The sequence below is a fragment of the Curtobacterium sp. MCLR17_040 genome (assembly GCF_003234735.1).
GTDB lineage: Bacteria > Actinomycetota > Actinomycetes > Actinomycetales > Microbacteriaceae > Curtobacterium > Curtobacterium flaccumfaciens.
On sequence record NZ_QKTE01000008.1, the window covers coordinates 112,499 to 162,204 of the forward strand.

A 49,706-nucleotide genomic window follows, 5' to 3' on the forward strand; every position below is an offset into this window, starting at 1 on the left:
GGCGATGAGGTTCGACACCGCGACCTGCAGGAGCCCGCGGTCGCCCATCACCCGCAGCTTCGACTTCTTGGCACGGATGATCTCGATCGAGCGGGCGCGGGCGACGACCTCGTTCGCGTCGATCGCGGCCTGCACGATCTTGTCGATGCCGGTCTCCTCGCTGTTCTCGAGCGCGTCGACCGACTGCAGCCGGGACAGCTCGATGATGTCCTTCGTCAGCGCTCCGAGCCGCTCGGACTCGGTGATGAGCTGCGCGGCGAACTTCTTCACGTGCACGGGGTCGTCGGCGGCGAGGACGAGGGTCTCGGACAGCAGGCCGATGGCGCCGATCGGCGTCTTCAGCTCGTGCGAGATGTTGGCGACGAAGTCGCGGCGGACCTCGTCGATGCGCCGGCTCTCGGTCAGGTCGTCCGCCGTGAGCAGGACGTACCGGTTGCCGAGCTGGGCGGCACGGAAGCTGAGGTAGCCGATGAGCTCCCCGTGGCGACCACGCGGCAGTTCGAGGTCCTCCGACCCCATCTCCCCGCTCTTGCGCACCCGGTCGATGAGCTCGAGCAGTTCGTGGTGCACCAGGCGCCGGCGCACGACGAGCCCCGCCGTGAGGGCCTGGGGGGATGCCGCGACGACGGTGTTCGACGGGTCGATGACGACCGCCGGGTTGTGCATCGTCGCGATGACCGCTGCGACGCCGTCCGGCAGGGTCCGCTCCGCCACGTCGGCAGCACGTGCCGTCCGCTCGGCGGTGATGATCAGCACCACGACGCCCGCGCCGAAGACCCCGCCGAGGAGCATCGACAGTGGCACGAGCCACGCGTTGTCCATGCCGCCAGTGTAGGGATGGTCATGCGGGGTTCCGGTACCGTTCACCGTCTGCGGAAGGCCAGAACGCGAAGCGTTCAGCCCCGCGTCACCGTTCGTTCACCTGGGCTGACGACACTCGTCCGGTACGCAGAGAGAGGTACTCCCCCATGCGCGAAGTCTTCCAGCAGGAACTCCAGGACGTCCAGGAGCGACTGACCGAGATCGCCGGGCTCGTCGAGTCCGCCATCACCCGAGCCACGCAGGCCTTCAGCGACTCCGACGTCGCCCTCGCCGAAGAGGTGATCGCCGACGACGAGAAGATCGACCTCGCCGCGAACAGCCTCGACGAGATCGCGATCGACATCCTCGCCCGCCAGGCACCGGTCGCCCGCGACCTGCGCGTCGTCGTCACGGCCCTGCGCGTCAGCTCCTCGCTCGAGCGCATGGGCGACATGGCCGAGCACATCGCGCAGCTCGCCCGCCAGCGCTTCCCCGAGAAGGTCGTGCCGAAGGGCCTGCGCAGCACGTTCAAGGAGATGGGCCGGCACGACGTCGCGATGGCGCAGAAGCTCACGCGGCTGCTCGCCACCGAGGACATCGCGCTGTCGGCCGAGATCCGCGACGAGGACGACGCCGTCGACGAGCTGCACGCCAGCGTCTTCGACTTTGTGCTCGGCGAGGCCTGGAAGGGCGGTCCGATCGACACCGTCGACGCCACCCTGGCCTCCCGCTACCACGAGCGCTTCGCCGACCACGCGGTCTCGATCGCCAAGAAGGTCGAGTACCTGGCGACCGGCGACTGGACCGGCGCGTCCACCTCGACCGCGGCGGTCTGACCCGACCCGATCGGTCTGACCCGGCCCGATCGGTCTGCGAGGATCGTGGCATGGCCCAGGTCGCGATCATCGTCAACGGCATGCCCGGTTCCGGCAAGAGCAGCATCGGTACGGCACTCGCCGAGGTGCTCGGCTGCCCGTTCCTGTCGAAGGACCGCATCAAGGAGCCCCTCGCCGACGTCGTCGGTCCGATGATCGCCTCGCGGCCGCTCGGCGGCATCGCGATGGACACGATGTGGTCCATGGCGCGGGCCGTCGAGAACGGGGTCGTCCTCGACGCCGTCTGGCTGCCGTCCCGTGACCGCGACCTCCTGGAGGCCGGACTCGCGTCCGCCGGGTCGCCTCGCGCCGTCGAGGTGTGGTGCGACACGGACCGCGCCACCGCCGAGCAGCGGCTGCGCGACCGGTACGAACCGGGCACCGTGCCGGTGCGGCACGAGGTGCACGGGGACCTGGCCGACGTGCTGGCCTTCTGGGACGAGCATGGCGACGACGCCCGGCCCGTCGGTCTTCCCGGCGTGCCGGTGATCCGGGTCGACACGACGAAGCCCTACGACGTCGGGGCGCTGGTGCAGGAGATTGCATCGCACTTCGTCTGACCAGCCACGGCTCGTCGGGCCGACCGTGCTGTCGAAGCGACAGGTCGTCGACGGGGCGATCCGTTCCTCCTGGCAGAGCGACAGGAGTCGGCGGAACGTTCGCGACCCACTGTCGCTCTCGCGAAGCCCCACACGCGTGAACGCCCCGCCCGGATGCCGGACGGGGCGTTCGTGCGTGGGTGCTACTTCTTGGCGCCCTGGGCGGCCACGGCGGCGGCGCCGGCTGCGGCGGCCTCGGGGTCCAGGTAGTACGCGGGCTTCGTCGGCGTGAAGTCGTCGTCGAGCTCGTACACCAGCGGGATGCCCGTCGGGATGTTCAGTCCGGCGATGTCGTCGTCGGAGATGCCGTCGAGGTGCTTCACGAGCGCACGCAGCGAGTTGCCGTGGGCCGTCACCAGCACGGTCTTGCCGGCGGCGAGGTCCTTCGTGATGTCGGACTCCCAGTACGGCAGCAGGCGGTCGATCACGAGCTTGAGCGACTCGGTGCGGGGCAGCTGGTCGCCGAGCTCGGCGTAGCGGCGGTCGCCGAACTGCGACCACTCGGCGTCGTCGGCGATGGGGGGCGGCGGGACGTCGAACGAGCGGCGCCACTCCATGAACTGCTGCTCGCCGTACTCGGCGAGGGTCTGGGCCTTGTCCTTGCCCTGCAGGTCGCCGTAGTGGCGCTCGTTGAGGCGCCAGTCGCGCTTCACCGGCAGCCAGGCCAGGTCGGCCTGCAGCAGCGCGATGTCGGCCGTCTGGATCGCACGGGTCAGGAGCGAGGTGTACAGGACGTCGGGGACGATGCCGGACTCGGCGATGAGGTCGCCGGCGCGCTTCGCCTCCTTCTCGCCCAGCTCGCTGAGCCGGACGTCGACCCAACCGGTGAACAGGTTCTTCTGGTTCCAGTCACTGTTGCCGTGACGGAGCAGGACGAGCGTGGAGGTCATGCCTCCGAGTCTACCGAGCGGTACCGGCCCCGTACCCTTGACGCATGCCCATCGGGAACGTGACGCGCGGGACGACCGGGTACAACCGGCTCCGCCGCGTCGACCGGTGGATCGCGACCCTGCCGGTGCTGCGCCGGACGGACGACCCGCTCGTCGCCGACGTCGGCTACGGGGCATCGCCGACCACCACCCTCGAGCTGCGCGACCGGCTGGCCGCCGTCCGACCGGACGTCGAGGTGACCGGCATCGAGATCGAGCCCTCGCGGGTCGCGCTCGCGAACGCAGGCACCCGCGACGGCGTGACGTTCCGCCTGGGGGGCTTCGAGACGCCGACGCCCGGGCAGCGCCGGCCCGCCGTCATCCGGGCGTTCAACGTGCTGCGGCAGTACGACGAGTCCGCGGTGGTCGGGTCGTGGCGGATCATGCAGGACCGGCTGCAGCCCGGCGGCGCGCTCGTCGAGGGGACCTGCAACGAGGTCGGCCGGGTCGCATCGTGGGTGACACTCGACGACGTCGCACCGCAGACCTTCACGGTGTCGCTCCGGCTCGCCGGGCTCGACGTGCCCTCGATCGTCGCCGAGCGGCTGCCGAAGGCCCTGATCCACCGCAACGTGCCCGGCGAACGGGTGCACGCGTTCCTGCGCGATCTCGACCTGTCGTGGGCGGTCGCTGCACCGCTCGGCACGTACGGGCCCCGGCAGCGGTGGATCGCCACGGTGCGCGGGATGCGTGACCGCGGCTGGCCGGTGCTGCACGGGGTGACGCGCTGGCGGCTCGGTGAGCTCAGCGTCCCGTGGGCGGCCGTCGAGCCCGCCTGACGCTGCGACGCAAGACACCGGTGTTCGCGCCCCGAACACCCGCAAACCGCGGTGCGACCGGCGAACACCGGTGTTTTGCGACCGCCAACGGGGAGCTAGGAGCGCTTGACGGCTCCGAGGCGGGGCAGGCGCGGGACGTTCGCCGTCGCACCGGCCTCGGGCGGGACGATGGTCTCCTGTGCCGCAGTCACCACGACGTCGTCGGCCTCGAGCCGCAGGGTCGCGGTGGGGTCGAGGGAACGCTTCACCACGGCGAGCCCGATCGGACCGAGCTCGTGGTGGATCGCCGAGGCCGAGAGCCGACCGACCTGCTTGTCGTCGAGCAGCACCGGGGTTCCGGGCACCGGCAGCACGCCATCGGACCCGTCGAGGTGCAGCAGCACGGCCCGTCGCGGCGGGTGCCCGAGGTTGTGGACCTTGGCGACGGTCTCCTGCCCGCGGTAGCAGCCCTTCGACAGGTGCACGGCGGAACGCAGCCAGTCGAGCTCGTGCGGGATCGTCCGCTCGTCCACGTCGGACAGGGTCGGGCGCCACGCGGCGATCCGCAGCGCCTCGTACGCGAGCAACCCCGCGACGGGCACGTCCGACGCCGCGATCGCGGCCGCGGTGCCGGGGGTGACCACGGCGATGCGGAGGGTCCAGTCGGAGCCGGGGTGGGCCTCCTGGTCGGCGTAGCCCCATCCGCCCGGCGTGACGGCGCCCCACGGGTCGACCCACTCGGCGACGGGCGGTTCCGGCAACTCGACGGACGCGAACGGGGCGTCCGCCCCGAACCAGCCGAGGGTGACGAAGTCGGCGGAGCGGTCAGCGACCTCGACCCGGAGCATGAAGCGCATCGAGTCGAGCCACCCGGCGAGCGGCGCAGCGTCAGCGCGCTCGGTGAGCAGCCAGACCGTCGCACCGTCGTCGACGACGCGAGCCGCGTGCTCAACGCGTCCGGCCTGGTCGAGCACGAGCGTCTCGGTGCTGACGCCGGTCGGCAACCCGGTGAGCTGCTGCGAGGTGATCGAGTTGAGCCACGACAACCGGTCCGGTCCGGAGACGGTGACGGCACCGAGTCCGAGCTCGACGACGGCACGCCCCCGGGTCAGCAGGCGCTGCTCCCCGATCGGGTTGCCGAAGTGCGCGGCGACGGAGTCGGCCGCGACGAAGCCGTCCCGCGCGGCGAACACCGACATCAGTCGACCTTCGCGAGCTGCCCCGAGGCGTGCGAGGTGAGTTCGCGACCGAGCGCGGCGATGTCCCACGCCCAGAAGAGCTTGCCCTCGACCAGCCCGTACAGGCGGGTCGCGGCGGAGTAGTCCTTCGCGTTCGGCGAGCGCAGCACGGCGTCGGTCGACAGGTCGATCCGGCCCTTCAGCACCCGGCCGACGTAGAGCTCGTTGACGCCCGTCGGGTGGATGATCGCGGCCTCGACGTCGAAGCCGTCCGTGGTGTTGCGGAGTGCCTCGACGCTCTCGACCGTGCTGAAGGGCGTGGGCCCGTCGCCCAGGAGCATCGCGGGGCCGCGGTCGCCCGGCTCGGTCGGACGGTCGATCCGCCAGTAGCCCATCTCGGCGGCGAGCGGGGTGTGGTCGTCGTCGAGCAGCCACGTGGTCGACGAGTAGTTGAGGTACGGCAGGCCGTCGTGGCTGAAGCTGACGCGCTGGCCGAACTCGTAGTTCCGGACCTCGTCGTCGTCACCGACCGGGTACTCGACCACACCGGTGCCTTCCCACACGCCGACCAGCCACGACAGCGGGACCAGTTCGGGGGCGAGGCCCTCGGGCAGCTCGATCAACGCTGGCCCTTGAACAGCTTCACGACGACGACCACCGAGATGAACGCGATCGCGAGCGACGCCAGGCCGAGGAGGCCGACGTAGAAGAGCTCGAGCGCAAGCAGCGAATCCATGCTCGGAGTCTACGCGGCTCGGCTCAACGCGCCAGGAGCACCACCGCGGTGACGAGGACCACGACGAACGCCCCGGACGACGCGATGCTGATCCGTTCGACCAGACCGTCCTTCGTGGCGGTGATGAGCTGCAGCACGAAGCTGACCATCACGCAGGCGACGAAGACGAGCAGCAGCCAGGCGAAGGCGTCGCGCTCGGCCACGGTCAGCACGAGCACGGCCCCGACGACCGCCAGCACCCAGACCGGCAGGACGGACGTCAGCCGCAGGCGACGCTGGTCGGTGGGGTGCACGGGCTCGGTCACGCGCTCCATCATGTCAGGGACGTGCGGTGCGGTGGTCGCGCCGTGCGGTGCGGGACGACGCGCAATCCGTCCGGCCGGATGAGTCCTTCCCGAGCATCACTAGGATGTCTCCACGACGTCATCCACCTCCGGAGGTCCTGTGGCACAGCTCCTGGTACTCACCTCGACCGCGCCCGGAGACGTCCTGCCGAGCCTGGGCCTCCTGAGCCACCGGATCCGCCACGTGCCGGCCGAGGCCGCACAGCTGGTCAACGCCCCGCAGAGCGACCTGATGTTCGTGGACGCCCGCACCGACCTGGTCAGCGCGAAGGCCCTGTGCAAGATCCTCGCCTCGTCGGGGTCGACCACACCGATCGTGCTCGTCGTCACCGAGGGCGGGCTGACCGCTGTCAACAGCGACTGGAACGTCGACGACGTCGTGCTCGAGAGCGCGGGCCCGGCCGAGATCGACGCCCGCATCCGACTGTCTGCCGGTCGTGCGGCGAAGGGCCAGACGAGCTCGAAGATCCAGGCGTCCGGTGTCGTCATCGACGAGGCCAGCTACTCCGCCAAGGTGCGCGGCCGGCCGCTCGACCTGACGTTCAAGGAGTTCGAGCTCCTGCGCTTCTTCGCCACCCACCCGTCACGCGTCTTCACCCGCGAGCAGCTGCTCAGCGAGGTCTGGGGGTACGACTACTTCGGTGGCACCCGCACGGTCGACGTGCACGTCCGACGACTGCGCGCCAAGCTCGGCGACCTCGAGTCGCTCATCGGCACCGTCCGCAACGTCGGGTACCGCTTCAACGTCTACGACGACGAGGCCGAGCGCCTGATGGGGCAGTAGTGCTGCCCGACCTCGACAGCTTCGTCGCCCCCGGCGAGGCTCCCCCGTTCTCCGACCAGACCCTGGTGGACGTCCGAGCCGGGCGCGCGACCGTCCTGACCGTCGACCACGGGGTCGCCGTGGTCCGTGACGGCGAGCTGGAACTCGTCGTCGCCCAGGAGGCCCGTGGCCAGGGCATCGGCACGGCCCTGGTGACGCAGGCACTCGCGCTGGGCGGCGGGACCGCTCCGCGGCTCGCGTGGGCGCACGGGGACCACCCGGCAGCGCGAGCGCTGGCCGACCGGTTCGGCTGGCGCGCGATCCGCACGCTGCTGCAGCTCCGAGCGCCCGTCGCCGACTCCGATGTGGACGTCGCCGCCGACGCTGATGCCGACGTGGCGCTGCCCGACGGCTACTCGCTGTCGGCGTTCCGCCCCGGCACCGACGACGAGACCGACTGGCTCACGCTGAACGCCGCCGCCTTCGCCCACCACCCCGAGCAGGGGCGGATGACGCTCGACGACCTGCACGCCCGCGAGGCCGACGACTGGTTCTCCGGCGAGGACCTGCTGCTGCTCCGCGACGCCTCCGGGCAGCTCGCCGGCTCGTGCTGGCTCAAGGTCGAGGACGGCATCGGCGAGTTCTACGCCGTCGCCGTGCGGCCCGACCTGCAGGGGCAGCGACTCGGCGGTGTGCTCATGCGTGCGGGCACCGCTCGGCTGCGCGGCCGCGGCCTGACCGCCGCCGCACTGTACGTCGAGGGGGACAACGAGCCGGCGCTGGCGCTGTACCGGCGCTCGGGGTTCACCCAGCACGCGATCGACGTGCAGTACGCGGCGCCGGAGCAAATCTCAGGTCACTGATACGCTGCGCCCATGATCCAGGGGGACCAGGGCGGATCGCCCATCGAACGACGACGTCCGCACGCACGGTCGGGGGCACGCCGGTGAACTTCAACCCGTCGCCGGTGTTCCTCGCGATGGCCGCGATGGTCGCCATCCCCGCCGTCGTCACCGCACTCGTCCGCCAGAGCGACCGGAAGCGCCCCCCGTCGGCGGTCGTCGGGGACGAGGCGTACGGCGTGCTCTTCACCGTCCGCGCTCGCCGGTGGAACTACCTGCTGCTCCGGATCATCGGGATCGTCTTCATCGTGGTCGGCGGGTTCTTCCTGCTGGCCGCACTCGCCCTGCTCGACGACCCCGAGGCGATCGGGATGCTCCTCGGCGGTCTCGGCATCGGGCTGTTCGGGCTGCTGTTCGTCTACCTGGGCGTCGGGCAGAAGCGGCGCCGGGTCGAGGCGTACGACTCGCAGCTGGTCGTCACGCCGATGTTCCGTGCCGCCCGGACCGTCGACCCCGCTGCCATCAAGCACATCCGGCCCACGACGAACCGCTTCGGCGGCCTGGACGTCAAGGTGCACGGCCAGCGCGGGGTGATCAGTGTCCTGTCCATCGATGCCGCCTACCCCGAGTTCTGCGCGTGGCTCGAGCAGCGGGCGCCGGCGCAGTGGGGCGCGTTCGTGCAGGTCTTCGCGCGCTGAGCGCAGCACCTCGGTCCGTCGCGGCCGTTCCTGCACAACCGAACGGTTCACCGCCGGTTTCCACAGCGTCCACCGAGGCCCCTCCGGTGGCAGGGGCCGGGTGGCAGGATGTGGGGATGGACACCGAACCGCAGCTCGACGGCGAATCCGTCGCACCCGACCTCGACGACTTCGACGAGGTCGTCGAGATCGAGCACGAGTCGCTGCCGACGGACCGCTACTTCGACCGCGAGCTCAGCTGGCTCCGGTTCAACCAGCGCGTGCTCGAGCTGGGTGAAGACCGCACGCAGCCCCTGCTCGAGCGGGCGAACTTCCTGGCGATCTTCGCGTCCAACCTCGACGAGTTCTTCATGGTCCGCGTCGCCGGCCTGAAGCGCCGCATCGACACCGGCATCGCCGTCCCGACCAACGTCGGCCGTGCTCCCAGCGACGTCCTGCGGGACATCGCGAAGAAGGCCCACGAGCTGCAGGACCGGCACGCCCAGGCCTTCATCGGGTCGCTCAAGCCCGACCTCGACGCCGCGGGCATCCACATCGAGCACTGGTCCGACCTCGACGAGGCCGACCGGCAGCGGATGCGGGAGTACTTCAACGAGCAGATCTTCCCGGTGCTCATGCCCCTGGCCGTCGACCCGGCGCACCCGTTCCCCTACATCTCCGGGCTCTCGCTCAACCTGGCGGTGCGGGTCCGCAACCCGAAGTCGCAGCGCCAGGAGTTCGCGCGCCTCAAGGTGCCGCAGAACTTCTCGCGCTTCATCAAGCTCCCCGACGACAACTCCGGCCGGATGCGCTTCATCCCGCTCGAAGACCTCATCGCGAACCACCTCGACGACCTGTTCCCGGGGATGGAGGTCCTCGAGCACCACGTGTTCCGGGTCACTCGCAACGAGGACGTCGAGATCGAGGAGGACGAGGCCGAGAACCTCATCCAGGCCCTCGAGCGCGAGCTCCTGCGCCGCCGGTTCGGTCCGCCGATCCGCCTCGAGATCACCGAGGACATGGACCCGGTGACCCTCGACCTGCTCGTGCGTGAGCTCGACATCACCGAGGAAGAGGTCTTCCGGCTGCCGTCGCCGCTCGACCTCGGCGGACTGTTCGAGATCTCCAAGATCAACCGTCCGGACCTGCACTACCCGAAGCACGTGCCGACCACCCCGGTGCAGTTCCAGCCGGGTGAACCGAACACGAAGCCCGACCTGTTCCGCGCGATCAAGGCGAACGACGTCCTGGTCCACCACCCCTACGAGTCCTTCGCCACGAGCGTGCAGGCGTTCCTCGAGCAGGCTGCGGCCGACCCGAACGTGCTGGCGATCAAGCAGACCCTGTACCGCACCTCCGGCGACAGCCCCATCGTCGAAGCGCTCATCGACGCAGCGGCCGCCGGCAAGCAGGTCCTCGCCCTGGTCGAGATCAAGGCCCGCTTCGACGAGCAGAACAACATCACCTGGGCCCGGAAGCTCGAGAAGGCCGGCGTGCACGTCGTCTACGGCCTGGTCGGGCTGAAGACGCACTCGAAGCTGGTGCTCGTCATCCGGCAAGAGGGCGGGACACTCAAGCACTACAGCCACATCGGCACGGGCAACTACAACCCGAAGACCTCGCGCATCTACGAGGACATGGGGCTCTTCACCTCGGACGACACGGTGGGCAAGGACCTCACCCGCCTGTTCAACGAGCTGTCCGGCTACGCCATCGAGAAGAAGTTCAAGCGCCTGCTCGTGGCACCGCTGCACCTGCGGAAGGGCCTGCTCAAGCGCATCCAGACCGAGGCCGCCAACGCCCGTGCCGGCAAGCCCTCGGGCATCCGGATCAAGGTCAACTCGATGGTCGACGAGCAGATCATCGACGCGCTGTACCTGGCGAGCCAGGCCGGGGTGCCGATCGACGTGTGGGTGCGCGGCATCTGCTCGCTCAAGCCGGGCATGGAAGGTGTCAGCGACACCATCCGCGTGCGGAGCATCGTCGGGCGCTACCTCGAGCACTCCCGTGCGTTCGCGTTCCACAACGACGGCGACCCCGCGGTGTTCATCGGCAGCGCCGACATGATGCACCGCAACCTCGACCGACGCGTCGAGGCGCTCGTGCGGCTGGTCGCCCCGGACCACATCAACGAGGTCCAGGAGATGTTCGACCTGGCGATGGCCGACACCGCCAGCTCGTGGCACCTGGAGTCCGACGGCGAGTGGACACGGCACTCCACGGACGATGCGGGCCGTCCGCTCGAGGACGTGCAGAATGTGACCATGCGGAAGATCTCGGCCCGGAAGCGCTCGACTCGGTGAGCGGCGGTCCCTCGGGCCCCGTCGTCGCTGCGGGTGCGGTCGTCTGGCGCGAACAGGACGGCACACCCCTCGTGCTGCTCATCCACCGCGACCACCACAAGGACGTCTCCCTGCCCAAGGGCAAGGTGGACCCGGGCGAGGCCGTCCCGACGACCGCCGTGCGCGAGATCGACGAGGAGACCGGGTACCGCGTCCACCTCGGCGCACCGCTCGGCACCGCCGAGTACGTGCTGCCGAACGGCCGCGACAAGGTCGTGCACTACTGGGCGGCCCGGGTCTCGGCCAAGGAGTACGCCCGCGCCGGGGCATTCGAGCCGAACCACGAGGTCGCGGCGCTCGAGTGGGTCACCATCGACGACGCCCGCAACCGCCTGACGTACGAGCGGGACGTCGCGATCCTCGACCGGTTCGCCGAACGCGCCGCCGCCGGACAGCACCGCACGTTCGCCCTGATCACCCTGCGCCACGCGAAGACGGTGCCCGGCTCGGACTGGGACGGCCCCGACGCCACCCGTCCACTGCTGCCCGTCGGCCGTTCACAGGCCAAGGCAGCCGCCGCACCGGTCGCGGCGTTCGGCCCGAAGAAGATCGTGAGCAGCACGGCGGCGCGGTGCCTCGCGACCGTCGAACCGCTGTCCGCCGCGACGAAGCTCGGGGTCTCGAGCACCGCAGACATCAGCCAGGACGCCCACGACCGCGGCGCCGCCGACGTCAAGGGCGTCGTCCGGCGTCGGCTCGACAAGGGCAAGACCGCCGTGTTGTGCTCGCACGGCCCGGTGCTGCCCGACATCATCGCCCGGATCGCCACCGCGACCGCCGACGACTCCGGCCGCTTCGACCTGCGCCGCGCCGCGATGCTGTCCGTCGGGGACTTCTCCGTCATGCACATCGCCGGGGACACCCTCGTCGCGGTCGAGACGCACCGCAACACGATCCCGGCGTAGCCGGCCACACGACGGGGCCGCGCCGCGCCCGGGAACGCGATCCGGGCCTCCCGACCGCTCGTCCGCGATCATGCGTGCGCATCTTCCGAACGAGCGCACAGTGCCCCCGATCCTGCTCCCTGCGCGGGAGCGGCGCACGCCGCCCCGACGTGGACAACCCCTCGTTCACCTCCCGTTCACCAGCGGGGGTGATTGCGGTCACCTCGCGTCCCTACAGTCGCTCCCGGGTCGGCACCGGCCCAGGGACCGCAGTGGTCCCACTGCATTCCATTCCCGAAGGGACCCCTGTGAACATCAAGCGAATCGGTTCGATCGCAGCAATCGCGATCGCCGGCGCAGTCGTGCTCTCCTCGTGCGCGGCAAACGAGGACGCGGGCAGCACCGAGTCCTCCTCCACCAGCGGCAGCGACTACTCGAAGCTCTCCGGCACCCTGACCGGCTCCGGCTCGTCGGCACAGCAGACCGCGCAGGCCACCTGGGCCGCCGGTTTCCAGAACGAGGCCTCGGGCGTCACCGTGAACTACACCCCGGACGGCTCGGGCGCCGGCCGCGAGAACTTCATGTCGGGTGCCGCGGACTTCGCCGGCTCGGACGCCGCGCTGAAGGACGAGGAGCTCTCGGGCAAGTTCGAGTCCTGCAAGGCGGACACCAAGGGCATCGACATCCCCGTCTACATCTCCCCGATCGCCATCGCGTACAAGGTCGACGGCGTCAGCGACCTGACCCTCGACGCGAAGACCATCGCGGGCATCTTCTCGGGCAAGATCACCAAGTGGGACGACTCCGAGATCGCCGACCTGAACAAGGACGCGAAGCTGCCGGACGCCGACATCACGGTCGTCCACCGCTCCGACGACTCGGGCACCACGCAGAACTTCTCGGAGTACGTCTCCGCGAACGCCTCGGACGTCTGGACCGAAGAGCCCAGCCAGACCTTCCCGTACTCGGTCGGTGACAGCGCGAAGGGCACCTCCGGTGTCGCCTCCGCGATGGGCAACGCCACCAACGCCATCACCTACATCGACGACTCCGGTGCCGGCGACCTCGACCGCGCGAAGCTGATGGTCGGCGACAAGGCGACCGAGATCTCGGCCGACGGTGCCGCGCAGGTCGTCGCCGACTCGAAGATCGCGACCGGCCGTGAGGACAACGACCTCGCGATCGACATCGACCGCAAGGACACCGCTGACGGCGCCTGGCCGCTGGTCCTCGTCTCCTACGCCATCGCGTGCCAGGAGTACAAGGACGCCGACAAGGCCGAGCTCGTGAAGGGCTACCTCGACTACGTCGTCTCGAGCGCCGCTCAGGACGCCGCTGCCAAGGAGGCCAAGTCGGCCGCCCTCTCCTCCGACCTCGCGTCGAAGGCCAAGGACGCGGTCGCTTCCATCAAGTAAGGCCCCTTGAGCGCCCGGACGCCGGTCCCACCCACACGACCGGCGTCCGGGCACTCAGCCGTCCAGGACACCACCCGGACGCGCACCACCACCCCAGAACCCGTCGCCTCCCCCGGCGTTCCTCCGACAGGAGTACCCCATGACGACCGCACCGGCCCAGCCAGGGGCCACCGTCACCCCGACCAAGCCGAAGCCCGTCGTCCGTGTCGGCGACCGCGTCTTCTCCGCCGCCTCGGTCATCGCCGGCGGCCTCATCCTCTTCGTGCTCGTGCTCGTCGCAGCGTTCCTCGTCTGGCAGAGCATCCCGGCCTTCTCCGCCAAGGTCGGCGAGCTGCCGGGCAAGGCCACGAACTTCTGGGACTTCGTCGGCCCCCTGGTCTTCGGCACCGTCTGGTCCGCGCTCATCGCGCTCGTGATCGCCGTGCCGCTGTCCCTCGGGATCGCCCTCTTCATCTCGCACTTCGCGCCGCGTCGACTCGCGCCGGTCCTCGGCTACGTCATCGACCTGCTGGCCGCGGTGCCGTCGGTCGTCTACGGCCTCTGGGGCATCGCCGTGCTGGCGCCCCTGGTGAAGCCGTTCTACGTGTTCCTGAACGAGTACATCGGCTGGTTCCCGCTGTTCTCCGGCCAGGTGTCCGGCACCGGTCGCACGATCCTGACCGCGTCGATCGTCCTCGCCGTCATGGCGATCCCGATCATGACCGCGGTCATGCGTGAGATCTTCCTGCAGGCCCCGACCCTCAACGAGGAAGCGGCCCTGGCCCTCGGCGCGACCCGCTGGGAGATGATCCGCCTGTCGGTCCTGCCGTTCGCGAAGTCCGGCATCGTCTCCGCGATCATGCTCGGCCTCGGTCGTGCACTCGGCGAGACGATGGCGATCGCGCTGGTGCTGTCGGTCTCGACGAACGTCACGTTCCAGATGCTGACGTCGCAGAACCCCTCGACGATCGCCGCGAACATCGCCCTGCAGTTCGCCGAGGCATCCGGCACGGCCCTGAACGCCCTCATCGCGTCGGGTCTGATCCTCTTCGTCATCACCCTGGTCATCAACATGCTCGCGCGGTACATCGTCCGCAGCCGAGTCAGCTGAGAGGTCGCACCCGATGTCCCTCGCGCTCCGTCAGACCGGCACCGCCGGCAACGTCTACGCCAACGGCAAGCTGCACGCCTCCGTCCCGTGGCTGCTCCTCGTCGGCAGCTGGGTCGCCCTCGTCCTGGTCTTCGCCCTGCTCAACGCGGGTGGCGCCGTCAAGGACTTCAACGTCGTCGCCGCGATCTTCCTCGGCACGGTCCTGTTCGACGTCCTCATCGTCGTCATCTCGCGCATCGTCGAGGGTGGCCGCAAGGCGGTCGACCGCCTGGTCACCTCGCTCGTCATCACGGCGTTCGTCATCGCGGTCCTGCCGCTGGTGTCGCTGCTCTGGACGGTCATCGCCAAGGGCGTCGCCCGCTTCGACGCGAACTTCTTCTCGTACTCGATGCGCGGGGTCATCTCCGAGGGCGGCGGCGCAGTCCACGCCCTCATCGGCACGCTCGAGATCACGCTGTTCGCGGCGCTCATCTCGGTGCCGATCGGCCTGCTCACCTCGATCTACCTGGTCGAGTACGGGCGCGGCGCACTGGCGAAGGGCATCACGTTCTTCGTCGACGTCATGACGGGCATCCCGTCGATCGTCGCCGGTCTGTTCGCCTACGCGCTCTTCGCGCTGTTCCTCGGCCCGGGTGCCCGATTCGGCCTGGTCGGCTCCGTCGCCCTGTCGGTGCTGATGATCCCGATCGTCGTGCGCTCCACCGAAGAGGTGCTGAAGATCGTCCCGATGGAACTCCGCGAGGCCTCGTACGCCCTCGGGGTGCCGAAGTACCTCACGATCCTCAAGGTCGTGCTCCCCACCAGCCTCGCCGGCATCACCACCGGCGTCATGCTCTCGATCGCCCGCGTCATCGGTGAGACCGCCCCGCTGCTCGTCACGGCCGGCTTCACCGCGAGCATGAACTACAACCTGTTCCGTGACCCGATGATGACCCTGCCGGTGTACGCGTACACGCAGTACTCGCAGCAGGGCGCCAACCCGGTGCCGTTCGTCGACCGGGCCTGGACCGCGGCCCTCGTGCTCATCCTGATCGTGATGCTGCTGAACCTGCTCGCTCGGTTCATCACCCGTCTCTTCGCCCCCAAGCTCAGCCGCTGACCCTCCGCCCCCGCGGAACCAGCGACACCACCCACCCAGAAGGATCAACGTGTCCAAGCGCATCGAGGTCGACGGCCTCAACGTCTACTACTCGAAGTTCAAGGCGGTCGAGGGTGTCGACATCACCATCGAGCCCCGCACCGTCACGGCCTTCATCGGCCCGTCGGGCTGCGGCAAGTCCACCTTCCTCCGCACCCTGAACCGCATGCACGAGGTCATCCCCGGCGCATGGGTCGAGGGCTCGGTCAAGATCGACGGCGACGACCTGTACGGCGCCGGCGTCGACCCCGTGCTCGTCCGTCGTCAGGTCGGCATGGTCTTCCAGCGTCCGAACCCGTTCCCCACGATGTCGATCCGCGACAACGTGCTGGCGGGCGTGAAGCTCAACAACAAGCGCGTCTCCCGCTCCGAGGCCGACGACATCGTCGAGCGCTCGCTGCAGGGTGCGAACCTGTGGAACGAGGTCAAGGACCGCCTCGACAAGCCCGGCATGGGTCTGTCCGGTGGGCAGCAGCAGCGTCTCTGCATCGCCCGCGCGATCGCGGTCGAGCCGGACGTGCTCCTGATGGACGAGCCCTGCTCGGCCCTCGACCCGATCTCGACCCTCGCCATCGAGGACCTGATCGAGGAGCTCAAGAAGGAGTTCACGATCGTGATCGTGACCCACAACATGCAGCAGGCGTCGCGCGTCAGCGACAAGACGGCGTTCTTCAACATCGCCGGCACCGGCGCCCCCGGCAAGCTCATCGAGTTCGACGACACCGCGACGATGTTCTCGAACCCGTCCGTGCAGGCCACCGAGGACTACGTCTCGGGCCGCTTCGGTTGATCGGCATCCGTCCGTCGCACTGACGGACGGCCTGGAGGCCCGGTGCACGTCCGCCACGGACGCGCACCGGGCCTTCGTGGTTGCGCCGGGTGCGACGGCAACCCGCGGGACGTGCGCATGTTCCGACGATCCACGCGTCGATCGACTCGTGGTTCGTCGCTCGATGCGCACGCAGACGTTGCGTGCGCATGTTCCGACAGTCCGCGCGTCGATCGACTCGTGGAACGACGAAAGGTGCCCGCGCATCGACTGCACGGGCACCTTCCGGAATGCGTCAGGCCGTGGTGGTGGGGACCGCCATGATCGGCGAGGTGGTCGGCTGCTCGGAACCGCCCTCGGGCTCGACCGTCATCCCGATCGTCGCGCCCTCGGACATCGCGCCCTTGAGCACGGCGGAGTGCACACCGTCAGCCGCACCGTCGACCAGGCCGGCCGACTTGATGGTGCCGCCCTGCTCCTCGGAGCCGATGTACCAGAGCTCGTACGTCTTGCCCTTCGGCGCCTGCTCGACACCGTCGAGGATCACCGCGGACTTGCCGAGGTCGTTCGACCACACGACCGTCGCCGAACCGCCGCCCGCGACCTTGGTCGTCGTGCGCTGGAAGTCCGAGGCGGCGTAGATGCGGTCGAGGCCGCTCGAGGCCTGCGTGGTGCCGGTGCCGGAGCCGTTCGGGTCGAAGATCGACCCGACGCCGAGTCCGCCGAAGAAGACCGCGGCGACGGCAGCTGCAGCCGTCAGCATGACCGCCGGACGCTGGAACCAGCGGCGGCGAGCCTCCGACGATGCCCGGCCACCGGCGGTGGGGCCGTCGGCGATCGAGGCGACGTGCCTGGCGGGCTCGGGACGGGCCTCCTGGACGGAGGTGGTCTCGGCGGCCGGGGCCTGATCGACCGTCGTGTCGGCGAGGGGCGCGGCCTGGGGGGTCGTCGCGATCCGGGCCAGCAGCGACGCCTTCAGCGACGCGGGGGGCTCGATCGGTGCGACGGCGTAGGCGAGCTGCAGCGCGGTCTCGCGCAGGGAGTCGTTCTCGGCCTGCAGCTCGGGGGACGTCCGGAGGGCGTCCTCGAGGAGCGCGCGCTCGTCGTCGGACAGCGCGTCGAGTGCGTGGGAACCCGTCATCAGTGCGGGGTCGTCGTGGCGTTCGGTCATGAGGTCACCCCCATCTCGTCTCGGAGTCGGATCATCCCGTCACGGAGACGGGTCTTGACGGTGCCGATGGGGACACCGAGGTGTTCGGCCATCTCGCTGTGCGAGTAGCCGCCGTAGTACGCGAGTTGCACGGCCTGCCGCTGGAACTCGGTGAGCTTCGCCAGCGCTCGGCCGACGCGCTCGTGCTCGATGCGGATCTCGACGGACTCGGAGACCTGGTCGAAACCGGCCTCGAGGTCGCGGATGCCGATCTTGGTGTCGCGGTCGTGCGACGACTGCGAGGCACGGACCCGGTCGACCGCTCGGCGGTGGGCCATGGTGAGGACCCAGCTGGCGGCCGTCCCACGCTTCCGGTCGAAGCGGGTGGCCTGCTGCCAGACCTCCAGGAAGACCTCCTGCGTGACCTCTTCCGACTGCGCGCGGTCCCGGAGGAGGCGCGTGATCAGACCGAGGACCCGACCGGAGAGTGCGTCGTAGAGGTCCGCGAAGGCGGCTTGGTCACCGGCGGCGACCCGGGCGAGGAGGTCGTCCGGCGATGCCTGAGCTGGCTCTGACGAGCTCCAGCGTTCGGTGTCGCTATCCACGAGGGCAAGCATTGCAGGTTTCCCTCCTCTCGGTTGCTTTCGTTGACCAGGCGGGTAGCACGAAGCCTCCGCATGGGCGGTCGAGACGAGGGGCCGGCGTGACCCACAGGGAATTGACCGGCGGTGCCGGTCCGGGTCACACCGGGCCTCTCGCTTCGTGACGGGCATTCCGTCCGTCACGCAGATGATTCGGTGCGGTCCCCGCTGTGGATTGGATGGGGGTCGGGATTTCTCGGCGGGATGGGCGCGGCGGGCCTGCACCGGGGTGCGCGCGGGCACGCCCGGGGCCGGTTCTGTCCACCATGAGTGAACAGGGTCGAGTGATCAGCCGACGTCTCGTAGACTTGGTCTCGCCGGGCCGCAGCAAGCCCCGGGCTCCAAAATTCGCCGCTTCGAGCGGCCTCGCGCCGAGAGGCGCTTCTGCGGCCCGGTCTTTTTGTGCCCGGACGCGGTCGCGTCCGGGTTTTCTGCTGCGCGGCCCTTGGCCTGGCGCGTCATCGCGCTGCTGCGCGGCCCTGGCCTGGAGGCCCGGTGCGGGTCCGCCCCGCCGCTCGCTCAGTCCAGGCTGTCGCGGCGCCAGAGCGCCGCAGCCTCGGTCAGGTCGGCCGCCAGCTCCGTCAGGCGGAGCGCCCGCGTCGTGAGTTCGCTCGCGCGCTCGGACGCCACCAGGTCGGACTCGTCCGCCACGGCGGTCGCGCCGGCGGCGGTCAGACGGCAGAACGACGCCCCGCGGTCGAGCGCCACCGCGAGGTCGCCCGTGTACAGGCCGTGCAGGATGCGGTCGGCGAGCGTCAGGATCTCCGCCGGCCCCGTCGGTTCCTCGGCACCCGCGACCGCCTGGTCGATCGTGCCGATCTGCGCCGTGCCCCGCTCGAACAGGTACGCGATCTCCTCCGGGTTCTGTCGGATGACGATCCGCACCAGGTACACCCGCCAGAGCGCCCCCGGCAGGGTGTGTGCCCCGACCCGCGCCCACAGTTCCGCGATGGCGTCGATGCCGTGCACGTCGGTGTAGGTGACGAGCCGCTCGACCACGGCGGGGTCCGGGTCCTCGCGCACCCGGTGCAGCAGGGCGTTCGCGGTCTCGTGCGCGACACGGTTCACGAGCGCCGGGTCCTCACCGCCCTGGATGGCGGCGAACTCGGCGTCGGTGAAGTGGACTGGACGGTGGTGATCGCGAGGCACCGCAGCAGTGTAGGCGCGGTCGGTGACACGCCCGCGTCCCGTTCGCCCAGAACGCAACCGCTGCGCCACGCGTACCGTGTTGCGGCAGGGAGGCGCTCCTCCCTGCACGTGAAGGAGAGGACCATCCATGAACGCCCTGCTCATCATCCTGGCTGTGATCGCAGTCATCCTGCTGTTCGTCGGCGGTTTCGCTGCGAGCCTCAAGTTCCTGCTCTACGTCGGCATCGTGCTGCTGATCATCGCGGTCATCGCGTGGCTGCTGCGGACGCTCACCGGACGCCGGGGCTGACCCGATCAGACGGTTCCGTCTCGGAGGCCCTCACCCGCTAGCCTTGCGGGTGAGGGCCTCTAGCTCAGTTGGTAGAGCACCGGACTTTTAATCCGAGGGTCGTGGGTTCGAGCCCCACGGGGCCCACACCTTCCTGAACGCCGGCTTTTCATCCGAGGGTCGTGGGTTCGAGCCCCACGGGGCCCACCCATTAGCTCCTGTCTAGAATGTCCTCGATGGGCCGACGATCGCAGCGCGAACGGCCGGGCACCCCCACCGGCCCGGCGACGATGCGCCGACGCCGCCGGAAGCTGGTGCCGGCACTCGCCCTCGGCGCGATGGCACTCGGGGTCTCCGGACTCCTGCTGATCCTGCCGAGCGTCTCGAGTGCCTGCCAGCCGGTGTCCTCGTCGACCTCGGCCTCGGCCGTCGCTGCCCCCGGCGTCTCGGCCGACCGCGTCGCCGCGGCGATCGAGCCCGGGTCACGCGTCCTGATCGTGGGTGACTCGTACACCTCGGGTCGGGGCTCGGCCAGCGGACTCCGCGGCTGGGCACAGGACCTCAGCGAGGACCGTGGGTGGACGGCCAAGATCGACGGGTACCCGGGCACGGGCTACGTCGACACCGGTCGGACCGGTTCGTCGCACTACACGTACGGGCCACGCCTCGAGCGGCACGCTGCGTTCGACCCCCAGCTCGTGATCGTGCAGGGAAGCCAGAACGACTGGCTCGTCGACTCGGACACCCTCCGCGCCACGGTGGAGCGGACCCTCCACACGGCGCAGCAGACCTGGCCGGACGCCGTCGTCGTCGCGCTCGGCCCGTCAGCACCGCTGCCGTGGGCGAACTCGACCGTCGGTGTCGCCGCGTCGGTCTCCGCGGGTGCCGCCGCCGCCGGTGTCCCGTACATCGACGCCCTCGCCGGCAGGTGGTTCACGTCGAGCAACAGCCCGGGGTACTCCGCCGTCGACGGCGGCCACCCGAACGACGCCGGCTACCAGTACCTGGCGGACCGCGTCAGCGAGTCCCTCGACGCCCTCGGCGCACCCGTCGGCAGCGCCCGCTGCGTCTGAGCGGCGCCATCTGCTCCTGAACGGGGTACAACCCGTCCCCAGCGGGCTCATGGGAGATCCCCTGCCCACCACAGCCCGCCCTCAGCGGATTGTTGGGCTGCCGCCGATAGTGTCGTTCCCGGATCCGATCACCGGATCCTGCAGCACAGCACCACCACGAACGAACGGGGTACACCGTGATCGAGCCCATCGAAGCCACGCAGACCAGCACCACCGGTGACGCGCGCCGCATCGTCGAGCTCGCAGCAGCGACCAACACGACGATGAGCAACGAGCTCCTGCTCGACACGCTCCGCCGCAACGCCCAGGTCACGACCCGCCACATCCGCAAGGACTTCATCGAGGTCGCGACGGCCACCGCCGTGCTCGGCTACGTCTGCCGGCAGCGCAAGGACTTCATCGCGCTCCGTGGCGACGACCCGGCGTGGGCGCACGAGGTCGGCCGGTACGCGACCGAGTCCCTCGCGGTCGAGGCACTCCGGATGCGCCGCGGCTGACGCCCGGCGTCCGACACGAACACAGAAGGCCCCGCCGGACACCCGGCGGGGCCTTCTTCGTGTCAGCGGTGGTGCCGACCGGACTCCTCAGGACCAGACGCGGCGGATCCCCCACGAACCGGTCCAGGTCTCGTCCGGCTCGAGCCAGCGCAGGCCCTCGCCCGAGTTCAGGGCGTTCGCGGGCGCCGTCATCGGTTCGACCGCGACCGCCAGGCCCTTCCCGTCGCCCCGCGGGTACTCGCGCGAGGTGAAGACCTGCACGTAGGGGAACGAGGCGTCCTGCCAGAGCTCGACCCCGTCGCCCTCCGGCCCGTGCATCGTCGTGCGGCGGATCCCGTCGGCGTCGGGGGTGACGTCCGTGTAGGCGGTGTCGAGGTCCGAGTCCCCGGCACGTCGCCCCTGGCGCAGGTCGTACGGCGTGCCCTCGACCGGCACCGAACCGTTCGGGACCTTCTGCTCGTCGACGGTGAAGGCGGTCGCGGCGTCGAGCGTGACGACCAGGTCGTCGGCGGGGGTGTCACCGGCACGCAGGTACGGGTGCGCGCCGACAGCGAAGGGTGCGCGCACGCCCGAACGGTTCGTGACCTCGTGCGTGACACGGATGCCGTCGTCGACGAGTTCGTGCAGCACGCGCGTCTCGAGGGTGAAGGGCCACCCGTGCTGCGGGTGGATCGTCGCTTCCTGCTGGATCGACGTCTCGGTCTGCGAGACCACCCGGTACGGGGCGAACCGGAGCAGTCCGTGCGACGCGTTGCCGTACTTCGGCTCCGAGACGTCGAGCTGCTGCCGCTTGCCGTCGAACTCCCACACACCACCGGCGACGCGGTTCGGCCAGGGCGCCAGGACGATGCCGTTCGCCCCCGGCGGCTGCTCGGTCACGGGGAACGGCTCGGTGATGTCGAAGCCGGCGACGCGGAGTTCGCGGATGCCCGCGGCGACCTCGGTGACCACGGCTTCGACGACCCCGTCGGGTCCGGCGTGGTGGAGGCGGTACTGGCCACCCGTGGGTGCTGCGGTCATGGGGTGTTCTTCCTTCCGGCTGGTTCGGTGTGCTGCTCGCCGTCGGCGACGATCACCTGGGCCCCGGCCGCCCGGATCGTGGCGACCGCGGCGGCGTCGGCCTCGGCGGTGACGACGACGTCGATGTCCTCGAGCGCGCGGACGACCCCGATGTGGGCCCGGCCGAACTTCGACCCGTCCGCGACCACGACGGTACGCCGGGCCGTCGCCGCGAGCATCCGCTTGGCCTCGGTCTCGGGCAGGTTCACGTTCGTCAGGCCGTGGTCGACGTCGAGTCCGGTCCCGCCGAGGAACACGAGGTCCGCGGCGATCATCGGCAGGACCGCGCCGTTGAAGGGGGCGACGAGCGAGTGCTGCAGGGGCCGGAGGGTGCCACCGGTGACGATCACGGTGAAGCGCGGGACAGCTCGCTCGAGCGCGAGCGCCGTGGTGAGGGAGTTCGTGACGACCGTGACGCCGGTGAGCTCGGTGCGCGCCACGAGGGCCTCGGCGACGGCGGCCGGCGTGGTGCCGACGTCGAGGACGACGCACTCCCCCGGGCGGACCAGCGCAGCGGCCGCACGGCCGATGGCGGCCTTGGCCACCTGGTGCTCGACGGCGGTCTCCTCGAAGGGGCGCTCGGTGGACCCGGCCCCGAGGCGGACCGCGCCTCCGTGCACCCGGCGGATCCGGGCCTCCTGGTCGAGGACGGCGAGGTCCTGGCGGACCGTCACCTCGCTGGTGCCGAGGGACGCGGCCAACGCGGCCGTCCGGACCATGCCAGGGGCGCCGTCGACGATCGCGACGATGCGGTCCTGCCGCAGGGGCGCGGGCAGCGCGCCGGCGAGGAAGGAGAGGTCGGCGTCCGTCATGTGCACAGTTTCGCTTGCTTCCGATGTCTTTCGCAACGCTTCGGATGGGCGCTAGGCTGTTCCGGTGATCACCAAGCGCGTGACGAAGCTCGCGGACGGCCGCGACCTCTTCTACTTCGACGACGCCGACTCGACGCTGCCCGCAGAACGCAGCATCGACGAGCGCGTGCTCGACCCGCGGCCCGAGACGGCGCGGATGCGGCAGGACGTCCTGACGGGCGAGTGGGTTTCGATCGCGGCGTCCCGGCAGAACCGGGTGTTCCTGCCGCCGGCCGACCAGGACCCGCTCGCACCCCAGAGCCCGGCCAACCCGTCCGAGATCCCGAGCCGCTACGACGTCGCCGTGTTCGAGAACCGCTCGCCGTCGTTCGGCCCGCTGCTCGAAGCCGACGACGCTCCCGCGTCGCTCGAGTCCCTGAGCGACGTCGGCCTGAACCGCCAGCTCCGCTCGGTCGGCCGGTGCGAGGTCGTGTGCTTCTCGCCCGAGACCTCCGGGTCCTTCGCCTCCATCTCCGAGTCGCGTGCCCGCACCGTCGTCGAAGCCTGGGCCGACCGCACCGCCGCACTCTCCGCGATGCCGGGCATCCAGCAGGTGTTCCCCTTCGAGAACCGGGGCGAGGCGATCGGTGTCACGCTGCACCACCCGCACGGGCAGATCTACTCGTACCCGTACATCACACCGCGCACCCAGCGCCTGCTCGCGAGCATCGAGCGATTCGGGCCGGACCTGTTCGAGCAGCACCTCGCGAACGAGCGGGGGTCCGAGCGGGTCGTCCTCGCTGGCGAGCACTTCACCGCCTTCGTCCCGTTCGCCGCGCGCTGGCCCATCGAGATCCACATGCTGCCGCACCGGCACGTCCCCGACTTCGCCGGCCTGACCGACGCCGAGAAGGACGAGCTGGCCCACATGCACCTCCGGCTCACGCGTGGGCTCGACGCGCTCTACGGCGACCCGACGCCGTACATCGCCGCGTGGCACCAGGCACCGGTGCACACCGCCCGCGACACCGTGCGGCTGATGCTGCAGATCACCTCGCCGCGACGTGCGGCGGACAAGTTGAAGTTCCTGGCCGGCAGCGAAGCCGCCATGGGCGCCTGGATCGGGGACCTCGTGCCCGAGAAGGCGGCCGAGTTCATCCGACAGGGAGTCGAGCGCGCATGACGTTCCAGCAGGTCTACGGGTACGAGCCGACGGTGCGGTACTCCGCGCCGGGTCGCGTCAACCTGATCGGTGAGCACACCGACTACAACGACGGCTACGTGCTGCCCTTCGCGATCGACCGTCGCACCACCGCCTCCATCGCGCAGCGTGACGACCGGACGATCCGCGTCGCCTCCGCCTTCGACGCCTCGAGCGAGCCGATGGCGCTGTCCCTCGACGACCTGTCGCCCGAGGCCATGGACGGTTGGTCGGCCTACGTCTTCGGGATCGCCTGGGCCCTGCGCGAGCAGGCCGGTGCCGATCTGGACGACAAGACCGGGTTCGACGTCTTCATCGAGTCCGACGTGCCGGTCGGTGCGGGCCTGTCGTCCAGTGCGGCGATCGAGTGCGGTGTCGCGCTGGCCTTCAACGACCTGTGGGAACTCGGCCTCGACCGGAAGACCCTGGCGCGGGTCGGGCAGTACTCGGAGAACCACGCCGTCGGTGCCCCCACCGGGATCATGGACCAGTCCGCCTCGCTGCTCGGCGAGCAGGACGCCGTCGTGTTCCTCGACTGCCGCACGCTCGACACCGCCGTCGTCGACCTGGCGCTCGAGGCGAACGGGCTCGAGGTCCTGGTGATCGACACCCGCGTCGAACACGCCCACGCGACCGGTGGCTACGCGGCTCGTCGGGCCTCGTGCGAGAAGGGTGCCCAGGTGCTCGGCGTCGAGGCACTGCGTGACGTCAGCGTCGAGGACCTGCCTCGTGCGCAGGAGCTCCTGGACGACGAGACCTTCCGCCGGGTCCGGCACATCGTGACCGAGGACCAGCGCGTCCTCGACACCGTCCGCACACTGCGCGAACAGGGCCCCCGGGCGATCGGTTCCCTGCTCGTCGCGTCGCACGAGTCGATGCGCGACGACTTCGAGATCTCCGTGCCGGAGCTCGACCTGGCCGTCGCGACCGCCGTCGAGCACGGTGCCGTCGGTGCGCGCATGACCGGTGGTGGGTTCGGCGGTGCGGCGATCGCGCTGGTCGACCAGGAGTCACGCGGGGCGATCACCGCCGCCGTCACCGCCGCCTTCGCCGACGCCGGGTTCCGCGAGCCGAACGTGTTCACGGTGCACGCCGCGCAGGGCGCCCGGCGCGACTGACGGCTGCGGCGCGCGCGGTCGCTCGCGCGCTCGACGTTTCGCGCTCAGCGACAGCTCACGCGGCGATCAGCCCGTGGACTGTCGCTCAGCGCGAAAGAACGGCAGCACCCCGACAGCCCCGACCGCCGCGCGCCCCCGTCTGCTCAGCCGAGGTAGTCCGCGTACCGGACATGCTCCACGACGTTCCCGAGCACGAACGGGTGCGTCCGACCGTGCTCCACGGCCCACTCAACCCACGCGGTCTGCGCCGGCATGAGCAGCCACACCACGACGGTGGTCCCGAGCACGGCAGCCAGGGTCAGGCCCATCACGGTGTGCTCGTCGAACCGGGCTGCACCTCGGCGGGCGATCGCGACGACGAACCCGGCGACCGCGAACCCCACCGTCGCGAGCGTCCATCCGGACCAGGGGCCCGACGTGAACGTGTACTCCTGGCCGGCGTGCACGAAGGTCGTCGCCCAGCTCGAACCCGGTGCCTGGAACAGCACGCAGATCGCCACGATGACGATCAGCCACCGGGCGTCCTTGGTCAATTGCGACGGCTCGGGCCGGGCTCGCATCACCGGCGTCGCCTGCAGTCGTTCGTCCCCCATGCCGCGACCGTAGCACCGGCGGAGTGCACTTCGTGAGCAGCAATGGTCGGGTGCGATGACGCCACCCGACCATTGCTGCTCACCATCGCCACGCGACCAGCACGCGAGCGCACGCCGCGCGCGACCGCGCGCTACTTCAGCTGGCGCTCGGCGGCCTCGACGACGTTCTTCATGAGCATCGCGCGGGTCATCGGCCCGACGCCACCGGGTGTCGGCGACAGGAAGCCCGCGACCGACGCGACCGCGGGGTCGACGTCGCCGTGCAGCTTCGCCTTGCCGGTCTCCTCGTTGACCACGCGGGTGATCCCCACGTCGATGACGGCGGCACCGGGCTGGACCCAGTCCGGCTTGACGAGCCCGGCGACCCCGGCCGCGGCGACGATGATGTCGGCGCGACGGCACTCCGCGGCGACGTCGGCGGTCAGCGAGTGCGTCAGGGTCGCGGTCGCCTCGAGCCGCGTGAGCAGCAGGCCGAGCGGCCGTCCGACGGTCAGCCCCTGACCGATGATCGTGACGTGCGCGCCACGGATCGGGATCTCGTACGCGTCGAGCATCGCGACGATGCCCCGCGGTGTGCAGGGCAGCGGTGCGTCGATCGTGCCGGCACCACCGGGCACGGCGAGCACGAGCTCGCCGAGGTTCGTCGGGTGCAGGCCGTCGGCGTCCTTCGACGGGTCCATGAGCTCGAGCATCGGCGTCGGGTCGATGCCCTGCGGCAGCGGGAGCTGCACGATGAAGGCGGTGACCCGGGGGTCGTCGTTCATCTGCAGGATCGCGGCGCGGATGTCGGCAGCGGACGCCGTCTCGGGCAGGTCGATGCGGTGCGAGTCGAGCCCGATCGACGCCGAGTCGCGGTGCTTGCCCGCGACGTAGGACATCGAGCCGGGGTTCGAGCCGACCATGATCGTGCCGAGGCCCGGACGGATGCCGTGCTCGTGCAGGCGGTCGATCCGGCCCCGGAGTTCGTCGAGCGTCCGGGCGGCGAGGGCCGTGCCGTCGATGCGGACGGCACTCCCTTCACCGGCCCAGAGCTCGCGCGGGAGCGCCGCGCTGACCGAACCGCTCACGCGTAGAGCGGGAACGCGTCGGTCAGGACCTTCACGCGGGCCGAGAGCGCTGCGACGTCCGGGTTCGGCATGAGGGTCAGCGCGATGATGTCGGCCACCTCGGTGAACTCGGCGTCGCCGAAGCCGCGGGTCGCCAGCGCCGAGGTGCCGATGCGGACACCCGAGGTGACCATCGGCGGGCGCGGGTCGAACGGCACGGAGTTGCGGTTCACGGTGATGCCGACCTCGTGCAGCAGGTCTTCGGCCTGCTTGCCGTCGACCTCGGACGCGCGCAGGTCGACGAGCACCAGGTGCACGTCGGTGCCGCCGGTGAGCACGTCGATGCCCGCGGCCTTGGCGTCGTCGGCGGTCAGACGGGCGGCGAGGGCCTGGGCGCCGCGGATCGTGCGCTCCTGACGGTCCTTGAACTCAGGGGTGCCGGCGAGCAGGAACGCGGTGGCCTTCGCGGCGATCACGTGCATGAGCGGGCCGCCCTGCTGGCCCGGGAAGACCGCGGAGTTCAGCTTCTTGAACAGGGTCTCGTCGTTCGACAGGATGATGCCCGAGCGGGGGCCACCGAGGGTCTTGTGGACCGTCGACGAGACGACGTGGGCGTGCGGGACCGGGGACGGGTGCAGCCCGGCGGCGACGAGGCCGGCGAAGTGCGCCATGTCGACCCAGAGCTTCGCGCCGACCTCGTCCGCGATCTCGCGGAACTTCGCGAAGTCGAGCTGGCGGGGGTACGCGGACCAGCCGGCGATCAGGACCTTCGGCTGGTGCTCGATGGCCTTCGCGCGGATGTCGTCGTAGTCGACCTCGAACGTCTCGGGGTCGACGCCGTACGCCACTGCGTTGTAGATGCGGCCGGAGAAGTTGAGCTTCATGCCGTGGGTCAGGTGACCGCCGTGCGCGAGCTCGAGGCCGAGGATGGTGTCGCCGGCCGAGGCGATGGCATGCAGGACGGCCGCGTTCGCGGTCGCGCCGGAGTGCGGCTGCACGTTCGCGTACTCGGCACCGAAGAGCGCCTTGGCACGGTCGATGGCGAGCTGCTCGGCGACGTCGACGTACTCGCAGCCGCCGTAGTAGCGCTTGCCCGGGTAGCCCTCGGCGTACTTGTTGGTGAGCACGGAGCCCTGCGACTCGAGCACGGCGCGCGGCACGAAGTTCTCGGACGCGATCATCTCGAGGGTGTCGCGCTGGCGGCCGAGCTCCTGCTGCAGGACGGCGGCGATCTCGGGGTCGACCTCGGCGAGCGGGGCGTTGAAGGCGGCGCGGGCGGCGGCCTGCTCGGCCACCTCGGCCTCCTCGGAGACGAACGGGGGCAGATCGGCAATGGACACGGGACTCCTACGGTGTGCGGACGACCAGCTGGTCGCACTCGGACGGTCGGTCGGTGCAGCCCAGGCGTACGGCCGCGCACCGTGTCTTTGTCGCTCCCCGATGGTGACCCATCCAACGCCAGTCGCGACCTGACGATCGTACCGAGCCACCGCACCCTGTGTCACCCTGGATGCATGACGCTGCTCTCGCCCGACGTGGACGAACGGACCACCACGGACGAACGGACCAGTGCGCGGGCGGACACCCCGTGGGTCACGGTGGTGTGGGACGACCCGGTGAACCTGATGTCGTACGTCACCTACGTCTTCCAGCGGCACTTCGGGTTCTCACGCGAGCAGGCCGAGCGGCTCATGCACCAGGTGAACGACGACGGCCGGGCGATCGTGGCGACGGGCCCGCGTGAGTCGATGGAGGCCCACGTGCAGTCCATGCACGGCTACGGGCTGCAGGCGACCGTCGACAAGGCCCCCGAAGCGTGATCCCGTTCGTCCGCCGCACCGACGGCGTCCACCTCGGCCTGTCCTCCGGCGAGCGCGACCTGCTCGCCTCGCTCACCGAGCAGCTGCAGCAGGTGCTCGGCGGCGACCTGTCCACTGACCCGATCAGCGAACGGATGTTCCCGGATGCTTATCCTGGCGACGACGAGGCGAGCGCGGAGTTCCGGAAGTACACGCAGTCCGACCTGCTCACGCAGAAGACGACGAACGCCTCGATCGTGCACGACTGGCTGACGGGCACCCGCGACGGTTCGCTCGACGCCGAGGACGAGCAGGCGTGGCTCCGCACCCTCACCGACCTGCGGCTGACGATCGCCGACCGGCTGGGCATCGAGGACGCCGACGACGAGGAGCGCTCGGTCGAGGCCGACGCGGGCGTCGGCCTGCGCGACGTCTACGACTGGCTCGGCTACGTGCAGGAACACCTGGTCGTCACGCTCACGTCGCGCTGACGGCCCACGGCCTGGAGGCTCGGATCACCTCCGGTGCGGCGGGTCACCCCAGCAGGTCGTCGCGGTGGGCTCGCGCCCAGTCGGCCAGGCTCCGGGGTGCGGTGCCGGTGATGCGCAGGACGTCGTCGCTCATCACGTCGACGCCGTCGAGGCCGCGGCGGACGACCCGGCCGAACTGCTGCCGGAGCCCCTCGGCCTGCCACGCGGGCACGCCGCTCAGGCGCAGCACACCGGCGTAGACCCGGCTCGGCAGGTGCAGGGCGCGCACGGGTCGGCCGAGCCCGGTGGCGAGCGCGGCGGCGACACCCCGCGCGTCGAGCAGATCCGGCCCGGTGAGCACCGGTTCGGTGCCGTCGTGGCCGTCCTCCGTCAGCACCCGGGCGGCGGTCCGGGCGATGTCCTCGGTGTCGATCCAGCCGATCGCCCCGCGGCCCGTGGTGTGCGGGAACCACCCCCGTCGGATCGCCGGGGCCGAGGGCTGCACGTTCGTCATGAACGACGAGGGGTGCAGGATCGTCCACGCCAGCCCGCTCTCGCGCACCAGCCGGTCGATGTGCCAGGCGGCGCTCGCCCACGACATCGGGGAGTGCTCGGCGGCGTCCCCGCCCGACAGCTGCACGATCCGGCCGATCCCTGCACGCTGCGCCGCACGGACCCCGGTGGTGCCCTGCTCGCGCTGCCGCTGGCTGACCGGCGTCACGAGGAAGAACCGGTCGACCCCGTCGAGCGCCGCGGTGAGCGCGTCCTCGTCGTCCAGGTCGGCCAGACGGCCGTCGATGCCCCGCGCCTGGAGCGCGTCGACCTGTTCGGGCCGTCGGACCACGGCACGCACCGTCACCCCGGCCGCCCGCAGCAGCTCCGCAGTCTTGCCCCCGACGTCCCCGGTCACGCCGGTGACCGCCACGATCTCGCCCATGTCTGCTCCTCGTTCCGCTGACCCGTTCTGGTATCAGTTTCCTGATACCAGAACGTACGCCGGTACGATCGCCCCGTGCCCCAGGAACTCCCAGCCCCGCGCGACGACGTCGACGGCATCGTGGCGTGGACGGTGATCCGGGCCGCACGGAGGCTCTCCCGCCGGCTCGCAGCCGAGCTGGCGCCGCTCGGGTTGACGCCCGTGGAGTTCGGGGCGCTCATCCAGCTCGCGACAGCGGGCGAGCTCAGCCAGGCCGACCTGGCGCGGGCGGTCGGCGTCCGACCGCAGAGCATGACGACGCTCGTCGGGGGGCTCTCGACGCGGGGACTCGTGGAGCGGGGCGCCGCACCGGGCCGGGGACGGGCCTCCCGGATGCGGCTGACCGACCAGGGCGAGGCGCTGCTGGCACGCGCCCACCCGATCGTCCGGGCGAGCAACGCGTGGTTCGGCGACGGTGCGGAAGCGATCTCGGCGACCCTGCTTCCGCTGCTCGAGCCGGACGCGGGCGACGACGGGTCCGCCGTTCCCTGAGCGATATCAGAAGGTAAACTTGCAAGGTGGGCTGGTGACGGACTAGCCTCCGGGGCGTGACCGACGCACCGGAGACCGACCCGACCGACCTGGCCGACGCCGTGCTGACGATGCACGGACGCCTGCGGCGGTCGTTGCTGGCCTCGAAGTCGGACGACGTCACGGCGTCGCAGACCGCCGCCCTCGGACGCCTGCTGCGGCACGGGCCGGCCACCATCGCCGACCTGGCGCGAGCCGAGGGTGTCCGACCGCAGTCGATGGGCGCGACCGTCCAGGCCCTCGTCGACCTCGGCCTGGCCGAGCGGCAGGCCGACCCGACGGACGGCCGACGGGCGATCGTCAGCGCGACGGCGGCCGGTCGGGACGCCCGCCAGACCGCCTGGGCCGCGCGGAACCACGAGCTCGCCGAGCGGCTCGCGACCCTGCCCGAGGCGGACCGCCGCGTCGTCGCGCGGGCGATGGACCTGCTCGGGCCGATCGTCGATCCCTGACCCGCACCCCTCGCCCAGTCCTGCAACCGGAAGAAGCGCTCTCACGTCCACCACCACGACCCCCGACACGACCACGGGCAACGGCTTCGGCCCGAAGCTCCTCATCCCGGTGCTCGTCGGGCCCCTGCTCAACCCGATCAACACCACGATGGTGTCCGTCGCCCTCACCCCGATCTCCCGCGACCTGGGCATCGGTGCGGCGCAGGCGATCTGGCTCGTCGCGGCCCTGTACCTGGCGAGTGCGATCGCGCAGCCCACGATGGGCAAGCTCGCCGACCGGTTCGGCCCGAAGAAGGTGTTCCTGACCGGGCTCGTCATCGTCGGGATCGCCGGGGTGGTGCCCGAGGTCCTGACCGGGTTCGGCGGCGCCGTGTTCGCCCGGGTGCTCATCGGCATCGGGACGTCGTCGGCGTACCCGGCGGCACTCACCACCCTCCGGCAGCACTCCGCCCGGATCGGGAAGCCGACGCCGCCGCTCGTGCTCGGGGCGCTGTCGATCACGTCGCTCGTGTCCGCCGCCGCCGGCCCACCGCTCGGCGGGGCGCTCATCGCCGCGTTCGGCTGGCACGCGATCTTCCTGGTGAACGTGCCGCTCGCGGTGTTCGGCATCGTCGTGGCGACGCTCTGGCTGCCGTCCGACCGGCTGCGTCCACGAGACGACGCCGAGCTGCCGGTGCTGCAGGCGCTCGACCCGCTCGGCATGGTGCTGATGACCGGGACCGTCTCGGCGCTGCTCGTCTTCCTGCTCGACCTGTCCGCCGGGCTGTGGTGGCTGCTCGCGGTGGCCGTCGTGCTGCTCGTCGCCCTGGTGGCGTGGGAGCTGCGGGCCGTGCGACCGTTCGTCGACGTGCGGCTGCTCGCCCGGAACGGCGCATTGTCGCGCACGTACGGCCGCCTGTTCCTGACGTACCTGCTCGCCTACACGATGACCTACGGGTTCTCGCAGTGGGTGCAGGACGTCGCGGGCTACCCGAGCGACGTCGCCGGGTACATCCAGCTGCCGGCCGCGATCGTCGCCGGGGTGGCCTCGTTCGTGGTCGCACGCAAGACCGCGATCCGCGGGCCGCTCGTCGTCGCCGCACTGGTGCCGATCGTCGGCGGTGTGCTCCTGCTCTTCCTGCACACCGGGTCGCCCGTCGTCCTGCTCGCCCTGACCCCGGCGCTGTTCGGGGTGCCGCAGGCCCTGGCGTCGGTGTCGAACCAGGCGGCGCTGTACCGGCTCGTCCCCGCGGAGTACATCGGCACCGCGGCCGGACTGTCGCGCACCGCGGTGTACATCGGGGCGATCGCGGCGTCCTCGCTCATCGGTGGCGTGTTCGGCCAGGCCCCGACGACGCCGGACCTGCACGTGCTGGCGTGGGTGATCCTCGGCGTCGCGGTGCTCCTGACCGTGCTGACCCTGGCCGACCGTCGCCTGCGGGACACCGACGCCCGCGCCGCCGCCGCTGCGCCCGCGCCGGCATCCACGCCCGCGCCCGCACCCGCAACCGCACCCGCACCCGACGCCGAGTGAGCAGAAGATGACGGGTCGCACCCCCGCACCCGACGTCTTCTGCTCACTCGGCGGCCTCCGGACGTCCTGGAGCACCTCGCCACCCGCGGACCGGTAGCGTCGCGGGCATGGCGAACGGCGGCGGGTTCAGCAGCGACACCAAGGCAGGCGCGATCTGGAACGTGGTGATCTGCGGCATCCTCTGCATCGGCATCCCGATCGCGGCGATCGTCAACGCCGACCGGGGCTCCGCGTACGTCGGCATCGGCATCGCGGCGACGGTCCTGGCCTTGTGCATGGAGGTCTACTTCGTCCGTCGTCTGCTCGCGCGCCGGCGCTGACGCCGGGCGCGCCACCGCCGCTGCGCCCGCCGCCTGACGCTTCGTGAGCACAAATGGTCGAGTCGCCGCGGCGCGCTCGACCATTCCTGCTCACAAAGCACGTCCCCCGCGGCCGGTACCCTGATCCGGTGACCGACCCGACCCCCACGCACTGGACCCTGACGCTCGTCTGCGACGACCAGCCCGGGATCGTGCACGCCGTCTCCGGAGCGATCGTCGCCGCCCAGGGCAACATCACCGAGTCGCAGCAGTTCTCCAGCGCCGACACGAACACGTTCTTCATGCGCCTGCAGGTGATGGCGCCGGTGGACCGCGCCGCCTTCGAGGCCGCACTCGCCCCCGTCGCCGCCCGCTACGACGCCCGCGTCCAGCTCGACGTCGTCGGTCGTCCGCTGCGCACCCTCGTGCTCGTGTCGAAGGCGGGCCACTGCCTGAACGACCTGCTCTACCGGCAGCGCGGCGGACAGCTGCCGATCGAGGTCCCCCTCGTGCTGTCGAACCACGCGGACCTGTCCGAGCTCGCCGCGTTCTACTCCGTGCCGTTCGAACACCGCCCGGTCACCGACGCCGAGTCGAAGGAGCAGATGGAGCGGCGCGTGCTGCAGGCGGTGGAGGAGGACGACATCGAGCTCGTCGTCCTCGCCCGCTACATGCAGATCCTGTCGCCCGAACTCTGCGCCGCACTCGAGGGGCGTGCCGTGAACATCCACCACTCGTTCCTGCCCGGCTTCAAGGGCGCGAACCCGTACCGGCAGGCGCATGCCCGCGGGGTGAAGCTCATCGGTGCGACCGCGCACTTCGTGACGAGCGACCTCGACGAGGGCCCGATCATCGAGCAGAACGTCGTCCGCGTCGACCACACCAAGGAACCGGCCGAGCTGGTGTCCATCGGGCAGGACGAGGAGTCCCGCACGCTCACCCAGGCGGTGCGCTGGATCGCGGAGGACCGCGTCCTGCTCGACGGCGCCCGCACCATCATCTTCAAGTAGGCAGCACCATGACCAACGCCCCGCAGTCCCCCGTCGACTGGGAATCGGTCCCCGACCCGGCAGCCGTCCGGCAGCCGCGTCGGCGGTTCGAGGCCTGGATGATCCTGCGGATCGCCGTGATGGTGTTCGGCCTGCTGTCCCTGGCCTTCTGGGGCTACTGGTCGTGGCAGCTCCCGCTCCCCGGCTACCTGTTCATGGTCGGGGCTCCCCTGTTCGCCGCGGTCGTCTGGTACTTCTTCCGGTCGCCGCGCTCCCCGATCGAGACCGACATCGTCGGCAAGACCATCGTCGAGGTCGCCCTGGTCGTCGCCGCAGGCGCGACCTGGATCTCCATCGGCCACCCGGTCGTCGGCATCGTCTTCATCGTGATCGCCGCCCTGAGCGGCGTGATCGCGTTCCGCAAGGAGACCGCATGAGCACCACGGGCCTCCAGACCGGCCAGGAGGCCCAGCGCACGCTGGTCCGCGCAGCCCGCGTCGTCGACGCGGCCGGCACCACGGCCGACGGCTGGGTCCTGGTCGTCGGCGACACGATCCACGCGACCGGCTCCGGCCCCGAGGCCCCCGCGGCCGACCGGGTCATCGACCTGGGCGACGCGGTCCTGACGTCCGGCTTCGTGGACCTGCACGGACACGGTGGGGCGACCGAGGCGTACGAGGACGACTCGTTCGACCGTTCGCTCGCGATGCACCGTTCGCACGGCACGACCCGCTCCGTCCTGTCGCTCGTCGCGAACCCGGTCCCCGCGCTCGCGGCGTCGCTGGCCCACGTCCGCGCCGTGATGGCGACCGACCCGCTCGTGCTCGGCGTGCACCTGGAGGGGCCGTTCCTGTCCCCGCACAACAAGGGCGCCCACAACGAGTCGTTCCTGATCGAGCCGACCCCCGCCGCGGTCGACGCCCTGCTCGAAGCGGGCGAGGGCGTCATCCGCCAGGTCACGATCGCGCCCGAGCTGCCCGGAGCGCTCGACGCCGTCCGCCACTTCGTCGACGCCGGCGTCGCGGTCGCCGTCGGCCACACAGTCGGCACGTACGACCAGGCGCGGGCAGCCTTCGACGCCGGGGCGACGATCCTGACCCACGCCTGCAACGCGATGCCCGGGCTGCACCACCGCGCTCCGGGGCCGATCGGCGCCGCCGTGTCGGACGACCGTGTGACGCTCGAGCTCATCCTGGACGCCGTGCACGTGCACCCGGTCGTGGCGGACACGCTCTTCCGGGCGACGCCGGGTCGGGTGGCGCTGATCACCGATGCGATGGGTGCCGCCGGCGCTGCGGACGGCTCGTACCGGCTCGGGTCGCTCGACGTCACGGTGACCGACGGCGTCGCACACGTGGCGGGGACGGAGACCATCGCGGGGTCGACGCTGACGCAGGACGTGGCGCTCCGCAACGCGGTCTCGCTCGCCGGGCGGACCCTGCCCGAGGCCGTGGCGGCGCTGACGAGCGTGCCGGCCGGCGCGCTGGGGCTCGGCGACCGTCTGGGTCGGCTGGCGCCGGGGTTCGCCGCCGACATGGTGGCGCTGACGCCGTCGCTCGAGGTCGAGCGCGTCTGGGGCGGCGGGCGCGAGCTGCGCTGAGCACGCACGGCTCGCTCGGACACGTCACGGTAGGTCGGTCGGGCGGGGGTTGAGGGGCTCACCGAACCGTGGGGCCCGGCCCGGGACGCAGTGCCCGTAGATGGACACGTCCGCATGGGACTCGTACGCCTGGAACAGGACGGCGAAACCGTCCCCTGCCGTCCCACCGAGGTAGCCGTTCGGGTAGCTGACGACGGTGCGCTCGGGCGTCAGCGTGTCGTCGTGCTGCACGCGGGCTCCGTCGTACCCGATCGCAGCGAGCGCCTTCGTGACGCGCTGGGCGACCTGGTCGGGCGTGCCCGGGAGCGGGAGCCTGCGTGCGGCCGAGTACGAGTACTGGGCGGCTTCCTGGTCGCCGGTGCCGCAGATGAACCACGCGGGTTCGTCGTCGCCCCAGCCGTCCTGCCCGACGACCGAGCGCACGGCGGCGAAGATGTCCAGGACGTCCTGGTGCGACTGTTCGACGTTCATCGACGTGTCCTTCTGCATCGGGGAGTCCGGGGCGGGGCCGGTGCACCCGGTCAGGAGTGCGGTGACCACCAGGGCTCCGGCGAGTGCCGCCCACGACCGTTCAGAGCGTCGGGTCACCGGTGCCCCCGGTCTGCCAGCCGTACATGAGCCAGTCGTCCTTGGTCTGCTGCCGCATCCGGTCGAAGGGGCGGCCTCGCTCCGGGATCTCGTCCCCGTGTCCCATCGCCGCTCGTGCAGCGTTGTGCTGGGCGGTGGTCCCGTTGTCGAAGTACGAGTACCGGCCGTCGTCGTCATCGCCGTCGTAAGGCCCGTGGCGGGTGACGCCGTGCAGGGTGTCCGACCCACGGCCCTCGGTCTCGGAGCTGAACGCGTGCGCGTCCCACGTGGACTCGGTCGGGTCACGCCGACCGGACAGGTTCTGCCCGGTGACGGCCCAGCCGTCCTTCGCGCCCTGGCTGGCGAAGACCTGCCCCTCGGGCACGTGCAGCATGGACGCGTTCGGTACGGCGTCCGTCACACCGGCCGAGCCGAGCAGCACCACGTGGTCGGCGTGGGTCTCCGTCAGGGCGATGGTCGCCACGGTCGTCCCGTAGGAGTGCCCCATGACGGTCAGGTCGGCGTCCCGCCCGGCGGCCGCTCGTGCCGCGTGGAACCCGTCGAGGTCGGCGACGAGTCGCTCGGCGCCCGCTCGCGCGCGGTCGTTCGCCAGGACGGACCGGAACGACGGGTCGTCGGCCATCGGCGGGTGGTAGCCGATCCAGGACAGGACGGCCACGTCGCCCGCGCGGGCACCGGACACCCGAACCTGCGCAGCACGCATGCCGATGGCGATCGCTCCGTAGTCCTGCACCGTGCCGTCCTGGTACGTCGCGGTGTTCATGCCCGGCACGATGACGCTGACGTGCGTGGCACGGTCGAGGTCACCCGCGACGATCTGCGCGAGCGGGGGACGGTCGTCGACGAGTGCCACCAGCGAGACCGGTGTCGTGGCGAGGGTGTCCTGGATGTTCCGGTAGGCGTCGCGCTGCCGTTCCCAGACGAGCAGCTGCTCCCGTGCCGTCGCCGCTTCGGCCGGGTTCCGGGCGGCGTCGTGCCGCCCGCGCCAGTGGCGGACCTGCTTGCGGGCGTGTGCGAGCCGGTCAGCCAACACCGTCGTGTTCGCCCGCGCCCGCGCCCAGGAGGCGACACCGTTCAGGTTGCCGATGACCGCCGGCATCGCCGCGACGAACGCCCGCTGGACCGCGGACGGCACACCGTCGACGCCCGACATCGCCTGCCACCACCCGGCCACGTGCGCAGGGTCGAGTCCGGCGAGCCGCTTGGCGACCCGTGCGTCGTCACCGAGCGCGGCGACGGTCTCCGGGTCGAGGGTGCCGAGCCAGGTGAGGAACTGCCCGTCGCTCATCGCGGACACGACCGTGGCGGAGACCAGCTTGCCGAGCACCGACCGGTCCTCGAGCGCGGAGGACGCCGCTCGGTCGGCTGCGGCTCGGCGGGCGACGAGCTCGTCCCACTGCGCCGTCAGCCGAGCGTCCAGCGCTGCCAACCACTCGCCGCTGCGCTCCAGCTGCTGCAGGAGCGCACGGTCCGACTCGACCGCATCCGGTCCGGACGCCACCACGGTGGCATCGCGGATCGCCCGCTGGTTGGCCGCGATGTCGTCCGCGGTGTTCCGCCGGGTCGTCTGCAGGCTCGCGGCGTCGTCCTGGATCTCCCGCACCTGGCGTGCGTAGGTGGCGAGTGCGGCCGACGCCGCGTCCAGCCGCGCCGCGACGCGCTGGGCACTCGCCGGCATCGCCGCCGCCGTCACGAGGAACCGCTGTTGCGCCCGCCCCGCCCAGCCGGACGCCGCGTGCTCCGCGGCGACGAGCACGTGCCGGGCGCCGTCACGGACCGCGTCCGAGTGGTCGTCGTGCCGACGGGCGATCCGCTGGATGCCGTCCGGGTCGCCCGCGACCGGGTCCGCGCTCACCGGACCCGCCGGGCGAGGTCGGCATCCGCACGCAGGACCGCTTCGGCGGCGGCGGTCACGTACTCGCGCAGCGTGTCCGCGTCGTCACCGAGGGAGCGGATCATCGCGTCGTGCGCCCTGGCCGACGCGACGAACGCGGACTCGACAGCCCCCGAGCCGAACGCGCCGCCGTCCGAACCGGACAACGGGCGCTCAGAGCGGAGGTCGGTGACCGCCTGCCCCGCCGCTCGTGCGACCGCCTGCATGGTCGGCAGGTCGACCGTCAGATCCCCCATGGTGCCCCCTCGTGTTCCCCGAGGAGGTCAACATATCACCGCTGAAGTACGGCGTGTCAACCGGTGTTCAGCGGTCGATCGGGCGCCCCCGCTCCCCGCTCGCCCAGCCCGTGTCCGCCGTGTCCCCGACCCGCAGGGACAACGTGCCGCCCCGCGTCACGAAGGACGCCGGCACCCAGGACCGCTCGTGCGTCCACCCGTTCAACCGGGCGCCGTGCACGTACGGCTCGGTCCCCGAGGACCGGATGACGATCCGCTCGCCGCTCGAGCGCCGGATGTCGACCGTGCTGAACGTCGGGCTGCCGATGAGCATCTCCGCTCGCCCGGGCGTCTGCGGGAAGAGGCCGATCGAGGCGAAGACGTACCAGGCGCTCATGGTGCCGAGGTCGTCGTTGCCCGGCAGGCCGCCTGGGCCGGTCGAGTAGGCGTCGTCCACGACCTGCCGCACGGTCTCCTGCGTCTTCCAGGGCTTGCCGAGCGCGTTGTACATCCACGGCGTGTGGATGTCGGGCTCGTTCGTCGGGTCGAACTTCGTGGCGTCGCCACCGGTCACCGCGAACGCACCGGTGCTGTCGTGGAAGAAGTCGTCGAGCCGTGCGACCGTGGCGTCGTCACCGCCGAGCGCGCTCGACAGTCCCTGCACGTCCTGCGGCACGAGCCAGGTGTACTGCGCGCTGGTGCCCTGTGCGAACCCGGTGCCGGTCGAGGGCGACCAGTCGGGCGTCCACGAACCGTCGGCCTGCCGCGCGGCCTGGTACCCGACGCCGGCGTTGAAGGTGTTCTTCCAGTAGGACCCACGCTCCGCGAACATCCGGGCGTCGGAGCGCAGCCCGAGGGAACCGGCCCAGTACCCGAGCGCGCTGTCGGAGATCGAGTCCTCGAGGGTCTCGGCCGCACCGCCCCAGCAGGAGCAGTCGTCGTTCGCCGCGTACTGCCGCTCCAGGTACTCGTCGAGTGCGGGCCGCTGCGCCAGGCACTGCCCCGGGCACCCGATGTCGCTCTCGGCGTCCGCGTTCTCGACCGTCGCCTGGCGCTTGAGCGAGGCGTAGGCGGCCCGGACGTCGAAGTTCCGGACGCCCATGGCGTACCAGGTGGCGAGCGTCGCGGCCGAGGGGTCTCCGGTCATCACGTGCGTCGGCGCTCCGAGGTGCAGCCACCGGTCCCACACGCCGCCGTTCTGCTCGGCGAACCGCAGCATCGACTGCGCCATGTCCCCGGCGACGTCCGGCCGCAGCAGCGCCAGCAGCTGGATCTGCGCCCGGTACTGGTCCCACCCGGAGTACGTGCCGTAGACGGCCCGGTGTCCGCGGTCCATCCGGTGCACCCGCAGGTCGGGCCCGAGGTAGCGCCCGTCGCGGTCGTTCAGCGTGTTCGGCTGCATGAGTGCGTGGTAGACCGACGTGTACAGCTGGGTGGTCCGGTCAGCCGTGCCGCCACCGACGCGCAGGCGCGACAGTTCACGGTTCCAGGAGGCCCGTGTGCCGGCCGCCACGCTGGCGACGGTCGAGCGCTTGGTCACCTCACCGTCACGGTTGGCGACCGCTCCGGCCGCGCTCACGTACGAGATGCCGATCTTCGCCTGCACCGTCGCTCCGCGACGCGCATCGAACCCGACCCACGCGCCGGAGCCGCGTCCGGCGCGGTCGGCGCCGGTCAGGTAGCCCTCCCCACCGGAGGAGGACGTGCCTCCAGCCTGGACCGTGCCGTCCTTCCAGGTGCCGGTGCTCGCGAACGCCGTGTCGAAGGTCGCGGTGAAGTAGAGGCGGTAGTAGCTGCGGCGGTCCGGGTTGGTGGCGCCGCCGCCGTTCGCGCGGCGGCTGCAGAAGCCGCCGGTCAGGACGCTGCCGCTGACCGTGCGGGTGCGGGGGTCGACGCGGGTGATCGCGGCCTCGCTGCCGTTGATCGAGTTCGACGTGCGGAAGAGCAGGTTCGCGTCCTTGCCGGCCGGGAACGTGAACGCGCCGACGCCGGCACGGGTGGTCACGGCCAGGTCGGTGCGGACGCCGTTGTCGAGCGTGACGCCGTAGCGGCCGGGGCTGGCGGACTCCTGGTCGTGGGAGTACCCGGCGGCGTAGACGGCGTCCTTCGAGTCGGCGGACGGCGAGGTCGTGACCGGGGTCGTGACCGGCATGATCGGCACGTCACCGGCAGCCCCGGGAGCACACCCGGCACCGTTCAGGTGCGTCAGGCTGAAGCCGCGCAGCCGGTTCACGTCGTACGAGTAGCCGTTCGCGACCGGGGTCGACGTCTGGTCGCCCGCGGTGCCCGTGGGACTCCACTGCATCATGCCGAACGGCGCGGTGGCCCCGGGCCAGGTGTTGCCGTTGTTGCTCGTGCCGATGAAGGGGTCGACGTACCGCGCGGGATCGCTGACGGTGCGCCCGGCCTGCGTCGAGGGCGTGGCCACGGCCGGCGCGGCGACGATCGCCGTGCCCAGCAGTGCGGCGATCGTGGCCACCGCGGCGAGCGGGAGCGGACGGACGAGCGGGCGACGGTGCACGCGAGATCGGTTCACATCGGTGACGCTAGCCCCCTCGGACGGGGGACGCCGCCCGCGTCACCGAGCGCTCTCCCGCTGTTCACGTCGGATTCGGCGACGGGCCCGGCCCCGCCCGGTCAGACGACGGTGCGAGCGGCGACCGCGTCGACGAAGGTGCGGACCCGCTGCCGGAACACCGGGTCGGTGGCGGTCCCGCGGACGGGCACGACGTGCAGCCGCCGGTCACCACGTCGCAGCGCCGGCCCGACGAACACCCCCTCGGCGACGTCCGGCGCGGTGGCCGACCAGAGCGTCGAGCGAGCGCCGTCCTCCGCGGTCCGGGCCATGCTGCGGGCGATCATGCCGCCGAGGCGCTGCGCGAGGGTCTCGGCCTGGTCGTTCATCCCCGTCGCCGCGATGCCAGGGTGTGCGATGACCGAGCGGACGTCCGAGCCGGCCGCGCGGAGCCGCTCACCGAGGTCGAGCGCGAGCGCCGTCGCCGCCGTCTTCGAGTCGGTGTACACGGCGAGCTGCGAGTAGTCGCTCGGATCGTCGACCCCGCCCGGTGCGGGCACGCGGCGGGTGCGCTGCGACAGGTTCGACCCGACGAGGACGACCCGGGGCGACGGTCCGCCGAGCACCGGGAGCATCGCGTCGGCGAGCACGGCCGGCCCGACGACGTTGGTGGCCCAGGTGCGTTCGATGCCCTCGTCGGTCAACCCGAACGCGCCCAGCGTCGCGCCGGCGTTGTTGACGAGGGCGTCCACGACGATGCCGTCCGCCACGAGCTGCCGGGCGAACGCCGTGACCGAGGCGACCGACGCGGTGTCGACGACCCGCGCCTCCAGGCCGACGGGCAGGACGCGAGCCGCCTTGTCGGGGTTGCGCACCGCCGCGATGACGCGTGCTCCGGCGGCTGCGAGTCGGGTCGCGACCACCAGCCCGAGTCCGCCGGTCGCGCCGGTGACCACCACGGTCCGGCCGTGCTGGTCGGGCATCGCGGACGGTTCCCACTCGAAGGTGTCCATGGTCGTCTCCTGCTCACTCGTCGTGTGGAATCGGATGATCCATCCGGAACGGTAGCACAAGCGGATAGAGTGTCCGAATGACGATCGCGATGGCCCGACCCGAAGCGCTGCGCTCCGATGCGCAACGCAACCGGACCGCGCTGCTCGACGTCGCCCGGTCGTTCCTCGAGCGGGGCGAGCAGCCGCTCCTCAACGCCGTTGCACACGAGGCCGGTGTGGGTGTCGGGACCGCCTACCGGCACTTCCCGTCGCAGCAGCACCTGCTCGAGGCGCTCGCGATCGATGCGCTCGAGGACATGCTCGACCTCGTCCGTGTCGCCGTCGCGCTGCCCGACGCGGTGGACGCGCTCCGGGGGGTCGTGACGGCTGCGTTCCGGAGCATGGTCGACGACGCGGCCCTCGGCGACCTCCTGACGAACGGCGGGTTCTCGTGCGCTGACACCGCGGCGCTCGCGGGCGACCTGGTCGAGTCCGTCGACGCGTTGCTCGCACGGGCACGGGCCGAGGGGCTCGTGCGTGCCGATGTCGACGCGGACGACCTGCGACGACTGCTGTGCGGGATGCGGGCAGCCGCCGTGGCGGGTGGCTCCCGGGTGCACGACCCCGAGCGCTACGTCGAGGTGCTGCTGGCGGGCCTCCGCCCGGCCTGACCACCGCCCTCGCGCCCCGCGTGCCTCGCTGTCAGGATGGGCGCATGAGCGTCATGGTGTCCGTCTTCGATGCGTACCGGTCCCGCACGAGCGAGAAGTACACGGCCTACCCGCCGGACGTGCTCCCCATGTTCGTCGCCGAGATGGACAGCATGCTCGCCGAACCGATCCGCGACGCCCTGGTCACCGCGGTGACGAACGGCGACACCGGGTACGTCGGGCACGGACGGGCCCTGCCCGAGGCGTTCGCCGACTTCGCCGAGAGCCGGTGGGCATGGCGGGTCGACCCCGACCTGGTCCGCACCACCACGGACGTGTCGGTCGCGGCGGTCGAGGTGCTGCGCCGGGTCATCGAGCCGGGCGACCAGGTCGTCATCATGCCGCCCGTGTACCCGCCGTTCTGGGAGTACGTGTCCGAGGCCGGCGGCACCGTCACCGAGGTCCCGCTGCTCGCCCCCGCAGGCCCGGCCGACCCCTTCGACACCACGGCCGGCTGGCGGATGGACCTGGACGGTATCGCACAGGCGTTCGCCGACGGAGCCCGCACGGTGCTGCTCTGCAACCCGCACAACCCCCTCGGCCTGGTGCACGACCGCTCGTCGCTCGTCGCACTCGCGAAGCTGGCCGCCGAGTGGGGCGCCGTCGTGGTGTCCGACGAGATCCACGCGCCGCTCGTGCACGCCGACGCGGTGTTCACGCCGTTCCTGGAGTCCTGCCCCGAGGCCGCGTCGCTCGGTGTCGCCCTGACGAGTGCGAGCAAGGCCTGGAACCTCGCCGGCACGAAGTGCGCGATGATGATCGGCGCCTCGGAGCGGGCCCGCGCCTGGTTCGACGGACTGCCGACCGAGGTCGTCGAGCGCACCGGCATCCTCGGCTACACGGCGAGCGTCGCGGCCTTCAGCGAGGGCGGGCCGTGGCTGGCGTCACTGCTCACCGAGCTCGCGGCGAACCGGCGCACCCTGGCCGAGCGGATCGGCGACGTGCTGCCCGGCGCCGAGTACCGGCAGCCGCAGGCGTCGTACCTGGCGTGGCTCGACCTGCGGGCGCTGCCGTGGGGCGACGACCCCGCAGCGGAGCTCGTCGACCGGGCGAAGGTGGCGCTCGGCTCCGGCCCGGCGTTCGGACGGCAGGGCCGGGGCTTCGCGCGGCTGAACTTCGGGTGCTCGGCGGAGACGCTCGACGAGGGACTCAGCCGCCTCGCCGCAGCCGCCAGGGGCTGAACCCGAGCCAGACGCCTACTCGAACCGCTGCCAGGCCGGCTTGTTGGCGTACGTGTAGCGGTAGTAGTCGGCGAGCTGCAGCCCGGCAGCGGCTTCCTCGTCGACGACGACGGTCGCGTGCTCGTGCAGCTGCAGGGCCGAACCGGGCACGAAGGAGCTGAGCGGCCCCTCGATCGCAGCGGCGACAGCGGCCGCCTTCGACGGGCCCTGGGCGACGAGGACGAGCTCGCGGGCCTCGAGGATGGTGCCGAGCCCCTGCGTCATGCAGTGCGTCGGGACCTGCTCGGGCGAGTCGAAGAAGCGCGCGTTCGCGTCACGGGTCGACGGCGCGAGGGTCTTGATGCGGGTACGCGAGGCGAACGACGACGTCGGCTCGTTGAACCCGATGTGGCCGTTGGCCCCGATGCCGAGGATCTGCACGTCGATCCCGCCCGCGGCACGGATCGCGGCGTCGTACTCCTTGGCCGCGAACTCCAGGTCGGCGGCACGGCCGTCCGGCACCCGCACGCGCGAGGCGTCGAAGCCGAGCGGCGCCACGACGTCGCGGGCGATCACGGCCGCGTACGACTCGGGGTGCTCGAGCGGGATGCCGACGTACTCGTCGAGGGCGAACCCACGGGCCTCGGCGAACGAGATCTCGCCCGCCTGCACCCGGCGCTGCAGGTCGGTGTAGATGCCCTGCGGGCTGGATCCGGTGGCGAGACCGATGACGGCGGACGGCTTCTTGGCGACGACGGACGCGATCTTGGCCGCGGCGACGCGACCGACCTCGTCCGGCGTGGGCAGGATGATGATCTCCACACGGCAAGCCTACTGGTCATGACCAGTCTGCGACAGGGGTCGCATGGGTAGCGTGGAGGCATGCCGACCCCCGACTTCGTCCTGTCCCTGCGCGAGAAGATCGGCACGGCACCGCTCTGGCTGTCGGGCGTGAGCGCCATCGTGACCCGCGGCTCCGGCGCCGATCGCGAACTGCTCGTGGTCCGGCGGGCCGACACGGGCGCGTACACCCCGGTCACCGGGATCGTCGACCCGGGCGAGGAACCCGCCGTCGCCGCCGAACGCGAGGTCCTGGAAGAAGCCGACGTCGTCGCCGTCGCCGAACGCCTGGCCTGGGTGCAGGTGCTGCCCGAGATGACCTACCCGAACGGCGACCGGTCGCAGTACCTCGACCTCGTCTTCGCCTGCCGGTACGTCTCCGGGACGCCGAACCCCGCCGACGGCGAGAACACCGAGGCGTTCTGGGCTCGGCTCGACGCCCTGCCCGACATGTCGGAGAACATGCGGGCGCGCGTCGAGGCCGGGCTGGCGGACGAGCGCGAGGCGCGCTTCCAGCGCTGACCCCACCGGTCTGGAGGCGCGGTGCCAGGCCGCCACGGGCCTCCCGTCCGCCGTCGGTCGCGCCCACCCCGCCAAAGCGACAGAAGTCCGCGAAGCATCCGCGCCCATCTGTCGCTTTCGCGACGGTGAGCGCGGTCGCGAGCGCGATCTGTCGCTTTCGCGGGGGGAGCTACGCGAGCGGCGCGACCGCGACCGGTGCGCCGAGCAGGCGCACGGCGACGGGGTCGCCGGTGGCCCGGCGGTCGCCGACCTCGTGCTGGACGGTCACGACGGTGTCGTCGTCCAGGCGGACGGTGGTCCGGCGGATCGAGCCGAGGAAGCTCGAGGTGACGACGGTGCCGGTGATGCCCTCCGGGGCGAAGGCGATGTCCTCCGGCCGGACGTAGGCGAGCACCGGCCCGTCCGGAGCCGAGGAGTCGAGCGCCGGCACCCGGAACCCGTACACGAAGACGTCGCCCCCGCGCAGGTCGCCCTGCAGCCGGTTCGACTGGCCGACGAAGTCCGCCGTGAACGCCGACGACGGGGTGCGGTAGAGCTCCTCGGGCGTGCCGACCTGCTCGATGTCGCCCGCCTGCATCACGGCGATCCGGTCGGAGACGGCGAGCGCCTCCTCTTGGTCGTGCGTCACGAACACGGTGGTGATGCCGAGGTCGCTCTGGATGCGGCGGATCTCGTCGCGCAGCGACACCCGGACCTTCGCGTCGAGGGCCGACAGCGGCTCGTCGAGCAGGAGCACCCGGGGGCGGGTGACCAGGGCACGGGCCAGGGCGACGCGCTGCTGCTGCCCGCCGGAGAGCTGGTGCGGGTACCGCTCGGCGAACTCGCCGAGGCGGACCATGTCGAGGGCCTCGACCACGCGGCTCTTGCGCTCGGCGGCGGGGACCCGGCGCATCTCGAGGCCGAAGGCGACGTTCTGCCGCACCGTCATGTGCGGGAACAGCGAGTACTGCTGGAACACCATGCCGATGTCGCGCTTGTTGACCGGGGTGTCGGCGACGTCCTGGCCGTCGATGCGGATCGAGCCGGCGTCGATGGCCTCGAGGCCCGCGAGCGCGCGGAGGGCCGTCGTCTTGCCGCAACCGGACGGCCCGAGGAGCGAGACGAACTCCCCCGGCTCGACGCGGAGGGACAGTCCCGCGAGTGCACGGTGTGCGCCGTAGTGCTTCTCGACGGCGTGGAGTTCGACGACGGCACCGGTGGTGGCGAGGGACGCCGGGGCTGCCGGAGCGGTGACGGTCATGCGGACTCCTCGAGGCGGGGACGACGGGTGGTGCGGGTGCGGCGGACGCGGCCCGTGCGACGGGTCCCGATGCGGCCGATGAGGACGAGCAGCACGAAGCCGAACGCGAGCGCGGCGACCGAGAAGATCGCGGCGACGTACGGGTCGGTCCCCTGCACGAGCACGAGCCCGGTCTGGAACGTGCTGCGGGAGAGGAACGCGGCGAGGGTGTACTCGCCGAGGACCACGGTGATCGTGAGGAAGCACGCGGCGGTGATGCCCCGGCGCAGGTTCGGCAGGAGCACGCGCCAGGTGACGGTCCACCACGAGGCACCGAGCGACCGGGCCGCCTCGGACAGGACGATCAGGTCCGTCGCGGTGATGGCGGCGGCGATCGGGCGGAACGCGAAGGGCAGCGTGATGATCCCGATCGCGAACGCCAGCGTCCAGGAGCCGGACCCGAAGACCTGCGAGACGACCTGGTACACGGGGATGAACCCGACGACGAGCACCACGACCGGCACGGTGATCGGCACGATGCAGACGAACTCCAGGACGCTCCGGAGCCTGGGGTAGCGGAGCGCGGTGATGATCTGGGCCGGCAGCAGGACGAGCAGCACGATCCCGACGGTGATCACGGCGATGAGCAGCGACGCCCCGAGCCCGTCGAACACCGGCTGGTAGGTGAACGCGTTGGCCGGGTCACCGATCGCCGCCCAGTGCGCGAAGGTGAGCCCGCCGTCGGTGCCCTGCCGGAAGGTGAACTGCAGCAGGGCGACCAGCGGCACGGCGAACAGGAGCCCGATCACGGTGAGCACGATCGCTGCCGCACCACGGGACGGGGCCGTGCCGAAGCGGCGGACGCGGGACGGGCCTCCGAGCCGAACCGGCTGCGCCGGGCGGACCGGGGCCGCCGCGCTCATCGCTGCCACCGTGCGGCACGGCGCTGCAGCAGCGAGTACGCGCCCATCACGACCGCCATCACGACGACCATGCCGAAGGCGAGCACCCCGGCGACGTTCTGCAGGCCGGCGAGCGTCTCGCTGGTGAGCTGCGTGCGGATCGTCAGCGGCACGATGCCGCCCTGCGAGATGAGGGCCGCGGCGGTGGCGAACGACGAGAAGCCGTTCGCGAAGAGCAGCAGGAGCGACCCCCAGAACGCCGGTGCCAGGACCGGCAACGCGATCCGGCGCCAGTACGTCAGGCGCGAGGCGCCGAGGGTCGCGGCGGCCTCACCCCACTGGGCCTTGACGCCCTCGAGTGCGGGCATGAACGTGAGGACCATGAGCGGCACCTGGAAGTAGACGTAGGGGATCACGAGCCCGGGCACCGTGTACAGGAAGGCGCCGTCCGCGTTGAGGTCGACGTGGAAGACCGTGACCAACCACGTCGTGACGAGGCCCTGCACGCCGATCGTGGCGATGAACGCGAACGCGAGCATGACGCCGCCGAACTGGGCGAGGACGCTCGCCGCTGAGTCGATCATCGACCGGACCAGTCCGTCCGGCCGCAGTGCCGAGAGCGCCCAGCAGACGACCGCGCCGAGCACGGCACCGATGACCGCGGAGGCGGCGGACAGGCCGAACGACCCGCCGAACGCCCGCAGCACGGACGGGTCGGCGAAGGCCGCGAGGTTCGCGAACGTGAACGCTCCGGAGCTGTCGAAGAAACCGCTGCCGATCGCGATCACGGCGGGGACCGCGAGGAACAGCAGGACGTAGGCGGCGAAGGGGGTCAGCCCCAGCCAGGCGAGGCCGACGCGGCGCCGGACACGGGGTCCGGCACCGCGTCGGACGGCATCGGCGGACGCGCGTGCGGACGTCGGGCGCACGGGGCTCGTCGCGCTCGTCGCCGGTGCGGCGTCGGTCGCGGCTGTGCCGCTCGCCGCGGGCGCGTCTGCCGATGCGGTGGTCATGCTGCTCAGGACCCCATCGTCGAGGACCACTTGGCCTTGAGCACCTTGGCGGCGTCGGCGACCTGCGCGTCGGTCAGCTCGACGTAGTCCTTCGGTGCGCCACCGGCGGCGTCGAGGGCGTCCTGGTCGACCTTGCCCGACTTCGTCAGCGCGGCGAGGGTGGACGGGAAGGCGCCGGCCTGCAGGTACAGGTTCTGGACCTCGGGGCTGGCGATGTACTCCTCCCACAGGCGGGCGGCCGCGGGGTGCGGGGCGTCCTTGTTGATGGCCTGCGAGTAGTACGAGCCGAGCGCCTGCCCCTTCGGGACGACGGTCTTCCAGTCCTTGTTGCCACTCGCGCCCGCCGCAGAGCCCCAGGCCAGGTTGTTGTACGACCACTGGACGACGACCGGGGTCTCACCCGAGGCGACGGTGGCCTGCGTCGGCAGCACGTTCTGGAAGTTGCCGGCCTGCTTGAGCTTGCCGAAGAAGTCGACGCCCTTGGTGATGTCGTCGGCCGAGCCGCCGTTCTCCAGCGCCGCCAGGTACACCGCGGACGCGGCCTGGTTCGCCTGCGTCGGGTCGCCGCCGATCGAGACCTTGCCCTTGTACTCGGAGCCGAGCAGGTCCGTCATGTCCTTCGGGGCGTCGGAGATCTTCGACGAGTCGTACCCGATCGACATCAGGCCGGTGTAGTCGCGCGTCCAGGCGCCGTCCTCGTCCTTCAGGTTCGTGGGGATGTCGTCCCAGTTCGCGACCTTGTAGTCGGCGAACAGGTCGAGGTTCTCCTGCAGCACGGCGTTCCCGAGGTCGAGCACGTCGGGGGCGGTGGACTGGCCCTTCTGCGACTTGACCGCGGCGACCTCGTCGGCGCTCGAGCCGTTCGGGTTCGCGGAGTTGATCTTGATGCCGTACTTCTTGGTGAAGCCGTCGATGATCTTGCCGTAGTTGGCCCACGTCGGCGGGAGCGTGATGACGTTGAGCTGGCCCTCGGCCTTGGCGGCCTTGACCAGGGCGTCCATGCCGCCGGCGGACTCGGCGCTGGTGGTGGTCTTCCAGTCGGCGTCGCCCTTGCTCGTGCTGGCGGAGCTCGTCGAGGAGCATCCGGCGAGGGTGACGACTGCGGCGGCGGCCAGGGCGATGCCGGCCAGGGTGCGCTTGTGCTGCACGGGTGGGCCTTTCGGGTGGGGGAAGGTGCTGCGGGGACCGGGTGTCCGGGTTCTGCTCGATCGTGGACGCGGCCGGTTTCCGGCCCGTGCTCCGGTGGTGAACGACGGCGGAACAGCGGGTGCGGCTGTACGCTTTGCTCGTTCTGGGCGCAGGGTCGCGCCCAGACCAGGCCTGGAGGCACGGATGCGGTTCACGACGACGGTCCTGCAAGCGCGGAAGACGGCGACCGGACTCCCCGTCCCGGAGTCCGTCATCGAGGCGCTCGGATCCGGCAAGCGCCCCGCGGTGGTCGTCACGATCAACCGGGGCTACACCTACCGCTCCACCGTCGGGGTCATGGACGGGCAGTTCCTGGTGCCGCTGTCGGCCGCACACCGTGAGGCCGCCGGGATCGCAGCCGGGGACACCGTCGAGGTCTCGCTCGAGGTCGACACCCTGCCCCGGACCGTCGATCTGCCGGAGGACCTGGCCGCCGCGCTGCAGGAGGCCGGCGTTCGTGCGGCGTTCGACACCCTGTCGAACTCACGGCAGCGCGCACTCGCCGACCCGGTCACGCAGGCGAAGGCCCCGGAGACCCGGGCCCGGCGGATCGAGAAGGCCGTGGAGTCCCTGCGGGGGTAGGGGTGTGGGGC

Annotated in this window: 54 protein-coding genes, 1 tRNA gene and 1 riboswitch (1 of these 56 cut by a window edge); of the genes, 31 read left to right on the forward strand and 24 right to left on the reverse strand. The window is 71.2% G+C overall.

Annotated elements, in window-relative coordinates; all coding sequences use genetic code 11:
- Positions 1 to 822, reverse strand: partial view of a cell wall metabolism sensor histidine kinase WalK gene (locus tag DEJ01_RS09370; protein ID WP_071404724.1) — the 5' portion only. It extends 345 nt beyond the left edge of the window; the window shows 822 of its 1,167 coding nt (coding positions 1–822); its start codon is at positions 820 to 822; its stop codon lies off the left edge, out of view.
- A 146-nt stretch (positions 823 to 968) separates the two neighbouring features.
- On the opposite strand from DEJ01_RS09370, the gene phoU reads away from it, so the two are divergent.
- Both phoU and DEJ01_RS09380 read left to right on the forward strand, forming a co-directional pair.
- On the forward strand, positions 969 to 1,637 hold the full coding sequence (gene phoU / locus DEJ01_RS09375) for a phosphate signaling complex protein PhoU (protein WP_027466613.1): 669 nt from the start codon (positions 969 to 971) through the stop codon (positions 1,635 to 1,637).
- Positions 1,638 to 1,687: 50 nt separating this feature from the next.
- Complete coding sequence (locus DEJ01_RS09380; protein WP_035809234.1) at positions 1,688 to 2,236, forward strand: AAA family ATPase; 549 nt, start codon at positions 1,688 to 1,690, stop codon at positions 2,234 to 2,236.
- Between the two features lie 182 nt (positions 2,237 to 2,418).
- Here DEJ01_RS09380 and DEJ01_RS09385 read toward each other — a convergent pair whose 3' ends face one another.
- On the reverse strand, positions 2,419 to 3,165 hold the full coding sequence (locus DEJ01_RS09385; RefSeq protein ID WP_071244006.1) for a phosphoglyceromutase: 747 nt from the start codon (positions 3,163 to 3,165) through the stop codon (positions 2,419 to 2,421).
- Positions 3,166 to 3,209: 44 nt separating this feature from the next.
- Between DEJ01_RS09385 and DEJ01_RS09390 the strand changes: the two genes are divergently transcribed.
- Positions 3,210 to 3,983: an SAM-dependent methyltransferase gene (locus DEJ01_RS09390; RefSeq protein ID WP_071404723.1), complete on the forward strand. Its 774-nt coding sequence runs from the start codon at positions 3,210 to 3,212 to the stop codon at positions 3,981 to 3,983.
- A 95-nt stretch (positions 3,984 to 4,078) separates the two neighbouring features.
- On the opposite strand, the gene DEJ01_RS09395 is transcribed toward DEJ01_RS09390, so the two are convergent.
- The 3 genes from DEJ01_RS09395 to DEJ01_RS09405 all read right to left on the reverse strand — a co-directional run bounded on the left by DEJ01_RS09395 (position 4,079) and on the right by DEJ01_RS09405 (position 6,181).
- The gene (locus DEJ01_RS09395; RefSeq protein ID WP_111092801.1) at positions 4,079 to 5,161 is read right to left on the reverse strand and encodes a folate-binding protein YgfZ; all 1,083 of its coding nucleotides are present in this window, start codon (positions 5,159 to 5,161) and stop codon (positions 4,079 to 4,081) included.
- Positions 5,161 to 5,763, reverse strand: coding sequence for an FABP family protein (locus tag DEJ01_RS09400; RefSeq protein ID WP_027466617.1), 603 nt, complete (start codon positions 5,761 to 5,763; stop codon positions 5,161 to 5,163). Before DEJ01_RS09400 ends, DEJ01_RS09395 begins: the two co-directional genes overlap by 1 nt.
- 136 nt (positions 5,764 to 5,899) lie before the next feature.
- Positions 5,900 to 6,181, reverse strand: a complete 282-nt coding sequence (locus DEJ01_RS09405) for a hypothetical protein (RefSeq protein ID WP_128780538.1) — start codon at positions 6,179 to 6,181, stop codon at positions 5,900 to 5,902.
- Between the two features lie 139 nt (positions 6,182 to 6,320).
- Between DEJ01_RS09405 and DEJ01_RS09410 the strand changes: the two genes are divergently transcribed.
- The 9 genes from DEJ01_RS09410 to pstB all read left to right on the forward strand — a co-directional run bounded on the left by DEJ01_RS09410 (position 6,321) and on the right by pstB (position 16,161).
- Positions 6,321 to 7,004 (forward strand): response regulator transcription factor, encoded by a 684-nt coding sequence (locus DEJ01_RS09410; protein ID WP_017888078.1) that lies wholly within the window; start codon positions 6,321 to 6,323, stop codon positions 7,002 to 7,004.
- Positions 7,004 to 7,846, forward strand: coding sequence for a mycothiol synthase (mshD, locus tag DEJ01_RS09415; protein ID WP_111054093.1), 843 nt, complete (start codon positions 7,004 to 7,006; stop codon positions 7,844 to 7,846). Before DEJ01_RS09410 ends, mshD begins: the two co-directional genes overlap by 1 nt.
- 83 nt (positions 7,847 to 7,929) lie before the next feature.
- Positions 7,930 to 8,523, forward strand: coding sequence for a hypothetical protein (locus DEJ01_RS09420; protein ID WP_111029055.1), 594 nt, complete (start codon positions 7,930 to 7,932; stop codon positions 8,521 to 8,523).
- Positions 8,524 to 8,639: 116 nt separating this feature from the next.
- Positions 8,640 to 10,805 carry an RNA degradosome polyphosphate kinase gene (locus DEJ01_RS09425; protein WP_071404719.1) on the forward strand — a complete coding sequence of 722 codons (2,166 nt, stop codon included), beginning with the start codon at positions 8,640 to 8,642 and terminating at the stop codon, positions 10,803 to 10,805.
- On the forward strand, positions 10,802 to 11,749 hold the full coding sequence (locus DEJ01_RS09430) for an NUDIX domain-containing protein (protein ID WP_111054094.1): 948 nt from the start codon (positions 10,802 to 10,804) through the stop codon (positions 11,747 to 11,749). Before DEJ01_RS09425 ends, DEJ01_RS09430 begins: the two co-directional genes overlap by 4 nt.
- Positions 11,750 to 12,036: 287 nt before the next feature.
- Positions 12,037 to 13,143, forward strand: coding sequence for a phosphate ABC transporter substrate-binding protein PstS (pstS, locus tag DEJ01_RS09435; protein WP_071404717.1), 1,107 nt, complete (start codon positions 12,037 to 12,039; stop codon positions 13,141 to 13,143).
- 139 nt (positions 13,144 to 13,282) lie between these two features.
- Positions 13,283 to 14,233 (forward strand): phosphate ABC transporter permease subunit PstC, encoded by a 951-nt coding sequence (pstC, locus tag DEJ01_RS09440; RefSeq protein ID WP_071404716.1) that lies wholly within the window; start codon positions 13,283 to 13,285, stop codon positions 14,231 to 14,233.
- Positions 14,234 to 14,246: 13 nt separating this feature from the next.
- A complete protein-coding gene (gene pstA / locus DEJ01_RS09445) occupies positions 14,247 to 15,332 on the forward strand; it encodes a phosphate ABC transporter permease PstA (RefSeq protein WP_111024123.1) in 1,086 nt (361 codons plus the stop codon).
- Between the two features lie 49 nt (positions 15,333 to 15,381).
- Complete coding sequence (gene pstB, locus DEJ01_RS09450) at positions 15,382 to 16,161, forward strand: phosphate ABC transporter ATP-binding protein PstB (protein WP_027466631.1); 780 nt, start codon at positions 15,382 to 15,384, stop codon at positions 16,159 to 16,161.
- A 274-nt stretch (positions 16,162 to 16,435) separates the two neighbouring features.
- Here pstB and DEJ01_RS09455 read toward each other — a convergent pair whose 3' ends face one another.
- The 3 genes from DEJ01_RS09455 to DEJ01_RS09465 form a co-directional block, all read right to left on the reverse strand.
- Positions 16,436 to 17,311 (reverse strand): anti-sigma factor domain-containing protein, encoded by an 876-nt coding sequence (locus DEJ01_RS09455; protein ID WP_111054095.1) that lies wholly within the window; start codon positions 17,309 to 17,311, stop codon positions 16,436 to 16,438.
- A complete protein-coding gene (sigK, locus tag DEJ01_RS09460) occupies positions 17,308 to 17,907 on the reverse strand; it encodes an ECF RNA polymerase sigma factor SigK (RefSeq protein WP_027466633.1) in 600 nt (199 codons plus the stop codon). Before sigK ends, DEJ01_RS09455 begins: the two co-directional genes overlap by 4 nt.
- A 543-nt stretch (positions 17,908 to 18,450) precedes the next feature.
- The gene (locus DEJ01_RS09465) at positions 18,451 to 19,080 is read right to left on the reverse strand and encodes a hypothetical protein (RefSeq protein WP_027466634.1); all 630 of its coding nucleotides are present in this window, start codon (positions 19,078 to 19,080) and stop codon (positions 18,451 to 18,453) included.
- A 127-nt stretch (positions 19,081 to 19,207) separates the two neighbouring features.
- Between DEJ01_RS09465 and DEJ01_RS17905 the strand changes: the two genes are divergently transcribed.
- From DEJ01_RS17905 to DEJ01_RS09480, 4 genes are all read left to right on the forward strand, one after another.
- Complete coding sequence (locus DEJ01_RS17905; protein WP_017888098.1) at positions 19,208 to 19,369, forward strand: hypothetical protein; 162 nt, start codon at positions 19,208 to 19,210, stop codon at positions 19,367 to 19,369.
- Between the two features lie 53 nt (positions 19,370 to 19,422).
- Positions 19,423 to 19,495: transfer RNA gene (locus DEJ01_RS09470), tRNA-Lys, on the forward strand.
- A gap of 89 nt (positions 19,496 to 19,584) precedes the next feature.
- Entirely contained in the window at positions 19,585 to 20,421 is an 837-nt protein-coding gene (locus DEJ01_RS09475; RefSeq protein WP_181438403.1) for an SGNH/GDSL hydrolase family protein, read from the forward strand.
- A 176-nt stretch (positions 20,422 to 20,597) separates the two neighbouring features.
- Positions 20,598 to 20,918, forward strand: coding sequence for a hypothetical protein (locus tag DEJ01_RS09480; protein ID WP_027466636.1), 321 nt, complete (start codon positions 20,598 to 20,600; stop codon positions 20,916 to 20,918).
- Between the two features lie 87 nt (positions 20,919 to 21,005).
- Here the strand turns inward: DEJ01_RS09480 and DEJ01_RS09485 are convergent, their stop codons facing one another.
- Positions 21,006 to 21,938: an aldose 1-epimerase family protein gene (locus DEJ01_RS09485; protein WP_111029050.1), complete on the reverse strand. Its 933-nt coding sequence runs from the start codon at positions 21,936 to 21,938 to the stop codon at positions 21,006 to 21,008.
- Complete coding sequence (locus DEJ01_RS09490) at positions 21,935 to 22,789, reverse strand: DeoR/GlpR family DNA-binding transcription regulator (protein WP_110863128.1); 855 nt, start codon at positions 22,787 to 22,789, stop codon at positions 21,935 to 21,937. Before DEJ01_RS09490 ends, DEJ01_RS09485 begins: the two co-directional genes overlap by 4 nt.
- Before the next feature lie 64 nt (positions 22,790 to 22,853).
- Between DEJ01_RS09490 and galT the strand changes: the two genes are divergently transcribed.
- Together galT and galK are read left to right on the forward strand one after the other, a co-directional pair.
- Positions 22,854 to 23,951 (forward strand): galactose-1-phosphate uridylyltransferase, encoded by a 1,098-nt coding sequence (gene galT, locus DEJ01_RS09495; RefSeq protein ID WP_071404710.1) that lies wholly within the window; start codon positions 22,854 to 22,856, stop codon positions 23,949 to 23,951.
- Positions 23,948 to 25,087, forward strand: coding sequence for a galactokinase (gene galK / locus DEJ01_RS09500; protein WP_111092803.1), 1,140 nt, complete (start codon positions 23,948 to 23,950; stop codon positions 25,085 to 25,087). The genes galT and galK overlap by 4 nt, the downstream gene beginning before the upstream one ends.
- 143 nt (positions 25,088 to 25,230) lie before the next feature.
- On the opposite strand, the gene DEJ01_RS09505 is transcribed toward galK, so the two are convergent.
- From DEJ01_RS09505 to glyA, 3 genes are all read right to left on the reverse strand, one after another.
- Positions 25,231 to 25,680, reverse strand: coding sequence for a hypothetical protein (locus DEJ01_RS09505; RefSeq protein ID WP_111092804.1), 450 nt, complete (start codon positions 25,678 to 25,680; stop codon positions 25,231 to 25,233).
- Positions 25,681 to 25,811: 131 nt separating this feature from the next.
- Positions 25,812 to 26,747, reverse strand: coding sequence for a tetrahydrofolate dehydrogenase/cyclohydrolase catalytic domain-containing protein (locus DEJ01_RS09510; protein ID WP_111054099.1), 936 nt, complete (start codon positions 26,745 to 26,747; stop codon positions 25,812 to 25,814).
- Positions 26,744 to 28,021 (reverse strand): serine hydroxymethyltransferase, encoded by a 1,278-nt coding sequence (gene glyA / locus DEJ01_RS09515; RefSeq protein WP_111039038.1) that lies wholly within the window; start codon positions 28,019 to 28,021, stop codon positions 26,744 to 26,746. Before glyA ends, DEJ01_RS09510 begins: the two co-directional genes overlap by 4 nt.
- A 96-nt stretch (positions 28,022 to 28,117) precedes the next feature.
- Positions 28,118 to 28,202, reverse strand: a riboswitch (ZMP/ZTP riboswitch).
- Between the two features lie 38 nt (positions 28,203 to 28,240).
- Between glyA and clpS the strand changes: the two genes are divergently transcribed.
- Entirely contained in the window at positions 28,241 to 28,546 is a 306-nt protein-coding gene (gene clpS, locus DEJ01_RS09520) for an ATP-dependent Clp protease adapter ClpS (protein ID WP_071404706.1), read from the forward strand.
- Complete coding sequence (locus tag DEJ01_RS09525) at positions 28,543 to 29,016, forward strand: DUF2017 family protein (protein ID WP_111092805.1); 474 nt, start codon at positions 28,543 to 28,545, stop codon at positions 29,014 to 29,016. The genes clpS and DEJ01_RS09525 overlap by 4 nt, the downstream gene beginning before the upstream one ends.
- A 43-nt stretch (positions 29,017 to 29,059) precedes the next feature.
- On the opposite strand, the gene DEJ01_RS09530 is transcribed toward DEJ01_RS09525, so the two are convergent.
- Positions 29,060 to 29,932 carry an NAD(P)H-binding protein gene (locus DEJ01_RS09530; RefSeq protein WP_111092806.1) on the reverse strand — a complete coding sequence of 291 codons (873 nt, stop codon included), beginning with the start codon at positions 29,930 to 29,932 and terminating at the stop codon, positions 29,060 to 29,062.
- 75 nt (positions 29,933 to 30,007) lie between these two features.
- On the opposite strand from DEJ01_RS09530, the gene DEJ01_RS09535 reads away from it, so the two are divergent.
- The 7 genes from DEJ01_RS09535 (at position 30,008) to nagA (ending at position 35,355) form a co-directional block, all read left to right on the forward strand.
- A complete protein-coding gene (locus DEJ01_RS09535; protein WP_111092807.1) occupies positions 30,008 to 30,463 on the forward strand; it encodes a MarR family winged helix-turn-helix transcriptional regulator in 456 nt (151 codons plus the stop codon).
- 56 nt (positions 30,464 to 30,519) lie between these two features.
- Positions 30,520 to 30,954: a MarR family winged helix-turn-helix transcriptional regulator gene (locus tag DEJ01_RS09540; protein ID WP_071404703.1), complete on the forward strand. Its 435-nt coding sequence runs from the start codon at positions 30,520 to 30,522 to the stop codon at positions 30,952 to 30,954.
- 109 nt (positions 30,955 to 31,063) lie between these two features.
- A complete protein-coding gene (locus DEJ01_RS09545) occupies positions 31,064 to 32,467 on the forward strand; it encodes an MFS transporter (RefSeq protein ID WP_111092808.1) in 1,404 nt (467 codons plus the stop codon).
- 107 nt (positions 32,468 to 32,574) lie between these two features.
- A complete protein-coding gene (locus DEJ01_RS09550; protein WP_111029042.1) occupies positions 32,575 to 32,787 on the forward strand; it encodes a hypothetical protein in 213 nt (70 codons plus the stop codon).
- A 128-nt stretch (positions 32,788 to 32,915) separates the two neighbouring features.
- On the forward strand, positions 32,916 to 33,776 hold the full coding sequence (gene purU, locus DEJ01_RS09555) for a formyltetrahydrofolate deformylase (RefSeq protein WP_111092809.1): 861 nt from the start codon (positions 32,916 to 32,918) through the stop codon (positions 33,774 to 33,776).
- 8 nt (positions 33,777 to 33,784) lie between these two features.
- Entirely contained in the window at positions 33,785 to 34,192 is a 408-nt protein-coding gene (locus DEJ01_RS09560; protein ID WP_084740750.1) for a YrdB family protein, read from the forward strand.
- Complete coding sequence (nagA, locus tag DEJ01_RS09565) at positions 34,189 to 35,355, forward strand: N-acetylglucosamine-6-phosphate deacetylase (protein WP_111092810.1); 1,167 nt, start codon at positions 34,189 to 34,191, stop codon at positions 35,353 to 35,355. Before DEJ01_RS09560 ends, nagA begins: the two co-directional genes overlap by 4 nt.
- A gap of 24 nt (positions 35,356 to 35,379) precedes the next feature.
- Here nagA and DEJ01_RS09570 read toward each other — a convergent pair whose 3' ends face one another.
- The 5 genes from DEJ01_RS09570 to DEJ01_RS09590 form a co-directional block, all read right to left on the reverse strand.
- Entirely contained in the window at positions 35,380 to 35,943 is a 564-nt protein-coding gene (locus tag DEJ01_RS09570; RefSeq protein ID WP_258370510.1) for a hypothetical protein, read from the reverse strand.
- The gene (locus tag DEJ01_RS09575) at positions 35,927 to 37,798 is read right to left on the reverse strand and encodes an alpha/beta hydrolase (RefSeq protein WP_111092811.1); all 1,872 of its coding nucleotides are present in this window, start codon (positions 37,796 to 37,798) and stop codon (positions 35,927 to 35,929) included. The genes DEJ01_RS09570 and DEJ01_RS09575 overlap by 17 nt, the downstream gene beginning before the upstream one ends.
- A complete protein-coding gene (locus DEJ01_RS09580; protein ID WP_111029039.1) occupies positions 37,795 to 38,073 on the reverse strand; it encodes a hypothetical protein in 279 nt (92 codons plus the stop codon). Before DEJ01_RS09580 ends, DEJ01_RS09575 begins: the two co-directional genes overlap by 4 nt.
- 67 nt (positions 38,074 to 38,140) lie before the next feature.
- Complete coding sequence (locus DEJ01_RS09585; protein WP_258375673.1) at positions 38,141 to 40,588, reverse strand: GH92 family glycosyl hydrolase; 2,448 nt, start codon at positions 40,586 to 40,588, stop codon at positions 38,141 to 38,143.
- A 101-nt stretch (positions 40,589 to 40,689) separates the two neighbouring features.
- Positions 40,690 to 41,580 (reverse strand): SDR family NAD(P)-dependent oxidoreductase, encoded by an 891-nt coding sequence (locus DEJ01_RS09590; protein WP_111092813.1) that lies wholly within the window; start codon positions 41,578 to 41,580, stop codon positions 40,690 to 40,692.
- A 77-nt stretch (positions 41,581 to 41,657) separates the two neighbouring features.
- Between DEJ01_RS09590 and DEJ01_RS09595 the strand changes: the two genes are divergently transcribed.
- A complete protein-coding gene (locus tag DEJ01_RS09595) occupies positions 41,658 to 42,230 on the forward strand; it encodes a TetR/AcrR family transcriptional regulator (RefSeq protein WP_111092814.1) in 573 nt (190 codons plus the stop codon).
- Positions 42,231 to 42,274: 44 nt separating this feature from the next.
- Positions 42,275 to 43,450, forward strand: coding sequence for a MalY/PatB family protein (locus tag DEJ01_RS09600; protein ID WP_111092815.1), 1,176 nt, complete (start codon positions 42,275 to 42,277; stop codon positions 43,448 to 43,450).
- Positions 43,451 to 43,465: 15 nt separating this feature from the next.
- Here the strand turns inward: DEJ01_RS09600 and nagB are convergent, their stop codons facing one another.
- Positions 43,466 to 44,251 carry a glucosamine-6-phosphate deaminase gene (gene nagB / locus DEJ01_RS09605; RefSeq protein WP_110895274.1) on the reverse strand — a complete coding sequence of 262 codons (786 nt, stop codon included), beginning with the start codon at positions 44,249 to 44,251 and terminating at the stop codon, positions 43,466 to 43,468.
- A gap of 60 nt (positions 44,252 to 44,311) precedes the next feature.
- Between nagB and DEJ01_RS09610 the strand changes: the two genes are divergently transcribed.
- Complete coding sequence (locus tag DEJ01_RS09610) at positions 44,312 to 44,791, forward strand: NUDIX domain-containing protein (RefSeq protein ID WP_017888122.1); 480 nt, start codon at positions 44,312 to 44,314, stop codon at positions 44,789 to 44,791.
- A 169-nt stretch (positions 44,792 to 44,960) separates the two neighbouring features.
- Here the strand turns inward: DEJ01_RS09610 and DEJ01_RS09615 are convergent, their stop codons facing one another.
- Genes DEJ01_RS09615 through DEJ01_RS09630 form a run of 4 tightly spaced genes read right to left on the reverse strand, consistent with a single transcriptional unit; the run spans position 44,961 to position 49,073 of the window.
- Positions 44,961 to 46,031 (reverse strand): ABC transporter ATP-binding protein, encoded by a 1,071-nt coding sequence (locus tag DEJ01_RS09615; RefSeq protein WP_111054111.1) that lies wholly within the window; start codon positions 46,029 to 46,031, stop codon positions 44,961 to 44,963.
- Positions 46,028 to 46,933 carry an ABC transporter permease gene (locus DEJ01_RS09620; RefSeq protein WP_181438404.1) on the reverse strand — a complete coding sequence of 302 codons (906 nt, stop codon included), beginning with the start codon at positions 46,931 to 46,933 and terminating at the stop codon, positions 46,028 to 46,030. Before DEJ01_RS09620 ends, DEJ01_RS09615 begins: the two co-directional genes overlap by 4 nt.
- Complete coding sequence (locus DEJ01_RS09625; protein ID WP_258375674.1) at positions 46,930 to 47,925, reverse strand: ABC transporter permease subunit; 996 nt, start codon at positions 47,923 to 47,925, stop codon at positions 46,930 to 46,932. Before DEJ01_RS09625 ends, DEJ01_RS09620 begins: the two co-directional genes overlap by 4 nt.
- Before the next feature lie 5 nt (positions 47,926 to 47,930).
- A complete protein-coding gene (locus DEJ01_RS09630) occupies positions 47,931 to 49,073 on the reverse strand; it encodes an ABC transporter substrate-binding protein (RefSeq protein WP_111092817.1) in 1,143 nt (380 codons plus the stop codon).
- Positions 49,074 to 49,257: 184 nt separating this feature from the next.
- On the opposite strand from DEJ01_RS09630, the gene DEJ01_RS09635 reads away from it, so the two are divergent.
- The gene (locus DEJ01_RS09635) at positions 49,258 to 49,695 is read left to right on the forward strand and encodes a YdeI/OmpD-associated family protein (RefSeq protein ID WP_111092818.1); all 438 of its coding nucleotides are present in this window, start codon (positions 49,258 to 49,260) and stop codon (positions 49,693 to 49,695) included.
- Positions 49,696 to 49,706 lie beyond the last annotated feature (11 nt).

Bases quoted from the DNA above. Each gene is read 5' to 3' on its own strand.
- phoU (WP_027466613.1), top strand. From the start codon at position 969: ATGCGCGAAGTCTTCCAGCAGGAACTCCAGGACGTCCAGGAGCGACTG.
- DEJ01_RS09635 (WP_111092818.1), top strand. From the start codon at position 49,258: ATGCGGTTCACGACGACGGTCCTGCAAGCGCGGAAGACGGCGACCGGA.
- DEJ01_RS09550 (WP_111029042.1), top strand. From the start codon at position 32,575: ATGGCGAACGGCGGCGGGTTCAGCAGCGACACCAAGGCAGGCGCGATC.
- DEJ01_RS09490 (WP_110863128.1), bottom strand. From the start codon at position 22,789: ATGACGGACGCCGACCTCTCCTTCCTCGCCGGCGCGCTGCCCGCGCCC.
- DEJ01_RS09590 (WP_111092813.1), bottom strand. From the start codon at position 41,580: ATGGACACCTTCGAGTGGGAACCGTCCGCGATGCCCGACCAGCACGGC.
- DEJ01_RS09530 (WP_111092806.1), bottom strand. From the start codon at position 29,932: ATGGGCGAGATCGTGGCGGTCACCGGCGTGACCGGGGACGTCGGGGGC.
- sigK (WP_027466633.1), bottom strand. From the start codon at position 17,907: ATGCTTGCCCTCGTGGATAGCGACACCGAACGCTGGAGCTCGTCAGAG.
- DEJ01_RS09475 (WP_181438403.1), top strand. From the start codon at position 19,585: ATGGGCCGACGATCGCAGCGCGAACGGCCGGGCACCCCCACCGGCCCG.
- DEJ01_RS09595 (WP_111092814.1), top strand. From the start codon at position 41,658: ATGACGATCGCGATGGCCCGACCCGAAGCGCTGCGCTCCGATGCGCAA.
- DEJ01_RS09560 (WP_084740750.1), top strand. From the start codon at position 33,785: ATGACCAACGCCCCGCAGTCCCCCGTCGACTGGGAATCGGTCCCCGAC.
- pstC (WP_071404716.1), top strand. From the start codon at position 13,283: ATGACGACCGCACCGGCCCAGCCAGGGGCCACCGTCACCCCGACCAAG.
- DEJ01_RS09615 (WP_111054111.1), bottom strand. From the start codon at position 46,031: ATGACCGTCACCGCTCCGGCAGCCCCGGCGTCCCTCGCCACCACCGGT.
- DEJ01_RS09380 (WP_035809234.1), top strand. From the start codon at position 1,688: ATGGCCCAGGTCGCGATCATCGTCAACGGCATGCCCGGTTCCGGCAAG.
- DEJ01_RS09505 (WP_111092804.1), bottom strand. From the start codon at position 25,680: ATGGGGGACGAACGACTGCAGGCGACGCCGGTGATGCGAGCCCGGCCC.
- DEJ01_RS09455 (WP_111054095.1), bottom strand. From the start codon at position 17,311: ATGACCGAACGCCACGACGACCCCGCACTGATGACGGGTTCCCACGCA.
- pstA (WP_111024123.1), top strand. From the start codon at position 14,247: ATGTCCCTCGCGCTCCGTCAGACCGGCACCGCCGGCAACGTCTACGCC.
- DEJ01_RS09620 (WP_181438404.1), bottom strand. From the start codon at position 46,933: ATGAGCGCGGCGGCCCCGGTCCGCCCGGCGCAGCCGGTTCGGCTCGGA.
- DEJ01_RS09625 (WP_258375674.1), bottom strand. From the start codon at position 47,925: ATGACCACCGCATCGGCAGACGCGCCCGCGGCGAGCGGCACAGCCGCG.
- DEJ01_RS09390 (WP_071404723.1), top strand. From the start codon at position 3,210: ATGCCCATCGGGAACGTGACGCGCGGGACGACCGGGTACAACCGGCTC.
- DEJ01_RS09425 (WP_071404719.1), top strand. From the start codon at position 8,640: ATGGACACCGAACCGCAGCTCGACGGCGAATCCGTCGCACCCGACCTC.
- DEJ01_RS09610 (WP_017888122.1), top strand. From the start codon at position 44,312: ATGCCGACCCCCGACTTCGTCCTGTCCCTGCGCGAGAAGATCGGCACG.
- DEJ01_RS09485 (WP_111029050.1), bottom strand. From the start codon at position 21,938: ATGACCGCAGCACCCACGGGTGGCCAGTACCGCCTCCACCACGCCGGA.
- DEJ01_RS09580 (WP_111029039.1), bottom strand. From the start codon at position 38,073: ATGGGGGATCTGACGGTCGACCTGCCGACCATGCAGGCGGTCGCACGA.
- galK (WP_111092803.1), top strand. From the start codon at position 23,948: ATGACGTTCCAGCAGGTCTACGGGTACGAGCCGACGGTGCGGTACTCC.
- nagA (WP_111092810.1), top strand. From the start codon at position 34,189: ATGAGCACCACGGGCCTCCAGACCGGCCAGGAGGCCCAGCGCACGCTG.
- DEJ01_RS09385 (WP_071244006.1), bottom strand. From the start codon at position 3,165: ATGACCTCCACGCTCGTCCTGCTCCGTCACGGCAACAGTGACTGGAAC.
- DEJ01_RS09395 (WP_111092801.1), bottom strand. From the start codon at position 5,161: ATGTCGGTGTTCGCCGCGCGGGACGGCTTCGTCGCGGCCGACTCCGTC.
- DEJ01_RS17905 (WP_017888098.1), top strand. From the start codon at position 19,208: ATGAACGCCCTGCTCATCATCCTGGCTGTGATCGCAGTCATCCTGCTG.
- clpS (WP_071404706.1), top strand. From the start codon at position 28,241: ATGACGCTGCTCTCGCCCGACGTGGACGAACGGACCACCACGGACGAA.
- DEJ01_RS09600 (WP_111092815.1), top strand. From the start codon at position 42,275: ATGAGCGTCATGGTGTCCGTCTTCGATGCGTACCGGTCCCGCACGAGC.